The organism is Bacillus sp. MT94 (genome assembly GCF_058792475.1).
In genome coordinates, this window is record NZ_JBXAEZ010000010.1 from 1 (window position 1) to 57671 (window position 57671).

Below are 57671 nucleotides of genomic sequence, written 5' to 3' on the forward strand. Positions count from 1 at the left end.
CATCAGCTGTAAATTTAGCCATAGAAAAACTGCACCCCCAATTGTTAGACTGTGTCTAACAATTGGGGTGCAGTTCATTATCTACCTTTAAAACGCTCTTTTTTATTATTTCCCTTCCGTTACATAAGCCCACTTAAAGCTATATTCTGGACTGATGTTATGTTTCACAATTCCTTTAACATTCGGTTTCATTACATACGCTCTACCTGTTTGATATAAAGGAATTAATCCTGCATCTTCTTCAAGGAACAATTTCTCTGCTTTTCCTAACGTTTCCCAACGCTTCTTCGGATCAGACAATAATTCATTACCTGCTTTCGCTACCATTTCATCATATTTTGGATTCGAATAACTCATTTGGTTATATGGGCTCTTCGATTCAAACATATCAATAAACGTCATTGGATCCGAATAATCTGGGCTCCAACCTGCAAATGAAACTTCATAATCTTGCGCTGACTCTAATTTCAGTTTTTGTTTGAACGGCTGAATTTTCGTGTTAACCGTTACACCTTTTAAGTTTTTCTCAATTTGATCTTTAAAATAGTCAGCAATTTTTTTCGCAGTTCCATCATCATAGCTTAGTAGTTCAATTGTCACTTGATCTTTTCCAAGTTCTTTTTTCGCTGCTTCCCAAGCTGCTGCACCTTTTTTCGGATCATATTTTAGACCATTTTTAAATGTATCTTGGTAATCTTTACCGTCAGGCCCTGTCGCAAGCCCTTTTGGTACTAATTGATCTGTTGCTTTTGAACCGTTATTTAAAATAACGTTCGCTAAACCTTTTTTATCAATTGATAATGCGATTGCTTCACGTAGTTTTTTGCTCTTTAACGGTGTATCTTGTCCGTTACGCTTTTGATTTAAACGTAAGAAGAATGTACTTGCTTCTGAATACTCACCGTACTCCTCTTTGTTCGATTTATATTTATCAACAAATTCTCCTGATAATAGTGTAAAATCAATTGATCCTGTATCATATAAGTTTACTTTCGTCGCAACTTCTTTTACTACACTATAGTTAATTTCTTCTAATTTCACAGTCTTTTTATCCCAATACTGATCATTTTTCTTTAATTGCCATCCTTGTTCATGTTTCCATGACGCCATAACGAACGGTCCGTTATACAACGTTGTATCTGCTTCTAAACCGAACTTATCTCCTTTTTCTTTTACGAACTTTTCATTTAAAGGATAGTACGATGGGAATGCCATTAAATTCAAGAAATACGGTACTGGCTTTTCTAATTCTACTTCTAGTGTATAATCATCTACCGCTTTTGCTCCTAAATCTGTTAGAGGTTTTTCACCTTTATTAATTGCTTCTGCATTTTTAATATAGAAAGCGATAAACGCATATTCTGCAGCTGTATTTTTATCGAGTAAGCGCTGCCATCCGTATACGAAATCTTTCGCTGTTACAGGATCACCGTTTGACCATTTTGCATCTTTACGTAGTTTAAATGTATATTTTTTGCCATCCTCGCTTTTCGTACTAGATTCTGCCACAGCTGGGATTGGCTTATTATCTTTATCTAATCGATATAAACCTTCCATTGTGTTCCCTAAAATTTGAGAACCTAATGTATCAGTAGATTTTGAAACATCCATCGTCGGAATTTCTTGATTTTCTGTACGATTTAATACTTGTTTCGCTGCATATTTAATTTCAGCTTTTTTCTCTTCCCCACCACCACTAGACGTCGTAGTTGATTTCTTCTCCCCACCAGATCCAGAACACGCTGTCAACGCCATACTCATTGCTAAAACTGGCGCTACAACCGCCGTGAACTTTTTCATCTTTTTCTTCATTTTTGTACCCTCCCCAATTATATGTACGAAACCATTTTTGATAGACTTTCTAATAACTAGTTATCAGAAAATTCTTATTAATTAATATTCTACTAATTTTTCCGCTTTTGTAAAGTTATTTTTAAAATATTCTAAAAATTATTTTTTTATTATAGTAAAACGTATTTTTTACAATTGTCATGATACAAATTCTTCCTTACATCTATCGATTTATTTACATGTAATCTCATAATAAAAAGAGCATTCCAAAAGTAAATAATCTACTTTTGGAATGCTCTATCATTTTATCTTTCTATTGTGGCTAACGAGATTCTCACTACAAAATAAGCTAAGAAACTTGTATACATCCACTTAAATATAGCATCACTGTTTAAAAATTATTTTCCATCTTTTTCAGTCATATATGTCCACTTGAAGCTATACTCTGGGCTAATGTTATGGTGAACGATGCCTTTTACATTTGGTTTTTGAACATATGCATCACCACGTTGGTATAAAGGCACAATTGCTACATCTTTCTCAAGAAGTAATTTCTCAGCTTGTCCTAGCTCTTCCCAACGTTTCTTCGCATCGCCCATTAATTCTCCACCAGCTTTTTTAATCATTTCATCATATTTCTGATCAGAGAAGCTCATTTGGTTATGAGAATGTTTAGACTCAAACATATCTAAGAATGTCATTGGATCCGCATAATCTGGATTCCAACCGCCATATGAAATATCATAATCTTGCTCTGTTTCTAATTTTAGTTTTTGCTTGAACGGCTGAAGTTTAATATTAACTGTTACACCTTTTAAATTCTTCTCGATTTGATCTTTTACATATTCCCCAACTTTTTTCGCATTACCAGTATCATAGTTTAATAGCTCAATTGTAACTTGATCTTTTCCAAGTTCTTTTTTCGCTGCTTCCCATGCAGCAGCTGCTTTTTTCGCATCTGGTTTGATACCGTTTTTAAATGTTTCTTGGAAGTCTTTACCGTCTGGTCCAGTTGCTAATCCTTTCGGTACTAAGAAGTCTGCTGGTTTAGATCCATCATTTAAAATAACATTTGCTAAATTTTTCTTATCAATAGAGTAGGCAATTGCTTCACGTAATTTTTGACTCTTTAATGGTGTATCTTGTCCACCACGTTTTTGGTTCATACGAATAAAGTAAGTACTTACTTGTGAATAAGTCCCAAACTCTTCCTTATTATTTCTATACTTATCAACAAACTCTCCCGTTAATAAAGCAACATCAATTTGACCACTATCATATAAATTCACACGTGTTGCTGGTTCTTTTACAACACTATAATTAATCTCATCTAGTTTTACAGTCTTTTTATCCCAATATTGATCATTTTTCTTTAATTTCCAGCCTTGCTCATGCTTCCAATCAGTTAGAACAAACGGTCCATTATATACTGTTGTATCAGACTCTAAACCGTATTTATCCCCTTTTTCTTTTACAAACTTCTCATTTAACGGATAGTACGATGGGAATGCTACTAAGTTTAAGAAGTATGGTACTGCTTGTTCTAATTCAACTTCTAAAGTAGTATCATCTACTGCCTTTACTCCTAGTTCTGTTACAGGTTTTTCACCTTTATTCACCGCTTCTGCATTTTTAATTGGGAATGCGATAAATGCATACTCAGCAGCTGTTTTTGGATCTAATAGGCGTTGCCATGCATATACGAAATCTTTCGCTGTTACAGGATCACCATTTGACCATTTTGCATCTTTACGTAATTTAAATGTATATTTTTTACCATCCTCACTCTTCGTGCTTGATTCTGCAGCAGCTGGGATTGGTTTGTTATCTTTATCTAATCGATATAAACCTTCCATTGTGTTCCCTAAAATTTGAGAACCTAATGTATCTGTATTTTTAGAAGTATCCATTGTTGGAATCTCATTTGTTTCAGTACGATTTAGTACTTGTTTTGCTGCTAATTTTCCTTCTGATTTACTATCTCCACCAGAGCTAGAATTTGTGCTTGTCTTCTTATCTCCACCTGATGTAGAACATGCTGTTAATGCCATACTCATTGCTAAAACTGGTACTACAACCGCTGTTAGTTTTTTCATTTTTTTCTTTTTCACTTTCTGTACCCTCCCTAATTCTTAACGCTCTCACTTAAGAATTTTCTGATAATTCTGTTTCTCTTTATATATTTATCAGAAGATTCTTATTAACTATTATTCTACTAATTTTTTGAGTTTTGTAAAGTGTTATTATTGAAAATTTTTAAAAAATTATTTTTTTACAGTAATATTCATAAAAATTCCTTAACCTTTCGAAACACTATACCTCATGGAATTCTATGTATTGATTTAATAGTCTTTATATCCCTTCACTATAAACAAACTTGTAAATTATTGTTAATAAATAATGTATATCGTAACAAACCTCTTTTCTACAAAAATAAAAAAGCAGACATTTCGTCTGCTTTAATTCTCCTCAATTTGCTTTTCACTTAACCCTAGATGTGTTCTAAGAGTATTACTCAAACTCTGTAGATCTTTTTTATTAGGGTTATAATAATATACACGTTGCCCGTTTGGGCCATTAGGTAAGTATAAATCATCACCAGCTAATTGTATTTTTTCAACTGAACCGTTTAAACCGTATTTATAAAAAGATAAAATATCATCCATTACTAAATTTGTTTTAAAATCACTATCAACCGCCTCAACTATTTTTTCTAGCTTCGTAATCGATCCTACACTTTTTAATTTACTTAAAATCGCTTCAATAACAAGTTGTTGGCGCTGTCCTCTCATTGCATCACTATCAATATGGCGCGTTCTTGCTAGTGCAAGTGCTTCTTCCCCATTTAATTTTTGTAATCCTTTTATCAAATGAATCGCATCAGGTTCATCTTTACTATTTTGCTCCGTAAATTCAACCGGGACATCCACTTCAATACCATCTAACCCATCAACAATTTTAGTAAAGGAACCAAAATTAAATTTCACAAAATAATCAACGGGCACCTGTAACAATTTTTCTACCGCTTCCACACAAGCTTGCGGTCCTCCATCTCTACCATTTTTAACGAAGCCACTTCCATATGCATGGGTTATTTTATCTTTTTTCTTTTCAACTGGAACATATGTATATGTATCACGCGGTATGCTCGTTAATTTCACTGTTTTATCGTCTTTATTAAAAGTCGCTAACAATAATGCATCTGTATGAAATGCACCATTATATTCCTTTTGTCGTTCTTGATTTTCATCAATTCCCATAATTAAAAGTGAAACATGATTTGCAATTGGCTTTACAGATTTCTCACGTAAATTGGATTTTTCACCTCGTGCTAAATTCAAATTAGATTTTTGTACGAGACTAGAAGTTTTCATATATACATAGGCTCCATAGCCAATTCCACCAAATAGTAATACCGCCAGTAGTAAACTTATTATCGTTTTCTTTTTATATTTTTGCTTATTTTTCTCTTCTCTTAAAGATGAATGATTCTCCATTTACTCTCCTCCTGTTTCTATTCATCCAATATGTTTTTCATTCTTTCATATTTAGCGCTATCCTTTTGAAACATACTTTCTTTCAATCCCTTATCTATTTGTATCCATTCAGTCGTAACTGAATATTGAATCAAGCCTTCTTGAAAACTAAGAAATTTCAACATAATCCCTGTATTTTTCTCCACAACCATTTCGAATTTCCCTCTTAAATCTTCAGAGGTGCTAACAGGCATCTCTATGTTGATGACTCCTTCAATTTTGTAACAATCTAATCCAAGATATTTCGTTTCTTTATAATTCCAATCTTTATATCGAATTAACAAATCTGCGAATTCTGATTGAATACTATATTTAGCTAGCCCTATATATTCATCATCATATCGCTTTTTCTCATCTGATTTTCTCACTAACCTTTCCGTAGGATTTAATTTTAATAGTTCATTGTTTCTTTCTTTCGGGTTCCATTTTGTCTCTTTATAGGTATACTTCTCATCATCAAACTCTTTTTTCTTCCCCTCGTTATATATAATTGTTCGTTTTTTGGCTAGTTTATCTTCTTTCGAAGAGATACCTCTTTGTTTCTCCGTATCAATCGCATACTTATATGTTGTAGCAATTCTTGATGAGCTAGAATATTCCTCAAATTGTCCTGAAATATTTTTAAAATAATCAATAGAATCTAGCATTTTTTGATGAATCTTTTCTTTATCTGGATAATGTACATTCGATTTTATTTCTTCTTCATTTTCAAAATCAGAAAACGCTTTTTTCTTTACATATTCAAATACTCCACCATTTTGCGCAAAACTTTGTATAGAAAACTCAGACATAGATACCACTGAAAGTATACAAACCGCTGCACTAATTATCATCATATGAATTTTGTAACTCTTCTTTTTTACCTTAAGATTATGTAGCGTGCCATTAATTTTTTCATTTAACTCTGGAGGTACTATAACATTTTCATCTTTTATTCTCTTTTTTAATTTCTCATCAAATAATTTTTCATTATCCATCCTTTACACCCCCTATTCCATCTTTAATCGTTTTTGTAGTTGTTCCCTCGCGCGTGACAATCTTGATTTCACTGTTCCTTTCGGTATTTCTAACAGCTTTGCTATACTCTCTTGATTCATATCTTCATAATAATAAAGCACCGTAACAGCTCTTAATTCTTCATGTAACGATTGAATCGCATTACACAAATCTATATCTTCATACTGATCACACGCACTCATATTGTAATCATTCTCTTCTGTCACAATTACATTTTTATACGCTCTAATAATATTGTTACACTCATTTATTAGTATTCGAATTAACCAAGTTTGAAAAAATTCTTCTTTTTTTAATTTTTTTATATTTTCATAGGCCTTTAAAATTGTTGTCTGTATCGCATCCTCTATATTTGTCTCATCACGTAACATCGCCTTTGCTATTCGATACATCTTCACTTTTTCTGTATGCATAAGCGCTATAAAGGCTTCATGATTACCTTTTTTCGCCAAAGAAACATCCGTTTCTTCTTTTATAATCATTTTATATAAAGGGATTACTTTCACAATTGCTCCTCCTGTTTCATCCTCACTTTATCACTTCCAATTTAACTTTACATGTATTAGACGTATGAACCTAGAAAAAGGTTCATTTTTTTGAATATTTTCTTAATTAAAAAGATAAATATCCTTTATAAGTGTTATGCGATAAACATACTAGTTTTAATTTACAAATAAAAAAAGCCCACTTTCTAGTGGACTTTCTACTTTATAACGGTAAATCCCTCTTCTTAAACACTACAATTGCTACTATGAAAATACAAAGTGCTCCGGCAGTTAACCCTATACTTACAGGCCATATATTATACGTTCCTTCAGCAATTTCTTTCGGACGAAATAGCGTAAATAATGATATATTTCTCATCCACTCTAACTTATCACTTAACTTCCCTACCATATCCAATACGAAAAATAAGATAGTTAAACTCGCTGAATAACTTAGTGCTTTTCTTTCGTCATTACATATACAAGAAAAGAAAAATGAATACGCACTAACGACTAAAAATATGAGCCCTCCGACTACATTTATCTTCAAAAATAATTCTTTATTTAAGTTATTATCTTGTAAAAACCATTCTGCACCTACTAACCCAGCTACATACGTAACAGATACAATAATCAGAAGTCCCAATATGAGAACAGCAGCTTGTGTAATAGCAATTTGCACTCTAGATACAGGTGTTGCTAGCAAGTATGCCATTGCTCCTTTACCTACATGACGAGCAATTAAATGTGTCGCAACTGTTACGCAAAAAATTGTTAAAATGATAATAAACAATAGACTATAGTATTCGCCCGCTAGAAAATCCATTACGTTTTGAATCGGACTTTCCATACCAACGATTTTTTTCACACTATCAGGCATGGCAGCTATTAATTCATTTAGCCCTTTCGCTGATACCATTGACGGGAATATCCAAATTAATAACCACAAATATAAAGCCGCACCACACGCATAACTCAAAATACTTTTTTGTGTTTCTTTCAAACTAGCTAAAAACAATTGCTTATTCATGCGTTACCCCTTCTTTCTTATCGTAATAATGCATAAATAAATGTTCTAAATCCATCGCTCTCGTTTGAAGTGCCGTTACATTATAGTTTGAAAGTGTTTGTAAAACAGTTTGATAGTTTCCTTGTACAATGATAGATGCCTCTCTACCTTTTACCGCTTCAAATTGCAAATTACACTTTATAAGGGACTCAATCTCTTCTTGTGATGATACTGTTACATCTATCACCTGTCTTCTCATACTTTGTAAATCGTGAATATTTTCAACCGTTACGAGTCGACCATCTTTAATAATAGCTACTCTGTCACAAGTTCTCTCAATTTCAGTAAAAATATGTGATGACATTAGGATTGTTTTTCCTCTTTGCTTTTCCTCTAATATTAAATCTATAAACACTTGTTGCATAAGTGGATCAAGTCCAGATGTTGGTTCATCTAAAATTAACACCTCTGGATCGTGCATAAATGCAGCGACTATCCCTACTTTTTGCTTCATTCCTTTAGACATTTTGCGAATCGGTGTTTTCACATCAAATTGCAGACGCTCTATCAGTTCATCTCGTCTTTTCGTATCCTTTAATCCACGCATTCCCTGCATTAATTTTAAAAACTCTAATCCGTTCATTCCTTCAATAAAAGAAATTTCACCCGGTAGATAACCAACTTCCCTTTGAATTTTCGCTGCTTCATTCCAACAATCTAATCCAAAAATTGTCGCTTTACCAGCTGTCGGTTTTATAAATCCCATTAAATTACGAATCGTCGTTGATTTTCCGGCACCATTCGGTCCTAAATAACCAAATACTTCTCCCTCTTTTACATCAAATGTAATATGAAACAAACCTTTTCCATTCGAAAACTGTTTTGTGACATCTTGAACTGAAATCATAATTCCACCTCATTTTTTTGAAATATTGAATATGTGATATTTCAAAATTATTGTACTCCTCATCTTCCATATTCGCAACAACTTTTTGAAATATTTATTAGTCCATATTTCAAAATTATTGTTTTCCATTATTTTTTCTTGTATATTTTAAGTGAGGTGATTGCATTGAACGGCTTTGAAAGAGTAAAAGAAAAGAAAAAGCGTGCCATTAAAGAAGCAGCATTCGTATTATTTTCAGAACGTGGATTTAATGAAGTGAAAATAGAACATATCGCAAAAGAAGCAAACGTTTCTCAAGTTACAATTTATAATCATTTCGGAAGTAAAGATGCGTTATTTAGGGAGCTTATACAAGAATTTATCATATCTGAATTTCAATATTATAAAGAGCTTGCAGAAGAAAAATTACCTTTTCATGATATGATGCAAAAAATGATTGTAAGAAAAATGAATACTGGCGGGTTATTTCAACCTGATATGTTACTACAAATGATGCAAAGGGACGAAGAACTCCGTAAGTTTATTTATAGTTATCAAAATGAAAAAATCCTGCCCTGGTATTTAGAAATATTAGAACAAGCTCAGCGCAAAAACGAAATTAATCCACACCTTACTAAAGAAATGATGTTACTTTACATTCAAATGTTTACTAAATTAGGTGATGATTTTGGGGCACAACTTCTTGAAGGAGATCGCGAAAAACATATACAAGATATCGTTACGATGTTCTTTTATGGACTCTCCGTCCCAGAAAAATAATTTTTCTAAAGAACAAATAGAATCACCAAAAAGCCCTTTGGATATTTAAATCGCAAGGGCTTTTTCATATCAAAAAATGACTAAAACTAACTTTATCTTAAAAAGGTTAAATGCTGCTTTATAGATAACACCTTATTATAGATTAACTCTTTTAGCATAACAGGCTGAATTGAGATAATCGTTTCACCGAAATTCAGAAAGTAATTTGAAATAAAATCAAATTCTTGCTTGTTAAAATAGCCTGTTATAATGTAATTTTCATTTTCCTTTTGCATCCTCATGGAAGGATAATTCTCTTTATCAAAAATATCCTTTCCTTTTTGATTAACAATTACGCTAAAATCAATTGCATCAGGCTTTCTGTGAAAAGTAGTAAGATAACTTAATAATTCTTCAAGATTTTTTGGATTAATATTGCTCGTTTCCACAATAGAAAGAATTTTATCACATCTAATTATTTGAACATTATTTGTCTCAAAATTAAAAATTTTAGCATACCACTGGCCAAATTTAGATTCTAATCGAATAAATTGGGCAACCAATGCTTGCTCCTCACCTTTTTTTAAATATGTTAAATGATAAACTCGCTCAGCAAAAATTCCCTGTAAAATTTCTTTTAAGAATGGACTAAAATTACTATGATTTGTTACTTCAAAGGAAAGCGTTCGTTCCATGATTGAAATATTTTTACTCACATTATCAGGTAATACATGTTTAAATTTATTTTCAAGTGCAATACTTTCTACATTAAATGGTTTTGTCTTGTATCCATTTAGCGTAAGAATTGAAAAGTATAGCGCATACATTTCATCCACACTAAAATAAATTGGCGATAACACACTATTTTCTATAATTTTATAACTTCCATTTCTACCTAGTTCAGAATATATGGGTACACCTATTTCTTCCAATGATTGAATATCTCGCAACGCGGTACTTTTAGAAATATCATATCTAGCCATTAAATCTTTTAAATTAAAATATCTTTTATTATTTAAGAAAATAAGCATGTCATTTATTCGTTCAGTTTTTTTCATATTTCCCTCCCAAAAAGGTATCATGTATTGAAACCTTTTTAATCTATATTATAATTATCAACTAATAAAGGAGTTATATATTTATGACATTAGAAATAGCTATTTTTCTTTCAATGAATGGGCAAGCAAAGGAGGCGATTAATTTTTATATACGTAATTTAGAAGCCAAAAAGTTAATGATTGTTACGTATGAAGAACTGGCGAAAAGAGATAGTTCTTTTAAAATTACAAGTGAAAATAAAGATCATATTGCTCACTCTGTTTTACAAATTGGGAATACAAAGCTAATGATAGCGGAAGATACAATGAAGCTTAATGAACTTTATAACGTTGGAAATAACATGTCACTTTGCATTCAAAGCGCTAATTTAGAAGAGATACAAACGTTTTATAATAATTTAATTTCCGATGAGCATGTGAAAATAATCTCTCCGCTAGAAAAAAATATATTTAGTGAAGCATATGGTATTATTGAAGATCCTTATGGCATACAAATCCAATTAATGTATGATAAACGACTAAACTAAATAATTAATCATATTCACATATTCCTAATAAAAAAGACACGAATTTCGTGTCTTTTTTATTTTATAGAAATGACTCTACCCTTTTCACTACTTTCAATCGCTAATTGAATCAATTTAATAACATCTAAACCTTCTTTTGCTGTTACAGGTAGTTTCTCACCATTTAATATACTATCTCGTACACCTTTATAATAATTGTCATAACAACCGACTTCTGTTGGAATACGCTCTAGGCTTTCTTCTGTTTCTAACGTAGCAAAATTCTCTTCATCGTCTACCCCATAACCGTTATCGCCTGGCTTCATTCCATTTTTTAATTGCTCTTCCTGCGAATCCATACCGTACTTCACGATAGAACCTTTCTCTCCATGCACTATAAAATGCGGTCCAGCTTTTTTCACATAACTGCTGCTACGTAAAATGACACGTTTAACTCCGTAATGAAGTACTATATGGAAATAATCATCCACCTCTGCACCTGGTCGTTGTTTTATTACATCTGCACTTATCGCATCTGGTTTCCCGAATATTGATAACGCTTGGTCAATTAAATGCGATCCTAAATCGTATAATATACCGGAACCTGGTAGATTTTTTTCTCTCCATCGATCACGTACATGTGGACGGAAACGATCAAAATTTGATTCATATGCGTATACATTCCCTACTCTGTTTTCTCCTAACAATTTCTTAATTGTTAAGAAATCATTATCAAAACGACGATTATGATATACGCTTAACATTACATTATGCTGCTCTGCTAATGAAATAAGCTCTTCCCCCTCTTCAATTGAGACAACAAATGGTTTTTCTACAACAACATGCTTACCGTTTAAAATTGCTTCTTTTACATATGGAAAATGAGTTGTATTAGGTGATGTAATAACAACTAAGTCAACATCAGCTCGCTTCACCAATTCATCAATTGTACTAACAACATTAGCGTTTGGTAATGTTTCTTTTACTACCTCTTCTTTTGAGGATAATACAGCACGAATATCATATTCTTCTATTGTTTGTAATAGTGGGATATGAAATGTCGTACTAGAAAAACCAAATCCTACAATCCCTACACCTATTTTTTTCATGTTGCCCCTCCATTTGTGCCGCTTTAACGAGCAGTAAGATTCCTAACCCAAAATTCAGTGAAAGCTAAGGAATTAGGTGAGGAATCAACTGCTTGTTAAAGCCCGATTAGTTGAACTTTATGAGAACGATTTCATTCAGTTATTATAACAAGATTATTATTATTTACATAATAAATTGCCTAGAAAAAAGCATCTTGCTACTATTCATAGCAAGATGCCCTCTTTATTCTGGTCTTTTCTTCGTCCACGTTTCTACTACTTCACCAGTATCATTTACATCTAGCACTAGGCTACCATTACTATACCGGTCTTTATTTCGATACGCTTTCGGATCAATCTCTTCTACAATGTTTTTCTCTGTCTTCATGTAAACTAATTCATCGTCCCGAACAATTTCAATACCGACAATGCGGTACGGATTACGTTTTAACTCTTTGAAAATAACAAGGCCTCGCTTCGCCCTCGTTGATTTTTCAATTTCTGATGCTTTTAGACGTTTTACAGCACCACGCTGCGTTACGAGAATAAGTTGATCTTTATCACCATTTAACGGTTTACCAGAAGCGACATAGTCATCTTCTTTTAAATTAATTGCTTTCACACCAGCAGCTCTTACACCGACTGGACTTACTTCATCTTCATGGAAAACAAGTGCATATGCACCATGTGTAGCAAGAACGATATCACTCGTTCCATCTGTCGCAAATATATCGACAACTTCATCATCTTTTTTCAAGTTTACAGCAACGAATGCCCTTGAATAACGCTGAACTTTATATTGATTTAATTCTGTTTTCTTTATCATACCATTTCGTGTTACAAATACGATAAATCGTTTTTCTTCCTCAAAGTTCGGTACAACCGTTGCCCAAATGATCGTTTCATCTCGGTCGAGTGAAACGATATTTGCAACGTGCTGACCTAAATCTTTCCAACGAATATCTGGCATTTCGTATACTGGAAGATATATATAGTTCCCTTTACTTGTGAATAAAAGAACTGTTTCAGTCGTATTCGTATCGAATCGTTCAAGTAAGATGTCACCCTCTTTCATACCGAAGTCTTTGCCGTTTGATGCATTATGTGAGCGCCATCCAGTACGTTTCACATATCCTTCTTTCGTTACAGTAACGATGACATCTTCTTGTGGAATCATCACTTCTACGTCTATTTTAATTTCTTCAATTTGTTCTTCAATAATAGCACGGCGATCATCACTATATGTTTTCTTAACTCTCTTCAAATCAGTTTTAATGACTTGAAGTAATCTTTTTTCACTTTGTAAAATTGACTGTAGCTCTAGAATTTTCTTATTAAGCTCATCTGCTTCTTCTTGTAACGCCGTAATGTCTGTATTCGTTAAGCGATATAATTGCAAGGAAACAATTGCTTCCGCCTGTGCTTCTGTAAAGCCAAATTTTGCACTTAAATTATCTTTCGCATTACGTTTATCTTTTGAAGCTCGAATTGTCTCGATTACTTGATCTAAAATCGATAATGCTTTCTTTAAACCTTCTACAATATGTTGACGATTTTCTGCTTTTCTTAATTCATATTGCGAACGTCTCGTAATAACCTCTTTTTGATGTCCAATATAAGCATCCAAAATTTTTGGTAATGTCATAAGTGTTGGACGACGATTATTAATCGCTACCATATTAAAGTTATATGGAATTTGTAAATCTGTATTTTTATATAAATAATTTAAAATACCTTCGGCGTTTGCTTCTTTCTTTAATTCAACAACAATTCGTAAACCAGTACGATCTGTCTCATCACGCACTTCAGCAATACCATCTAACTTTTTATCTAGACGTAATTCATCCATTTTCTTTACAAGGTTTGCCTTATTCACTTCGTAAGGAATTTCAGTGATTACAATTTGTTGTTTCCCACCGCGCACTGTTTCAACTTCTGCTTTTCCACGAATAATAATTTTACCTTTACCTGTTTCATACGCCTTTTTAATACCATCAATCCCTTGAATAATACCGCCTGTTGGGAAATCTGGTCCTTTCATAACTGTTAATAAATCATCAACAGTACTATTTGGCTTATCAATACGCATCATTGTAGCATCAATAACTTCTCCAAGATGATGCGGAGGAATTTCTGTTGCATAACCAGCGGAAATCCCTGTAGATCCGTTCACTAATAAATTCGGGAACGCTGCTGGTAATACAACTGGTTCTTCACTCGTATCATCAAAGTTTGACACGAATTCAACTGTTTCTTTATCAAGATCACGTAATAATTCAGATGCGATTGGTGATAAACGAGCTTCCGTATAACGCATTGCTGCCGCTGGGTCCCCATCAACACTACCGTTATTACCATGCATTTCAACTAAAACATTACGTACTTTCCAAGTTTGGCTTAAGCGTACCATTGCTTCATATACAGAGGAATCTCCATGTGGATGATAATTACCGATAACATTACCTACTGTTTTAGCTGATTTACGAAACGCTTTATCATGTACATTACCTTCTACATACATAGAATATAAAATACGTCTTTGTACTGGCTTTAAGCCATCACGTGCATCTGGAAGTGCACGATCTTGAATAATATATTTACTATAACGTGCAAAGCGATCACCTAACACGTCTTCAAGCGGGAGGTCATGAAACTTCTCTGCTTGCATGTTATTCCACCTCCGTCTCCATAATCATTTCATTTTCTAAAATATTTCCTTCTTCTTGCATACCAAACTGTACATTACGTTCAATCCATTTACGGCGCGGTTCTACTTTATCGCCCATTAATGTTGTAACGCGACGCTCTGCTCTTGCTGCATCATCAATTTTCACGCGAATTAATGTACGCGTTTCAGGATTCATTGTTGTTTCCCATAATTGATCCGCATTCATTTCACCAAGCCCTTTATAACGTTGTAACATATAGCCTTTTCCAACTTTTTTCGTTACACCGTCTAATTCCTCATCTGACCAAGCGTATTCAATTACTTCACTCTTACCTTTTCCTTTACTTACTTTGTATAAAGGAGGGAGTGCGATAAACACTTTACCCGCTTCGATAAGTGGCTTCATATATCTGTAGAAGAACGTTAATAACAATACTTGAATATGAGCTCCATCCGTATCGGCATCGGTCATAATTACAACTTTATCGTAGTTAATATCTTCAACATCAAATTCATTTCCTACACCGCCGCCAATCGCATAAATGATTGTATTAATCTCTTCATTTTTAAAGATATCAGCAAGCTTTGCTTTCTCTGTATTAATTACTTTACCACGTAATGGTAATACGGCCTGGAAACGACGGTCTCGTCCTTGTTTCGCTGAACCACCAGCAGAGTCACCCTCTACTAAATACAATTCGTTTTTCTGAGGATTACGTGATTGTGCAGGTGTTAACTTCCCGCTTAACGTACCTTCTGATTTTTTCTTCTTCTTACCACTACGTGCTTCTTCTCTCGCTTTACGAGCAGCCTCACGTGCTTGCGCTGCTTTAACTGCCTTTCTCACAAGAAGTGTAGCTACATCCGGGTTTTCCTCTAAAAAGTAAGCTAAATGCTCTGATACAATGGCATCAATAGAAGAACGAGCTTCACTTGTACCAAGTTTCCCCTTCGTTTGTCCTTCAAACTGAAGTACTTCTTCTGGTACACGTACAGAAACGATAGCCGCTACACCTTCACGAATATCTGTACCTTCTAAATTTTTATCTTTTTCTTTTAATAATGAAACTTTACGAGCATACTCATTGAACACACGCGTCATTGCTGTTTTAAATCCAGCTTCGTGTGTTCCACCATCTTTTGTACGTACGTTATTTACAAACGAAAGAATATTTTCTGAGTAACCATCATTAAACTGGAATGCTAGTTCTGCTTCAATCCCGTTTTGTTCACCAGTGAAATATACAACCGGGTGAATTGAATCTTTTTCTTCGTTTAAATATGAAACGAAAGCTTCGATTCCTGTTTCATAATGAAATATATCTTCTAAATCATTACGTTCGTCTTTTATCGAGATTTTCATTCCTTTTAATAAGAATGCAGATTCACGTAATCTCTCACATAATGTTTCATAATTGTAATTTGTCGTGCTGAAAATCGTTGTATCTGGTTTGAAGTGCATTGTCGTACCAGACTCTTTTGTTTTCCCGATTTTCTCTAACGTCGTTGCAGGAACGCCACCATTTTCAAAGCGTTGTTCATAAATGTTACCATCACGTTTAATTGTTACTACTAACCATTCTGACAAAGCGTTTACAACTGATGCCCCAACACCGTGTAAACCACCACTCGTTTTATAGCCACCTTGACCAAACTTACCACCTGCATGAAGTACAGTTAAAATAACTTCAGGTGTAGGTTTCCCAAGTTTATGCATTCCCGTAGGCATTCCTCGCCCTTTATCTATAACGCTAATACTATTATCTTTATGTATTACGACTGAAATTTCGTCGCCAAATCCCGCTAACGCTTCGTCAACGGAGTTATCTACTATTTCATATACTAAATGATGCAATCCACGGCTATCCGTACTCCCGATATACATACCCGGGCGTTTTCGAACGGCTTCAAGTCCTTCTAACACTTGAATCGCATCTTCATTATATTGGAACTGATGCTTCGCCAAACTCCTTGCCCCTTTCCTAATCCAAAATCAGAACATATGTTTCTATTATAGAATAACGCCTCGACTATAGTTTTGGCAAGTTATCTTATCTCTTTTATATACCATCTTCAATAGAAAAATCCTTGTTTTCTCACAAGGATTCCTCTAGGCTACTATTTCAGAAAAATAATCGTTTGTCAACGAGAAATGGATATGTATTCCAAGATTACACATTCCAAACCTTTATTATGATCCAAATGATCAAGATCCAAAATGGGATTACAAATAACAATCCCCAAAAACAGCCTTTAAAAAATCTCATGATGAACACCTCGTTCATCGGCCCTACTTATCTATAATGAGAGCTGAATCAATCTTTCTACTTTTAAATCTATACTATTTTGTCATCGCATGTTCTACTTTAATACAACGATCCATTATTACAGTATAGTCTTTTTCTTTTAAAAGTTTATATGTATCTTCATCTTGTACTCCTAATTGTGCCCAAAAAACATCTGCATCAATCTCTACAAATTCTTTTGCAACATCCATTAAAAACTCTGAGCGACGAAATACATTTACTATGTCAACGTGTTCCTTAATATCCTTTAGTGAAGAAACTGCCTTTTCTCCAAGCACCTCATCTACTGTTGGATTAACTGGAATAATACGGTATCCAGCATCTTGCATTGCTTTTGAAACCATATACGATGTACGTTCTGGCTTATCTGATAATCCAACAACCGCAATTGTTTTGCTTCTCTTTAACACTTCACCAATTTCCGTACGAGTTGGGTTTTCAATTGTCATAATTAATCCCTCCTATTCCTTTAGTATAGCCGATAAAGAAAGTCTCTTTCAATATGAAAGAGACTTTCTTTTATTTCGATTATTGATTCTTTGTAGCTGAATTATCTGCTAAAGTAGCCGATTTCGTCATTTTTTGACCGTTACGGTAGAATGTAACTTCTACTTTCTCGCCTACTTTTTTCTTTTCATATAAATATTTACGGAATTGAAGTGAGTTTTCTACTTTTTGATCATCTAATGCTACTACAATATCATATTGCTCTAAACCAGCTTTTTCTGCCGGTGATATTGGGTAAATTTTACCTAATACAACACCGTTTGTTACTTCTTTCGGTACTTTCAATTGATTGACTGCATAAGCTTGCACATCTTCTAACGAAACGACACCTACTCCAAGAGCTGGACGTTTTACTACTCCGTCTTTTTCAAGTGATTCAATAACTGGCTTTGCGATATTAATTGGAATAGCAAATCCAATTCCTTCAACTTCTTGCTGTGCAATTTTACTTGAATTAATCCCAATTATTTCACCATTTTGGTTAAATAATGCACCACCGCTATTACCTGGGTTAATCGCTGCATCTGTTTGAATAACTTGTGCTTGCCAATCTGGTCGTTTATCGCCATCAATATCAACTGGAATTTCACGTTCTTTACTACTAATAATGCCTTCCGTTACACTTCCATCAAATCCTAGTGGGTTACCGATTGCAATTGCTTTTTCACCCGCACGGATTTTACTTGAGTCACCTAAAGTTGCAACTTTATTCACATTAGAGCCGTCAATTTCAACAACAGCTAAATCTAACCAAGGATCTTTCCCTACTAACTTTGCATCTACCTTTTTACCATCACTTAGTTTTACAGCAAGTTTATTTGCACCATCTACTACGTGGTTGTTTGTTACAATATATGCTTTATTTCCTGCTTTTTTATAAATAACACCTGATCCTGAACCAGCTTGTTGTTCTTGACCTGTCGGTTGCATTGCAAATGGATCAACACTTTGCTGCATATTAATAACACCTACAACAACGTCTTTCGCTCCTTCAATCATACCAGGTAAATCAGTTTCATTTTTCGCTTTATTTACAACAGGAACTACAGTACCTTCTACTTTTGAATCCGAACTAAATGATGATACTGGTGCTCCATTATTTTGAGCCCATGGCATATATGGTGCTGCAAAACTAATCGAAACCGCTCCGACTACAGCTCCCACTAAACCTGTGAAGAAATAGCCTTTTTTACTACCTGATTTTCTCACTTCTCTCGTTTCACTATGCTCTTCATTTAAATTTGGTCCGTCGTAATATCCCATGTTTTATTTCCCCTCTCTGGTGAATTCGTATTTTCAGTATAGTCACGTTTTGTGTCCTTCTTGTGAACTCATCGTGAAATCCAATTAAAAAAATACTCCTATCTAACATTGTAGACAAGAAAAGTATTTTTTGTACATTCTACCTTCAAAAGAGAGTATAAAATCGCCATTTTCCTAGGCTAAATTACACAAATCGTTCTAGATTATTCTTCAAATTTATAACCAACTCGAATAACAGTACCGATATGCTTCGCTTTATCTCCTAACTTATTTCGAAGTTTTTTAATATGGGTATCAACCGTTCGGTCATCACCGTAATAGTCATATCCCCATAACTGGTCTAATAAATGTTGACGTGATAACACAATTCCTTTGTTCTCCATTAAATACACAAGAAGTTCAAATTCTTTATGTGTCAATATAATTTCTTCTCCATCTACTAAAACAGTTCTAGATAGACGATTCACTTCTATTCCAGCTAAAGACATAGCATTTTCTTCCGCTACTCCTACCGCACCATCCGCACGTTTCAATAACGTCTTTGCACGAGCTACTAATACTTTCGGGCTAAATGGTTTCGTTACATACTCGTCTGCACCTAATTCGAAACCTAGCAATGTATCATCCTCATCCGAACGCGCTGTCAACATAATAATTGGTACTGCTGATTCTTTTCTAATTCGTCTACAAACAGACCATCCATCTATTTCCGGTAACATAATATCTAACATAATTAAATCAATTTCATGCTCTGCAAATAACTCTAACGCTTTTTTCCCATCTTCTGCTTCGATTACTTCAAAGCCTTCATTACGAAAATAATCACTAACAATTTCACGTAATCTTCTTTCATCTTCAACAAGCAATACTGTTTTATTCATATAATCTATCCCGCCTTTTTACTCTTTCAATCGAATAATACGTTGATTGGAGCTTCCGCGAAATGGAAGTGTTAAATCTTTTTTCTCAATTTCAAACCTTCCATCGACTAAAACATCCCCATAATGTAACAACTCTATCATATCATTATTTTGAGAACTCTGTATCTCTTCTAACGTATAACCTGTATACATCCATAGGTTTTTTTTCAAATCTTTCACGATTTTTGCTACCTTTTTCACTTCAGCAGCTTGAAAAAATGGATCTCCACCTGAAAATGTTACATCAGTTAATGGATTACTTGCAATCTCTTTCACAATTTCTTCTACTGTCATTTCCGTTCCGTTGCAAATATTCCACGATTTCGGATTGTGGCAACCGACACAACGATGCGGACAGCCCGCAAAAAACACGACTGTCCGCAATCCTTCTCCATCTACTACACTATCATGAATAATATTCATCACTTTCATTTATGTTTCACCCGATCTATCTCTTCACTACGTTTCGCACTATTCCACTTCGACATATCTCCTACAAGATAGCCTGTTATGCGGCGAATTCTTTCTATATTAGCCTCATCTTCATTCCCGCAACTTGGACATTCATTTCCAATAACCCCGTGATAACTACAGCACTTACAACGGTCAACAGGATGATTAATTGAACCGTATCCAACGCCATGTTCTGCCATGGCTTGTACAATTTGTTTTAATGCCTTTTTGTTATGCATCGCTGCTCCGTCCAGTTCAATATACGTAATGTGTCCTCCATTACAGAGAGCATGGAACGGGCCTTCTAAACGGATTTTATTTATCGCTTGAATGTTATAATAAACTGGAATATGGAATGAATTCGTATAGTAATTATGGTTCGTTATACCGCTAATTACGCCAAATTCTTCTCTATCTTTTTTCACAAACTTTCCTGATAATCCTTCTGCTGGAGTTGCAATTATCGAGAAATTCAGTTGATGTTCTTCTGTCGCTTTATCCATTCTATCTCTCATAAAGGAAATAATTTCATACCCAAGTTTCCATGATTCTTCATCTTCCCCATGATGCTTTCCTGTTAAAGCTACTAAACATTCCGCAAGACCGATAAAACCAACACTTAACGTCCCTTGTTTTAAAATCGAAGCTACGGAGTCTTCAGGCTGCAATGTTTCTCCACCACGCCATACACCTTGTGAATATAAAAACTGAAAATCTCTTGCTCGCTTCGTACATTGATACGCAAATCTTTCTAATAACTGCTTAATTCCTAAATCTAAATAGTAGTTTAGCGCTTCAAAAAATGCTTCTTTTGAACCACTAATTAACGCTAATTTCACTAAATTGATAGACGTAAATGATAAATTCCCTCTACCAATCGCTGTTTCTTCTCCATGTATATTAGACATAACACGGGTACGACATCCCATGTAACATACTTCACTTTCTGGTCTTCCATCATAATGCACTGCATTAAACGGAGCATCTAAAAATGAAAAGTTAGGGAATAATCGCTCTGCAGTTGTCTCTAATGCTAATTCAAATAAATCGTAATTCGGATCACTTTCTTCAAAATTCACACCTTTTTTCATCTTGAAAATTTGAATCGGAAAAATTGGTGTCTCTCCTTTACCAAGTCCAGCTTGTGTTGCTTTTAATAGTTGTTTAATTAACATTCTTCCTTCTTTTGATGTATCTGTTCCGTAATTAATAGAAATAAACGGGACTTGTCCTCCGCCCCTACTATGCATACTATTCGAATTATGAACGAAAGCCTCACACGCTTGATACGTATCATTTTCCGTTTCTTTCCATGCAAATTCTTCTATTTGTTCTTTCGTAAGCGGATATGATTGTAATCGTTTTTTATGTCTCTCAATTGTTTTTCGTACATAAGGTGCTAAATCAATATCAAAGAGTGCAAACGATTGACCGCCATGCTGCATATTTTGATTCGCTTGAAAAATAATAGACGAAAGAGCCAATGCACTTTTAATGTCTTGTGGTTGTCTCATATGTCCATGTCCAGTATGAAAACCGTTAGCAAGCATTTGCGCTAACGGAATTTGCGAACAAGTCGTCGTTCCTGTCGCATAAAAATCTAAATCATGTGGATATAATATATTTTCATTTATCGCTTTTTTCACTTGATCTGACAATAAATTCTCAACAGCATAATATTTTGCACTCTCAGATGCGAACGTTCCCATTACACCCATTGGAGAGCGGCCGTCTACATTTGCATTTTCTTGCATTAAATCTTGTTCATTGCCGTGGACTATCGTCTCGAACACTTTCATTAATTCTTCTCCACGTGTATTATTTTGTAACATTTATAACCCTCCACCAATATGTTGTTGTCTTTTGATTAAAATGTTACTACATATAGTCTTGCTGTTTCTGTGAGAAATGTAACATTACTGTGAAATTTTTTTCACGAAATAATGAATTTTTCATTTACAAAAAAGAAATGTGCTCTTTACAAATGTATGGTACAATATACGGGAAAAACTCTTTTTACCCTTTATCAACACATTTGAATAAAGGAGACTGAACTTATGGTTACTACATATCTTTTATTTATCGTTGCCTACTTGCTTGGCTCGATTCCATTTGCACTAGTTGTTGGAAAAATTGGCTACGGAATCGATATTCGTGAGCACGGGAGCGGTAATCTAGGCGGAACAAACACATTCCGTACATTAGGGAAAAAAGCAGGTTTTACCGTTACAATTGCTGACATTTTAAAAGGGACATTAGCAACAAGTCTACCAATGATTTTCGGATTAGATATTCACCCACTATGGTTCGGGTTAGCGGCTGTTCTTGGACATGTCTACCCGATCTTCGCGAAATTCCGTGGTGGTAAAGCAGTTGCAACTTCTGCTGGGGTGCTATTATGCTATTCACCAGTTGTTTTTGCAATATTGGCTGTTGTATTTTTCACCCTTTTATTTACAACAAGATACGTATCACTTTCTTCTATGGTAACAGCAGTTGTTGCTGTTATTGCATCCATTGTTAGCGGGGATAAAATCTTCATTATTGCGATGTGTTTATTAGCAGGTATGGTTATTTATAAACACCGTGCAAATATCGGACGAATTATAAATAAAACTGAACCAAAAGCAAACTTTTCAAAAAAGCAAAAATAAGATCGTAACCCACATAACGCAAAAAGAAAACGTGAAGCATATTAATAGCGTCTTTTTGCGTTATTTTTTATACTAAAGAAAAAGCAACATAACTTGGAGGAACTATACATGAATCTTTCCGTAACAAAAGAAGCAGCACAATGGTATAAAACTGAATTAAACTTACAATCAAATGAAACACTACGCTTTTTCGTACAATACGGTGGTTGCAGTACTGTGCAAAAAGGACTTTCTTTAGGTATTCGTAAAGATGATCCTGCACACCCTGCTGTTCAAATTCAAGAAGAAGGTATTAACTTCTTTATTGAAGGCGATGATGAATGGTTCTTCGATGGACATAATTTATCTGTTACACTTAATGAAGGTGAAGACTTCCCACAATTTAATTATGAAAAATAAAAAAGCGCGGCTTCTGCCACGCTTTTTTATTTTTTCTTAATTTCCTCATATTTCGCATACCACTCAGGATATAACTTTTTAAATGATACAGGGCGGAATCCTTCTTTTTTCGCACAAATATTCGTCGTACTTGCAGTAATACAAAGATCACCATCACCATTATATATTTCATATCCATATACAACGCGAAGCGGGCTCACAGTATCTACCCATGTTTTTACGATTGCCTTTTCTCCATAACGCATCGCTTTACGATATGAAATTTGTAAATCTAACACAGGAGAAATAATTCCTTCTTTCTCCATTTCAACATATGAAAAACCTAAATCTTGTATAAGTTTCGTGCGACCTAACTCAAGCCACACTAAGTAGTTTGAATGGTAAACAACACCCATTTGATCTGTTTCCGCATAACGGATTTCAACTTCATGTTCTGCTACAAACATATGTATTCGCCTTCTTTCACTTCTGCTACCTTGCATACATTTAATCATAATACAGTGACATCAAAAATAAAATAAAAACAGTGAATCTTTTACTGAAAGGAGCCAGCATATGATTCAAATTGTAACTGTTCGTAGTGGTGATAGCGTATATAGCTTGGCATCAAAATATGGATCAACACCTGACGAAATAGTAAAAGACAATGGACTAAATCCAGCTGAAACGCTCGTTGTTGGTCAGGCACTTATCGTTAATACGAAAGGAAATAATTATTATGTACAGCCTGGTGACAGCCTATATCGAATTTCTCAAACATATAATGTCCCCCTCGCTAGTTTAGCTAAAGTTAATAATTTATCTTTAAAATCTATTCTCCATGTCGGACAACAATTATATGTACCAAAAGGCACAAAACGAGCTGTAGAATCCATCGCTTATTTACAACCTTCAACTATACCGATTAAAGAGAGTTTAGTTAATGCGACACGCGCCATCAATCCATTTTTAACATACTTAGCCTATTTTAGTTTTGAGGCAAAAAGAGATGGCACATTAAAAGAACCTACTGAAACAGCTAAAATTGCTAATATTGCAACGCAAGGTAAAACAATCCCTATGCTCGTTATTACAAATATTGAAAATGGTAATTTCAGTGCCGATCTAACATCAGTTATTTTACGCGACGCAACGATTCAAAACAAATTCATTACTAACATTTTGCAAACAGCTCAAAAATATGGCATGCGAGACATTCATTTCGATTTCGAGAGTGTAGCACCTGAAGACCGCGAGGCGTATAATCGCTTTTTACGAAATGTAAAAACACGCTTACCTAGCGGGTACACATTGAGCACAACTCTCGTACCGAAAACAAGTTCAAATCAAAAGGGAAAATTTTTCGAAGCTCACGATTATAAAGCGCAAGGGCAAATTGTTGATTTCGTCGTCATTATGACATATGACTGGGGATGGCAAGGCGGTCCACCGATGGCGATTTCTCCTATCGGTCCAGTGAAAGAAGTACTTCAATATGCAAAATCTCAAATGCCTCCACAAAAAATTATGATGGGGCAAAATTTATACGGGTTTGATTGGAAGCTTCCATTTAAACAAGGAAATCCACCCGCAAAAGCAATTAGCTCTGTCGCAGCTGTTGCACTAGCTCGTAAATATAATGTTCCTATTCGTTATGATTTCACAGCCCAAGCTCCTCATTTTAATTACTTTGATGAAAACGGCGTGCAACACGAAGTTTGGTTTGAAGATTCACGGTCTGTTCAAAGTAAATTCAATTTAATGAAAGAACAAGGTATAGGCGGTATTAGTTACTGGAAAATCGGTTTACCATTCCCGCAAAATTGGCGTTTACTCGTTGAAAATTTTACGATTACGAAAAAAGGCTGACAAAAGTCAGCCCTTTTTTTCATATTACTGCTAAAAACTCATCTTTCATTTCCTCACAAAAAAGAAGAATGATAACATTCTCCTTTTTAACCGTTATCAACAATCGGTTGTTTACCTGTTTGATCTTGCATTTGCTTTCCTTTATTTCCACCAGCTTTTTTCGATTGTGTTCCAATATGATTTGGTGCAAAGTCTTTTGAATTTTTTTTCGGATTACCCATTACTATCGCCTCCTTAACACTAGTATCGTACTAGCGTTAAGAATTATTCAGCTTGCTTAAAAAGTTTCATTTCATAACGTTTTTCGATGCGCTCTTCAATGCGATCAATTGCATCACGATCGCTTAATAATTGTTGTTTATTTTCATTTACAAGTTCTTCAAACGATTTACGGCGACTTCTTCTCATGTTGTTCACCCTCTCTCCTTCACTTTCTTATTACATAGTATGAGCAAACGAAAAACTCTTTAATCAGATTTGTAAGAAAATTTTATGTTTTGGTACTCCTAAAAAAACTCCGTGTACAATATATTGCACACGGAGTTTTTCATACCATAATATTTAAATACTCTTTCAACTTTTCATCTGCATTCATTTCATTTTCTTTATAATCATGAAGCGCCTGTAATACAAAATCATACTGCTCTAAAATATAACTTTCTAATTTCATAACATCCTCTAAGCTATTAAGCATAATTCTCGTATTACCAACTTCACTTTTTAACGCCGGTTCACATTTTAAACTTGTACATATTTCTTTCACATCTTCTTCTAATATCTCTGTTAATACATATTTCTTTCGCCCTTTTACCTTTAATCTCATAACTGGATAAAAAGCTTTTATATCTAAATAACTTCCTACGTTCATACAACGTAGCCATTCTACATTACGTTTATTACGTGCAAGCATTTCTTTCACCGCTTCGTATACTACGATTTCATCAAGTGAGACCTTATTTACTTTTCTCTGTCCTTCTTCTTCAATAGCTGCACACTTTTGATAAACAGCAGCACACGTAATGCAATCGTCAAATGCATTATGAGAGCTTAAACGAATTCCAAGCATTCGCTTTAACGTTTCAAGTTTATGATTAGGCGCATGCTTCATGTATTTCTTCGCTAAAAATACAGTATCAATTACTTTATTTTTAGGTTCAGGTAGCCCTAGCATATTTACATTACTTTTCAAAAAGCGCATATCAAAAGAAGCATTATGGGCCACAATAACATTTGTATGTAAAAATGCTAAAAATAAAGGTAATACCTCTTCAATCGTCGGTGCATCTGAAACACGATAATTGGTAATACCGGTTAAACTCGTTATTCGGTCCGGAATTGGTCGCTCTGGATTCACGTATGAAACAAATTGATCTACCAGTTCATGATTACGATATTTCACCGCTGCAACTTGAATAATTTTATCATTATAAGGGTTAAATCCTGTTGTTTCAAAATCAATTACAACATAATCTAACGGTAAGGATACATTCCCCACTCCATACACTCCTTTATCTCTAAACGATTATATTTCTTACATCATATCATGAAGTTATTACTACTTGAAAAAGAAAAGGCAGAAATGGGAACTCTCCACCTCTACCTTTTCACCATTATTTTAATTTAGCAACCCTTTTCTCCATCTCTTTTTGCGTCATCGGCCCAATAAACTTATCTTGAATGACACCTTTTGTATCTATAAAATACGAAGTTGGAATCGTAATTACTTTATACGCTGTTGTCACATCAATGTTCTTGTCCAATAAAATAGGAAAAGTAATTCCTTTTTCTTTAGCAAAATTGCTTACCTTTTCTTCCCCCCCACCTTTTTCTGAAGGCGTATAGTTGATTGCTAAAATTTCTACGTTTTCTTTATGTTCTTTATAGAAAGCCTCCATATCCGGCATTTCTTGTTGGCAAGGTCCACACCACGTTGCCCAAAAGTTTAAAATCACTTTCTTTCCTTTTAAATCTGATAGCTTTACATTCGTTCCATCTAACTTCGTTAATTCGAAGTCTGGCGCACTCTTCCCTATTTCAATACCATTACTTGCAATCATCTCTTTCATAGCAGCTTCACTTTGTTCTTGCTCCCCTTGTACCATCTGCTCTTTTTTACCAAACTGTTCATAAGCTGCATATCCCGCTAAACAAAGTAACACTACAATAATCGTAAGCTTCCGCCACATGTTATATCACCCTAACGTATTTATCTTCTTATAACTTAATTACTCAAATACTATATACCTTATTTTAGCTTATACGGACAAGCTTGGAAATATTCAGAGTCGAAATAATTAGAATATTCTCATTTGAAGTGTAATCTTTTCCTTTTTATCATATAATTAGAAAAACAGATGAAGTGTTGTTTATCTTCTTATGGGCCCATTCACCTTTTTACTTTCGTAGTTATATAAACTTCAACAAAAGGGGGATTTTTTATGAATTCATTCGAAAAAATAACATTATATATTCTTAGTTTTCTTTTATACCCAATCGGTATTATTACATGGATCATTTCACTCTTTAGTAACGATCTTGAAAAAAAGAAAGTAGGGCGTATTTGTCTTTACATTTCTCTAGTCTCATTCGTCCTTTTCTTAATCCTTGGAATTGCAACTTTCCTTATGACTGCTACTTTTAACGTAGATCTAAATCATTCAGAATCTATCCAATATCAAATAAATGATATTGAATAAAGATAAGGGCACTGCTCTTATCTTTATTCACATCTCTTTCAAAATGAATGACTATTTATTAATTTTTCAGGACTTCCACATGCAACAATACTTCCTTCTCTCATTATGACAACATGATCCGCTAGTATCACTTTCTCTACATCATGTGTTGCCACAATTCTCGTTACATCTCTTCCTAGTCCTTCAATCATATTCCAAACAGTTTCTTGATTACTCGGATCTAACCCCGCAGTCGGTTCATCTAAAATAATAAGATTCGGATTTGAACCAATCGCTCGTAATAATGCAAGACGTTTTCTTTCTCCTCCCGAAAGCTCTTCTCCACTTTTATGTAGTACAGTTTGAATCCCCTTAGGTAAATCTCTAATTATCGGCTTCATATTTATAAGGTCAATATTTTTTTCTAATTCGTTTTCTAAATACTCCTCCCGGAAATACATATTCTCTTTTACTGTCGTCCGAAAGAAACGAGGTTCTTGCCACACTGTAGTCATTCGAGCCTTTTGACCATAATAAACAACACTACCGTTAGATGGTTTATACAAACCTGTCATTAATTTTAAAAGTGTTGTTTTTCCTGCACCACTTTCTCCGACAATGATAACGAATTCACCAGGATTAATTTGCAAATCAATATTATTAATTCTACATTTCTCTTCTTCACTCTCCTGAAATGAAACATTTGTTATTATCATCCCCATCGCTCTTTCTACATTACTATCTGCCACTCTTTTATCTAAAAAGGAAAAAACTCTATTTGCCGAAGCGACTGCAACTTGTGTCATCATTAATAAATCGCCCACGTAACGGACTGGGAAAAAGAGCATTTCAATTGTAGCTAACACTGCAACAAGTGAACCAACTTCCATTTCCCCTTTCATTATTTTTTGTGCGCCTACAATGAGAACAACGATATATGCTCCTGTTTCAATCACTGTTCCAACTACTCCAATGCAATGTTGCATCATCGTCTTCTTTACTTCCGATTTATAAGATTGTGCCGTTACTCCTTTAAATAAGCGAATGGCCCATTTTTCTTTTTGTACACTACGTAAATCTTGTATACCCTTTACAAACTGTGACACCATCTCTACAACACTCGATTGATTTTTTTGAGCAATGCTTGCAATATCCCTTACCTTTTCTCCCATCAGTATTGGAACAATTGCACTGAAAAATAAAAACGGAGTTACCCACAATATAAACTGTATATCTATATGTTGTAGTGCTATGAAAGCTCCAATAAATTGGGCAATAGCGTGTATATACTCTATTAATATAGAACCATATAATCTGACCCAGTTCGGAATATCAGATACGACCAAAGTTTCTAACTCCCCTTGCTTAATCTTCTCACTCTCTTCAAACGGTAATGAGAAATAGTGACGCAATAATTCTATACGTTTCGTTTGTAATATACGTTGACTGGCTTTTGAGCTTATATAATCAAATAAAAGATTGTTCGTCCACATTAAAAAGCGAATACCCGCAAACAAAGCTATATATAAATACGCACCTTTTAGCTCCCTTTGAATAAGATTGTCTACAATTAATCCCATGAAAATTGGGCGTGATAAATTTAAAATAGCAGCAATTATCCCACTACATACAGCTGCCATTACTAATATTTTCTCTTTTCGTAACGGCCACAATATTCTTTTATATTCTTTCATGACGTTCCCTCCACTTTTCGTAGTAAAAAGAAAGGGATGAAACCATATGGTTTCATCCCTTTCCATAAAATAAGGAAGCTAACTATTGTTAGCTTCCTTATTTTTCATTTCAATTATTTAATTTGACACTTTTGACTCTTCGATTTTCTCACGAAGAACCATTTGCAGAATACCACCGTGACGGTAGTAGTCAATTTCTACTTCACTATCGAAACGAGCTACTACTTCAAATTGTTTTTCGTTGCCATCTAAATCAGTTGCAACTACTTTTACAAGATCGCGCGGTCTAACTGTTTTGTCAATTTGAATTTCAAATGACTCGTTACCAACAAGACCTAACGTTTCAGCACTTTCGCCATCTTTAAATTGAAGTGGTAATACACCCATTAACACTAAGTTACTGCGGTGAATACGTTCGAAGCTTTCTGCGATTACTGCTTTAATACCTAATAAGTTAGTACCTTTCGCAGCCCAGTCACGAGAACTTCCCATACCGTAATCTTTACCAGCAACAACTAGAAGACCTGTTCCATCTTCTTTATATTTCATAGCAGCATCATAGATTGATGTTACTTCACCAGTTGGCCAATATGTTGTATATCCACCTTCTGTTCCTGGTGCGATTTGGTTTTTAATACGGATGTTTGCAAATGTACCACGCATCATAACTTCATGGTTACCACGACGAGAACCGTAAGAGTTAAAGTCAACTGGTTGTACGCCGTTTTCTAATAAGTAGCGTCCAGCTGGTGTGTGCTTACCAATTGAACCTGCTGGTGAAATGTGGTCTGTCGTTACAGAATCACCAAATTTACCAACTATGCGTAAACCTGATAACGTTTCAACTTCACCTGGCTCTTTAGATAAACCTTCAAAGAATGGTGGGTTTTGAATGTATGTTGAATCATTATCCCAAGTATATAAAGCTTCGTTTGAAGTTTGGATTTCATTCCAACGCTCATTGCTGTTAAATACTTGTGCATATTCTTTCTTGAACAGTTCAGATGTAACAACACTTTGAACTACATCTTCAATTTCTTTAGCTGATGGCCAAATATCGTTGAAGTAAACAGCATTGCCATTTGCATCTTTACCGATTTCATCATTTTTCAGGTCAATATCAACAGTACCTGCAAGTGCATATGCCACAACAAGTGGTGGTGATGCTAAGTAGTTTGCTTTTACAAGAGGATGAATACGACCTTCAAAGTTACGGTTACCAGATAAAACAGATGTTACTAGTAAGTCGTTTGCTGCGATTGCTTCTTCTAATTCTGGCGCTAATGGACCAGAGTTACCGATACAAGTCGTACAGCCGTAACCAACTGTTTGGAAACCTAATTGGTCTAAATATGTTGTTAAACCTGATTTATCTAAGTACTCAGTAACAACTTTAGATCCTGGTGCTAATGATGTTTTTACGTACTCAGGTACTACAAGTCCTTTTTCAATTGCTTTCTTCGCAACTAGACCTGCCCCGATTAATACGTATGGGTTTGATGTATTTGTACAGCTTGTAATTGCAGCGATTGCAATTGCACCTGTTTTCATCGTTACTTCTTTATCTTCTAATGTAACCTTCACTTCTTTATCGAACTCTTGCTCATTAAATCCAAGTCCTTGTGTTCCAACTGGTGCTAAAACAGCTTTGTGGAACGCATCTTTCATATCTGAAAGTGGAATTAAATCTTGTGGGCGTTTCGGTCCAGAAAGGTTAGATTCGATTGTATTTAAATCAATTTCAACAAGATCAGTGTAGATTGGATCTTTACTGTCTGCTGTATAGAATAAACCGTTCGCTTTACAGTATTCTTCAACAATACGAATTTGCTCTTCATCTCTACCTGTTAAACGTAAGTATTCTAATGAAATATCATCGATTGGGAAGAATCCACAAGTTGCGCCGTATTCTGGTGCCATATTTGAAATTGTTGCACGGTCAGCTAAAGGCATGCTCTTTAGTCCATTACCGAAGAACTCAACAAATTTACCAACTACACCTTTTTGACGTAATACTTGTGTTACTTTTAATGCAACGTCTGTTGCTGTAGTACCACTTGGAAGTGTGCCAGTTAATTTCACACCGATTACTTCAGGTACTGGGAAGTATGAAGGCTGTCCAAGCATTCCTGCTTCTGCTTCAATACCACCAACGCCCCATCCAAGAACGCCGATACCGTTAATCATTGTTGTATGCGAGTCTGTTCCAACTAATGAATCTGGGTATGCAACTAAGTCACCTTCAGCATTTTTCACAGCATGAACAACTGGTGCTAAATATTCAAGGTTTACTTGGTGTACAATGCCTGTAGCTGGTGGAACTGCACGGTAGTTATCAAATGATTTTTGTGCCCAGCTTAAAAATTTATAACGTTCTTCATTACGTTTAAACTCTAAGTCCATGTTGAATGCAAGCGCGTCTGCCGTACCCGCTCTATCAACCTGTACAGAGTGGTCAATTACAAGGTCTACAGTAATTTCAGGATTAATTTTGTCAGGATCCCCACCCATGTCTGCCATTGCTTTACGAAGCGAAGCCAAATCAACAACAGCTGGAACACCAGTGAAATCTTGTAAAATTACACGAGATGGTTTAAATGGAACATCGATATCTTGCACATCTTTCGTTCCCCATTTCGCTAAATTTGTAACATGCTCTTCTGTGATTACACGTCCGTCTACTTGACGAAGTACTGATTCAAGTAAAACTTTCACGGAATATGGTAATTGAGATACGTTGCCAACCCCTGCATTTTCAAGCGCTTTCAAATCATAATAATGATACGTTTTTCCATCTACTTCAAAAGTTGCACGTGATTGAAATGGATTATGTTTGACCATTATGTTTCCCCCCTGTTAAACGTGACTAAGTTGTCTGAATATAAAATGTAGACAAACTTTTCAATACCTTACGATAATATCTTATTACAACTTTCTAAATAAGTAAATAATAAGAAACTTATAGATTATCATAAGTTTTCTTTATGTTTCTAAATTTGAATAGCTTTCATGCTCCTTATGAATACTATTATCATAAAGTAAAGTGCTCTATCAGCGGTTTACTTACAGTTCATACATACTATGAACTGCTCATCATTCAACATACAAAAAATGTTATAGGGGTGAAATAAAATGGGTAAAAGAAAAGCAAATCATACTATTTCAGGAATGAATGCTGCATCTGCACAAGGACAAGGAACTGGTTACAATGAAGAATTTGCAAACGAGCCTTTAACTCCAGCAGAGCGACAAAATAATAAGAAACGTAAAAAGAACCAGTAAAGAAAAATCCCAAAAGGTCTATTTTCCTTTTGGGATTTCTTCTAATGTTTATAACGTAGTAATTCCGAAACCGTTACAAATCGATAGCCCTGTTTTTTCAGCTCAGGTAAAATTTTTGCTAGCGCTGCTACCGTTTGACTACGATCATTCCCTCCATCATGTAACAATACAATATCGCCACTTTTAGCATTTTTCACTACATGATTTACAATGGATTCAACCCCTGGATTTGCCCAATCACGCGGGTCTTGATGCCACGACCATAGAACGGTTTGATAGCCAGCCTCTTTCGCTGTTTTAAATACAGCATCGTTAATATATCCGCCAGGAGGACGGAATAGCAAAGGTTCTTTCACCCATTTTTCAAAAAATTTCTTTCCATCTAAAATATCATTTTCTAATTTTTCATCTGACGAATTACTTGCGTACAAATGATTCATCGTATGATTTCCAATTTCATGTCCCTCTTTTAACACTTGCTTCACTAAATATGGATTACGCTGAACTCGAAATCCAATCATAAAAAATGTCGCTTCCGCCTTATATTGACGTAATAAATCTAAAACTTGTGGTGTATACGTTGGATCTGGCCCATCATCAAATGTAATTGCAATAATTTTTTCATTATTAGGTACTTCCCATGTTACATAACCAGTTGGTTCTAACTCTTTTCTGAGCAACATTTTCGCTTCCACTTTTTCCACTTGAAATATATGTACTGCACATAGCAAAGAAAAAACTAATAGAAAAATTTTCTGTTTTAGCATAACGTTCACTAAAGCAGCAAGGTTGTCGAATAAACAACAACCTCATTTACTTTTCTAATTGATCTACATTTCGCATTATATTTTGGAGATTATTTTCATATTGCTCAAGTTGTGGACGTTGTGTTTCTGAAGCTACCTCTAGTGCATTTTGAATTTGTTCATATGCTTCCTGGACCTCTTGGCGTAACTCTTTTAAATCATGACCGTAGTTAGGGTCATTTTTCACAATATTATTAAATGCATTTTCTGCTTGTGTAACTCCTTGCTGTGCCGCTTGAAAGGCTTGTTGCTTATCTTTATGATATGGCATTATATAATCCCCTTTCTATAATTGTTAGTCCCCTTTATCTTTACCTTTTTTTCTAAAAACATTCTCGTATAAAATCGTCAACTTCTCTCATTCTAAAAAGAAAGAGGAGGTGTCATATACAATGGGAAAAAACAATCGTGAAGCGAAAGAAAAAAAAGGACAACCTGAACCATTAAGCGGATCTCATAAAGTAAAAAACCGTAACCATTCACGCCAAAAACATCATGCGCATCATGATATGTAAAACAAAAAGTGCACACTAGCTATCTTTTCCACATACAATGTTTATATTTTTCCATTTATTCTTCACCCCTAATTCATTCATGCATAACATGATATGAATTGATATTTTACGGAGGGTGTCTTACATGGGCAAGAAAAAGAAGAATTGTCTTTTTCATGTTGATGGTTTCGAAGAATGGATGGATCAATTTTGTTCCGATTCTTATAGTAACTTTAGCTTTCCAAATCAAATTCACATCGATCTTTGCGAAACCGAAGAAGAATATATTTTGGAAACAGATGTACAAAATGTCACGGAACAAAATGTACTCATTAAAAAGTTAGAGACAGGCCTAGCTATATGCATACTTCATAAAAACATTTCCTTACAACGAACAATCCCTTTACCTACTACTATCATTTATAAAAAGATGCTAGCCTGCTTAGAAAACGGATTTTTAGCCATTCATATTTCCAAAAATGAAGTTGCTGATAAGCATGAAAAAAAAGTTCTTTTTTCAAATTAAGAGTTAATATAATTCAAACTAAGCCCCAGTTGGTTACTGGGGCTTATGTTATTTCGCATGCATTTCTATATTAGAATTTCTATCATATCTTTTTTTCGATAAACCTTTTGTAACTAAAAGCACAGGAAATGCCACAGTTGAAAATATAGCTAGTGCTGAAAATACCGCAAACCCATTTTGGTACCCGTAGTAATCGAGAAGTACTCCTCCGAACCACGGACCTATTACTGCTCCAATTCCCGAAAAGCCCATCGCACCGAAGTATGTTCCTTTTAGATGCGCAACAGCAATATCATCAATAAATACATCCGTCATCGAAAACATTAAGACTTCTCCAATTGTAAAAATAATTGTACAAATGGCAGCACCTAGCATAGATTCTACTATTCCAAAGCCAAATAATCCCCCGCTCACAAATAAAGTCCCAACCATAATTGATGTTAACGGTGTATACTTTTTGCACATTTGAATAACAGGGTATTGGATCATCACTACAACAATTGCATTTAAAGCGAGCATATATGAGAATAGCTTCACCCCATCCTCAAATATATGTGCATTTGCAAAATATTGAGATACTGTCGTCGTTAAATGTGAAAAACCGCAATTACTCAAAATAATACCGACTAAAGCAACTAAAAATACTATATCTTTTCGCAATATACGTATTGCATTTAGCATTGTAACAGGTTTTTCTTTACTCAATTTCTTTTTTTCCATTGGATACTTCTTAAATTGGAACGCTAATATAGCTGTATATAGAATATATACCCCAGCTGCTACTAAAAAAGGAATTGTTGATTTTGCACTTCCAATCTGTAATCCAACAATTGGTCCAATTGCAACTCCAACATTTATTGCACCGTATCGTAAATTATAGACGAGTAACCGATACTCAGGCTTTGTTAAATCTGATAATAATGCTCTTGATGTTGGCTCAAAAAACGACCTACATAATCCATTTAAAGCGTTTAATAAAAAGAAACTTAAAACATGATCCGCAAGTGAAAAACCTATAAACACAAAAATCCAAACGATCATGGACCAGAGCATAATCGTTTTCCGGCCAAATCGATCTGATAAATTCCCTCCGATAAAACTAGCAAAAACACCAACAAGTGCACTCGTTCCGATAATAGCACCAGTCATTCCAGCTGATACACCTTTAACAGTCGTTAAATAAATCGCTAAAAAAGGGATACTCATTGAAGTTGCAAACCTAGCAAACAATGTCCCTAAAATAATACTCATTCCAAGCGGATGAATATGCTGTAACTTCCCCTTCATCGTTAAACCTACTCTCTCTATTTTCACAAAAAAAAGAAAGCAAAGGATCTGCTTTCTTTTCCTTTTTCTATACTTGAGCTGTTGATACCCGAGTTGTTCTCGTTATGTCCATATCAATTCCATATGTGAACTGTAATTCTTTACACACATCTTTAATTAAGATTGCGACATTATACTTTTCATTAAATTGTAAAACTATGTTTTCTACTTCTTCATATGTATACTTATATTCCCCTGTAATGACACTTTTTAGATCAAAGCATTCGTTAATACAAAGTTGTACAAGTAGCTGGTCATATTTCTCTATTACATCTTCTTTCTTCCAAAGTAACTCTTTTACATATAATCGATCAAACTTCACACTTTCTCGATTACAATCCGTTAAAATCCGGGTCATTTCGTTTAATTCTCGATATAATTCGGAAATATTTCTACTTAAACTAAGCAGTTTATCTACGCCGTTTTCATATAACATATTTATTCCACCCCCGCATTTTCTTTCCCTTATTATAGCAAGAAAATTCTAAAAATAGTTTCTTTCTTCTGAAATATTAGGAAACTAATTTCAATTGCATTACAATGAAACTAGTTAATGCGAGAGGAGAAAGAAAATTGGAGCACAAATTATATTACACTGACGCTTATAAGCAGGACTTTACTACTAAAATTATAAAGCAAGATTATGATAAAGACGGTAACTTATACGTTATTTTGAATGAAACAGCATTTTATCCGACAGGTGGCGGACAACCATATGATACTGGTACATTAAATGATATCAATGTAATCAATGTAGAAGAGATAAACGGAGAAATTCGTCACTACATTGCAGAACAATTACATACAGAAGACGTAGAAGGTAAAATCAATTGGGAGCGCCGTTTTGATCATATGCAACAACATGCAGCTCAGCACATTTTATCTGCTGCTTTTTGGGACCATTTTAACATGCCTACAATTGGATTCCATCTTGGTAAAGAAACAGTAACAATTGATTTAGAAACAGAAAATCTTCATGCAGAAACGGTTGAAAAAGCAATACAAATTGCAAACAAAATTGTTTTTGAAAACCATCCAATCCGCATCCAGTGGATGAACTTAGAAGAAGCGAAAACGTTGCCCCTTCGTAAAGAACCGACTATGACAGAAAATATACGGGTTGTTATTATCGAAAACTTTGACTACAACGGCTGTGGTGGAACGCATCCGAAACGAACTGGTGAAGTTGGTCCTATTCAAGTACTAGGATGGGAGCGCAATAAAGGTGGTATACGCTTAACGTTTATCGCTGGTTGGCGTACACTTAAATTAATGGAACAACAGCAACAAATTATGAAAGATGTTTCTAAACAATTAAACAGTAGCGAAACTGATATTCCAGCAAAAGTGGCGCAACTGCTTACTTCTCAAAAAGAAAACGAAAAAGCAATACAAACAATGAATGAAAAATTATTATTTGCAGAGGCAAATGAACTACTTCTACAGCCTATAAAAATTCATGCTGACATACTTATTTCTAAAGTATTTACAAATCGTTCTATGCAAGAAATCGCAAAGCTTTCCGCTATTATTACAGAACAACAAGAGCATGCAATTACGTATTTCGTCATCGAAAATGATGACAAACTACAATGTATTCTCGCTTGCGGAAAATCAGTATCACTCGATATGAATGCTCTTTTAAAAGACGCTCTTCCTACAATCGAAGGAAAAGGTGGCGGAAATAAGAAGAGTGCTCGCGGTGGCGGGAAAGCAATTATGAGCGGAGATGAATTTTTAAATCAGCTTGTTTCTTCTTTACAGTCGGCGGTGTAAAGCATTTTTAGTAAGGATAGCTAACAGCTATCCTTACTCTATACTTACAAACCAATATTTTGTTTCAATCCTTGGTAACTCCCTGCATTTGAAAAACCTTCACTTATAAGAGTTATAAAAGTTTCCGAAAAACCATAATGACTTAAATCTTTAATCGGCACCATTTGCACATCATGAATTGGATTATGATCAAATTCATTAGAGGGTAACATAATTTCCCCTGTAAGCTTTTCAAGTAGAAATGTAATATGTAATAAAGATGGACTGGCATCCGGTTTATCACAAACATAGAGTAGCTTCTTAATTTTAACTTCTAATCCCGTTTCTTCTCTCATTTCTCTAATCATCGCCTCTTCTAACATTTCACCATTCTCCACTCTTCCTCCAGGTAAAGACCAATTCCTATTAGCAACTTTTTGCTTTACTAGCAATACTTTTTCATCTTCAATTAAAATTCCCGTAACTCGAACTTGCATTACATTTTCCATATGTAATCTCCTCTTCCCATTATATTTACAAATTAACCCTTCCATAAAAAGAACATACGTTTTATAATTGAAGAAAATTATGGAAGAAAGTAGTTGTTACATTCATGCGTCCAACTTTAACAAAGTCTATATCACTTGAAGATTTCCAAAACTATTATTGGTTAAAAGCAGAACTCCAAACATTTTGTCGTGAGAATGGGTTGCCAGCTAGTGGCTCTAAGATCGAAATAACCGAGCGTATCTCACATTATTTAACTACTGGTAAAATATTAAAAAACAGCTCTGTTCAAAAGGTGAGTAAAGCTTCCCTATCCTATAAAGACCTTTCTCTTCAAACGATTATTACTAACAATCACCGCTGTAGCGAAGATGTTCGTGCTTTTTTCAAAGAAAAAATCGGAACAAACTTCCGCTTTACAGTAGCTCTTCAAAAATTTTTCAAAGAGAATGTTGGAAAAACATATGAAGACGCGATAGCTTTTTGGCATGAAGAAAACGAACGAAAAAAAGACCCTACATACAAAACAACTATCGGTACACAATTTGAATACAATCGCTTTACTCGTGACTTTTTCGAAGATCCAAATAATAAAGGGAAAGCAAAAGCTGATGCGATTGCTGCTTGGAACGAAATGAAAGCGAAGCCTGGTAGCAATATTTATGTTCCTCAAAAAGTAGAAAACTAGTTACCTCGCTAGTCTTCTACTTTCTCAAATAATAGCGCAATCCCTATCCCGCCTCCAATTCCTAATGTAGCAATTCCATATTTCATAGACTCTCTTTGTGCCTGATAAAACAAACGTGTTACAAGCATAGCACCAGATGCACCGTACGGATGACCAAGCGCAATTGCTCCACCATTTACATTTACTTTTTCGTACGGAATTTGTAACTCTTTTGCGCAAGCAACAACTTTTGAGGCGAATGCTTCATTTATTTCAAAATAATCGATGTCCTCTACTTTTACATTCATTTCGTTTAATAATTTGTTCACCGCAAATATCGGACCAGTCCCTGGAAGCTTGGGATCCACTCCCACTACAGCACTACGAACGAAACGAAGTACAGGCTTGTATCCTAACTTTCGGGCTTGTCCCTCTTCCATTACAAGAACAGCACATGCCCCATCATTTACACCGCACGAATTACCTGCCGTTACTGTTCCATTTTGTAAAAATGCGGGCTTTGTTCTTTTAATGATTCGTTCATAATTCATTTCTGGCTTTATAGATTCATCTAATAATCCATTAAAAGAAAATATTTCATCATGTATATATCCTTTTTCTAACGCTTGCAGTGTCCGCTTATAACTAAGACAAGCATACTCGTCTTGCATTTCTCTCGTTATATTATAACGCTCCGCAACATATTCAGCCGCTACTCCCATGTCAGGATCACCAATTGTTTCAGGTGAAAATCTTGCTCTTTTTTGAAAAGGTGACGTACTTGTACTCTCTACTCCCCCGGCGATATAACACTTACCTGCCCCGCCTTGAATGAGATGACACGCAGTTCGAATTGCTTCTAAACCAGAACCACATTGCCGATCAATCGTTACACCAGGAATATGATAGCCAAGTCCCACCTCTAAAGCAGATAGTCTCGCAACATTCCCTCCTGGCCCAACAACATTACCTAATATGACATCATCTATTTCCCTCTCAATCCCTTTACTTAAAAACGTAAGAAGCGGCGTTGTTAATTGCTGAACTTCATACTCTTTTAACATCCCATTCTTCTTACCAATAGGTGTTCTTTTCGCCTCTACAATAACTGCTCTATTCATATATTTTCTCCCGGTTTTCAATCATACTTTTTGCTTCCATACGAGCGATTTTCCCACTATTTGTATAAGGTATTCCATCTACAAAATGCCATTCTTTCGGTATTTTAAAAGAGGATAATCTCTGTAAGCAAAAACTCTTTAATTGTTGTTTCGTAGCACTTCCTTTTACGATCGCGACGGGCTTTTCACCCCAGTAACTATCTTTCACACCAATTACAACTATTTCATCAACAGCTGGGTGTTCATGTAATACACTTTCTATTTCTTCTGGATAAATATTGATTCCTCCAAATAAAATCATATTCTTCTCTCTACCAACAATATATATAAAGCCTTCTTCATCTTCATAGCCTACATCTCGCACTGTCATCCAACCTTCTGCATTCAACTCCCGTGTTAAAACCCCATCTATTATGTATCCCATAAAAAACTGATCACTTTTCACATAAACAGTTCCTATTTCACCTTTTTGTACTTCTTCGCCTGCTTCATTACATATTCGAACTTGCACATTATGACAAGGTTTTCCTACTGAATTTGGCCTTCTTTCGCTTTCTGCATCGACTAGTGCTGTTACAAAACTTAACTCTGATGCACCATAAAATTCATATCTTTTCGCATAAGGAAATATATTCTTTATTTTTTCTTTCGCTTCAGCTTCCCATTTCGCTCCTGACGAAATAATTTTCACTTTATTTTCTATTAATCTACTTTCTTTATATAAAGATTCAAGCATTGTCGGAACTGTATACATAACTGATACATTTTCAGTTTCTAACTTATCTAATACTTGATTTGGAAAGAACTTTCTCATAATGTGCACTGTTTGTCCTACATATAATGCACTTATTGCCCCGTATAAGAAAAGAGAATGAACGAGCGTCCCAGCTATTAAAATCGAATCCTCCCTTTTCATATGAAAATCATGTACATTACAATCAAAACTATGAACCCACGATTGTTGTGCACGTAAAAATGCTTTTGCTGTTCCTGTTGATCCTGATGTAAACCCCATATAAAAAGGAGCATGTTGTACACTTTCTACAGTGGAATATGTAGGAAGATATTTCTCTATCATTCTTTTCCACTCATCAATTTCAATTACTCTTCCTTCTTCATCCAATAGATCCTTCACCTTATATCGTTCTGTCACAATCATATCCGGATTACTAATTTCAATTCTTTCTCTGAGCTCATCTTGTTTCCACTTTATATCTAACGGAACACAAACCCACCCGGCCATAGCGGCACCAGAAAATAGTTGTAAAAACTCTATACGATTTTCTAATAGGATTGCTATCGTTTTATTCTTCGATTTTTTTTCATTTAACCAGCTTGCTACTTTACAAACTGATTCAAACCACTCTTTATATGTTAAAACTCTATCATTTTCCTTTATCGCTATTTTATTTGTTTGTAAAGAGGCATGCTTTTTATATTCTTTTGTAATCCCCATATGAGACGTCCTTTCTTTACAATAATAATAAAAAGAAACACGCAATTAACGTGTTTCTTCCCTTTATCATCCCGCATTTGTATATTTTCCATTCTTTAAAGCGGGCGTAATAATATGTTTCAATGAACGATGTAATTTTGTTACGAGAACTGCCGCAATAATTGCTTTTATACAATCCCCTGGTAAAAACACAGCACTCACTTTCATTGTCTCCCATACAGAAACTTCCATTAAGAACGCTTGTACAGTAACACCAAATACATAAACTACGAAAATACCACCAATTATATTAATACATAATACTTTTATAATAGAAACTTCACGTAAACGCTCAATTAAATAACCAATAACAAACGCCCCAATGATGTAACCAAGTAAATATCCTGCACTTGGTCCAACAAATACACCAAGGCCACCGCGTCCACCAGCAAGCAATGGTGCTCCAACTCCTACAATAAGTAAGAAAATAAGCTGACTTAACGCACCTAGACGTGATCCTAACAACCCACCCGCAAGCATAACACCGAGTGATTGCAATGTAATTGGAACTGGTGTAATAGAAAGAGCAATCGGAGGTATTAACCCTAACACTCCCATAATAGAACTAAATAAAGCGACGAAAACTAAGTTTTTTGTATTCATATTTGCTTCTCCTATTTGTAAACTTAAAATTTATCTTAGATAACATATCACAAAAATTATATTATCTTTCCACTCCTCTTTTGTCAACCGTTAATGTATTAGAGTTTACAAACAGAAGTTCACTTATTTCTCTCTATGCAAATGCTCCAGTTCTTTCCGAAGCGCCTGTTTTAAAAACTTCCCAACAGATGTTTTCGGTATTTCTTCCATAAAGACAATATCGTCTGGCAACCACCACTTCGCAAACTGTGGTTTTAAAAACTCATATATTTCTTCTTTTGTAACCGTACTATTTTTCTTTTGAACAACGCAGGCAATTGGTCGCTCTTGCCACTGAGGGTGAGGAACTGCAACGACAGCCGCTTCAAATATAGCATCATGTGCCATTAAAGCATTTTCAAGATCGACCGAAGAAATCCATTCTCCCCCGCTTTTAATAACATCCTTCGTACGGTCAACAATTTTCACGCAACCTTCCTCATCCACTGTGACAACATCACCAGTATATAACCATCCATCGCGAAACCCTTCGACAGTACGATCATCGTTATAATAGCTTTCAGCGATCCAAGGTGCTCGTAAACATAATTCTCCCATCTCAGTACCATCCCACTTCACTTCACCATTTGTACCGACTACTTTCATCTCGACACCAGGTACAAGATATCCTTGTTTGGAGCGAATTTCTAGTTGCTCTTCATACGATAATTCCGTTTCATAACTTTTTAAACGTGCAAGTGTTACGATTGGACTCGTTTCAGTCATACCATATGCATGTATGAACGGAACATTATGTTTCTGTTCAAATGCTTTAATAACACTTTTCGGTGCAGCTGCACCACCGCATAGTATTCTCGTCATACTAGATAAATCGTAACTATTATTTTCTAACTCTTGTAATACACCAAGCCAAATTGTCGGCACACCGGCAGCTAACGTCACTTTTTCAGATTGGATCATTTCTAATAAAATTTTTGGCGTAAACATCGGTCCTGGAAGAACTTGTTTTGATCCAAACCAAGTAGCTGCAAAAGGAAGTCCCCAAGCGTTCACATGAAACATCGGGACGATTGCCATTGCTGCATCACTTTCCGATAAAGCAGCTGTATCAGCTAAACCGAGTGCCATACAGTGTAATACAGTACTACGATGCGTATATACAACACCTTTCGGATTTCCTGTAGTCGCTGACGTATAACACATACCAGCTGGTGTATTTTCATCAATATCTTTTACAAATTGGAAATTGGGATCGCCTTCTTCTAATAGCTTTTCATAATGATATACAGGCTTCAGCGTAGTGTTCGGGAGTTCATCTTTATCAGTCATAATAATGTAAGCTTGTACAGTTGATAATTGTGATTGAATATTTTCAACAAGCGGTACGAGATCTTCATCTATAAGTACAATTCGGTCTTCTGCGTGCTGAATAATGTATGAAATATGTTGAGGAGATAAACGAATATTAATTGTGTGTAAAACGGAAGCAATACCAGGAATAGCAAAATACGCCTCCACATGTCGATGATGATTCCACGCTAACGTTCCTACACGTTCGCCTTCCTTAATCCCAAGCTTTTTTAACGCACTAGAAAGTCTTCTCGTCCTTTCTCCTAGCTGCTTATACGTTAATGTCGTAATGGTATCATGTGTGCGAGAAACAATTTCTTTCTTTGAGAATAACTTTTCTGCTCTTTCCATCATAGAACTAATTGTTAGCGGTACATTCATCATCATATTGGTTATGTCCCCCTTTAAAACGTTTTCATTTTCCGTTTATTATAACAGACTTCTACAAATGATTACGATATTTTTCTGTATTTTCTGAATTATTTCTTTGGAAATAATTCAGAACGATAAAAAACATGTTTTGAATACATTGATTCGAAACATGTTTTTTATTTTTTATAAACTATCTACCATTTTCCTTACTTTCTTTTTCAATTTAAAAATAAAACGATTACTGTATTCCTTATTTTCTACTAAAATCCGATACGTCTCTAACACCCCTAACACACGAACAAAAAGATAAACTCCAATAGCAATAAGTACAACACAATAAGGATAATACTGTACGAGTTCTCCTGAAGTAATTCGTTTTTTCTCAAATAAAAACGGTATCGCTCCTGCTGCAATAAAACAAAATCCAACGATCACTACTGCCGTATACTTCTTCTTAATAGTCGCATATCTTTTGGTCAATTCTTTTAGAAAGTTTTGATCAAATAGTAGTTCTTCCTTTTTCAATACATTGTATCGACTCTCTTCTATCGTTACAGGTGCCATCATTGCTCCGATTCCAAGCACTGCAATGATAATGACAAGAAACGTAGACATTGTTGCATTTTCTTTAAATAATAAGTACGGTATTGTAGATAAAATAAGCAAGCTAAATCCTAATGCAATATATTTAGAAATTTTTTGTCCATACACTACATACCCTTCTGCCATTTCCTTACTTACATAATAACTATTTTCCTTTTCGTTACTTTGCTCAGCAGTTTCTTTTAATAAATAGTCAAGTGATACTTCAAATACATTTCCAATCATTATTAACTTTTCAGTTTCAGGAAAACCTTGACCGTTTTCCCATTTACTAACCGCTTGCCTTGTTGTGTTTAATTTTTCAGCTAATGCTTCTTGAGAAAGGCCCTTTTCTTTTCTTAATTTAAAAAGCTTTTCACCAAATCCCATATGTGTGTCCCCCCTTTGTTTTCTTACCTAAATTGTATGTAAACATTGCCTTTATCTCTATCTTCCCGCGGTTGCACTTTGTCAACTTACGGTTGCGAATGTGTTATATAGTGGTTTTGTATACGATTTAGCTATTATTCTTCTATGATTATGGCGTTAATAAACCACCCTCTCCTAATAAACATTTATAACAATTAAAGGTAATTATTGTTATAAAAAAACAAAAAACTCCTTTATTTATTTAAAGGAGTTTTAAATATGAAATATTCCAAGAGGAGCTGTTTTTTCTTCCTCCTACTGCCTCACAATTTCTTCTATATATTTTTATGTGTCATATAACGAACTATGTACAGTATATGTTTTCATCTCTTTATCTGAGGCATACTCATATATATATATGTAAAATATTACTCTTATTAACTTTTCTAATAAAGTCACTACTCAATAATCATAACGGCTTCTGCTTAAACTTTTCATAATGTCGTACTTTTAATGAAAGGATATTCCCGCAATCTGTACAAATATAAGCATCCACCGGTGAAGATGTGAACATCGTTTCCTTTTTCCGTATTTGTGCATATCCGACAAACTCACCTTCTCCTATGTTTTGAGAACCACAATTAGAGCATGTCTGCACGGTTTTTTGTTTCATGAGAGCACCACCTTTAATCTGTTTCCACTCCCTTCGACAGCTCACTTCCATTTCCCTTCCAAAAAACCTCTTATTCTCTCACATTTCAACAGGAATCTCAAAACAAAAATCGTATATGTACTATAAAATATATTTATTAACGGAGGAATTTTATGACTACTGTTATGACACTCGATATAGCAACAGAAATTGAAAATGCAGAAATTGATATGCTCTCTTCTAGATTAGAGAGACTACAAACAATAAGCGGAAACCCAATGCAAGTGCAAATGAAAAAATTCGGTAGCGCCACTGCCTTTTCATCAAAAATAATTGCTGGTCCTGCTTTTAATACGGTAAAAGGTATTACAAATGCAGATGCGATTGATGCAATCATTTCTTATTATGAATCACTACAAATCCCTTGTCGTTTTGAAATTACCCCAGCACAAGGTACAACTAAATTATTTCAATACTTATCTCAAAAAGGGTTTTATCAATCTAGCTTCCATACTGCTTTGTATAGTATACCGAGAGAGGGTTCATCACTTCTTCCTTCTAATATTACAATACGAAAACTAAAAGAAAATGAGTTTGATATTTTTGCAAACATTTATGTACATGGATTTAATATGCCATCCTTTACAAAAGATAGCGTGCGCCAAAATAATGAAATTCTTTACAATGAACCAGGATGGCATTTTTTCATAGCTGAAGTTCAAAATATCCCTGCTGGTATTGGTGTCCTGTATATAAATAAGGGTGTCGCATCATTAGCTGCTTCTGCTACTTTGCCAGAATTTCAGCGTAAAGGCTGTCATACTGCATTAATTCAAAAACGAATTAAGACAGCTATTGAATCCAATTGTACTTTAATAGTTGGACAAGCAAGGTTCGGTAGCGGCAGTCAAAATAACATGGAACGTGCCCACATGAAAATTGCTTATACAAAATCAATATGGACCGCAAAAGACATATAATTTACTTTATTTCTCCTTCCGTTACATTTTTAAACATTTTATGACAAATCCTTTTCTATCCTATTAATCATTTGAATATTCAAACTAGATTTGTTACGATATTACTAGATACATCATTCAACTTGCAATATGAAAAGAGAATTCTAATCAAACTACAAGGAGGAGAAATGTATGACTAAACATGATCATGGTTTAAAAGAAAAAGTAGAAGGTGCCATTGATAAGGTAAAAGGTGAAGTAAAAGAAGTTGTTGGGAAAGTAACTGACAATAAGAAATTACAAGCTGAAGGAAAATGGGATAAGGTGAAAGGCACTGCTAAAGATACAGTTGGTAATGTAAAAGAAAAAGTACATGAATATAAAGAACACAAGAAAGAAAAATAAAAAAAGAGCCCATCGGCTCTTTTTTTATTTTCCTTCATTCTTCTCTAGCACGTATAAATCTTCTTCCATATTCGTTAATTTCTCACTTACAAGCTTTCTTGCATCTCCAATTGCTTGATTATATGCAAACGGTCCAACTAATTTAATCATTTCTTCTATTAAACGCTCTGCTTGGAAACGTCCAATTTCATCTAAATCTTCTTCCATAAAAAATTGCTGAATTTGTGCTACAAGTTCTTCTTTTTTATCATTTGGTATTTTTATATTCATCATCGTTGTTACTCCTCTATATTTAAGATAGTATCTTCCTTAACTCTACCATAGAAAAACGATTACCAGGACAGCTTTTTTTAACTCCTTCTAACTCTCTATGACCGAGTATATTTTCTTTCTTTATAGCAAATTGCTTCATAAACAGTTTACATAAAGAATATAATGCATTCACTTGTGCAGGAGTTGGATCGTATTTATCGAAATTTCCCGTCATACATATTCCAATTGTATGGCGGTTATGGTCTTTCGCGTGCGCTCCAATATGTAAACCTCGTCCTTCCACTACAGTTCCATCCTTTTCGATAAAATAGTTGTAACCAATTCCGCTCCACCCCCTTACAGTTTGATGAAATTCATGCGTTTTATACACGTCCCATCCATCTTCAGCTGTATGGTGAATAATCAGTTTGTTTACTTTTTCTAAAGGAACTAATTCATCTTGAAATGTTAGATTGACACGTTTAATTTCCATTTGAACTGCCTCCTCTTAAAAATCAATCATAATAATCGTTTTATCATCTGGCCTTATTCTCTTTTCCGCTTCTAGCTCTTCAATAATTGCTATATATTCGTTTATACTATTCTTTCTTATATATGCAACAGTTTGTTCTAATGACCAATCTGGGTGAAATAACCCGTCTGAACAAATAAAAATCCCACTCACTTCATCTGTATGTAATTCACCATGTTGTAAATAATGTATCGCTTCTTTCATTCCATTTGCAACTGAATAACCATTTGGCATATTTGCAAGATAACGATTGTATTTTAACTGTTCTCGAACATCTTGAAAAACATATTCTTCTGGTACAGATAACCCTTTTTTACGATCTTCTTCCCTCTTCTTTTTTGCTCTTTTACTAATTCCTTCAACTGTGTCTTTCGTTAATACTTGCATCGTTCCATTTTGAAAAGTTGCGACAATCATACAGTCCCCAAGCTGCGCATATTCAATTTTCTCACCAACTATTTGGACTGCCGCGATACATGTGCACCACAAATGCTCTTTTTTTCTCGTGTCTACTTCATATTCTAACATTTTGCTTTGCAATGCTTCATTTGCTTTGGCAACTGCAAATTGTAAACTATGATTCTCTCGTAATGCAGTAAAATAACTTGCAAATAAATGCGAAGCGATGTATGCTCCATTATGTCCCTTTTCATCACGAAACGGGACAAGTGGTGTTGCACCGTCACATACACCATAAATCTTTTTTTCTTTATTAAAAAAATAAGAATCCTCACATTCTTGCTTCAACGGGCTTTTCTGTTGATATGTTTTTATCTTCACAACTGTATCCCCTTTCAAATGATAAAATACTCAAATTCTTTTGATTAATCTAATTTACCTAAATAAACTGTTTTTACCCAAAACTTTCAATATCATATATAATCTTGAAATAATATGAATTTTTCAGTGAAGGACGGGAAAGAAATGGTCAGATTCCTTGGTGTTATTATCGGTTCTATTATTATTGCGGTTGCCTTTAATCTTTTCCTTATCCCCCACAAAATTTTAAGTAGTGGAATTGGCGGAATTGCTATTATTTTAGGGATTGTAACCCCTGTAAACACAGGCATTATTAACTTTGTATTAAACTTACCTATCCTTATTTTAGGGTACATAGGTCTTGGAAAAAAAGTAATTTTTAACACAGTTGTCTCTGTAGTTGTATTATCTGTTGCATTATACTACGTTCCAGTAAAAGTCGTAGCAACAGACCCATTGTTATCTTCTATCTTCGGAGGTGTCATCGCCGGAGCTGGTATTGGTCTTGTTTTTAACTGTAATGGATCCACTGGTGGATTTGATATTATCGGTATGCTTTTATCCCGCAAGCGAGACATTAAACTTGGCGGATTCCTTATTATTTTAAATGCAGTCGTTGTAATAATCGCAGGATTCTTCTTCACCTGGGATGTTGCACTTACAAGCTTACTTTCAATTTATGTAACTGGTAAAGTAATTGATGCTGTTCATACAAAACATCGTAAAGTTACACTTATGATTGTAACAAATGAAGCAGAAAAAATGAAAAAACAACTTCTTTCAACTGTTGTACGTGGAATAACGTTACTTGATGGCGAAGGTGCTTATTCAAGCGAGAAAAAGCGTGTACTTATGACCGTCGTTTCTCGTGAAGAATTAGCAAGTATGAAACTAACAATTTCTGAAATCGACCCGAATGCTTTCGTTAATATTACAGAAACTGTAGAAGTGTTAGGACTTTTCAGAAGAAGTTAAAGACTAGGTGGGAATCCACCTAGTCTTTATTTTGCATAAATTCAATTCGGTTTCCAAATGGATCTGACACGTAAAATCGAATTACATCTGGCCGTGCATAATCATCAATCACTTTAACACCTTGCTCTATAAGTGTTTGCTTAAATTCATTAATTTCATTCACATAAAAAGCTGGATGAGCCTTTTTAGCTGGTGTAAAGTTCCGCTCGACACCAATATGGATTTCTTGATTTCCGCATTTAAACCAACATCCACCTCGTTTTTTCAACTCTTCTGGCTTTGGAATTTCTTCCATACCAATCGTATTCCCATAAAAATCACGCGCCTCTTCTTCACACCCTACAGGTGCAGCTACTTGCACGTGATCAATCCCTTGAATATAATTTTTCATTTTCTCTCCCCCTCCTCTACCCTAATGTTATACGGAAAACAGCCGTCTGTAACTTACAAAAGGTTTATAAAACAATATAAGCTCCCCTTATTACCATCCTGCATTCACCTTGCAAAAAATAAAAAAAACAAAATTTATTCTATAACTTCCATTTTTTATAGAAATACACATTACATCTATATTATAGTTATGAATAGACAAATCTTTTTAGATGCTATTTGTACGGAGGAACTATTATGAGTCGTAAAAAATATTCACCAACTCAAAAAAAACGTCATCCGAACATTTCTAGACGTTTGCGAAACCATATACAAGATCGTTCATTAACAGAAATGTACGCATCTCTGTTCGAACACAATCCTGATAGTATTATTTCATTAAATTTAGAAGGAGTTATTCTACATATAAATCCTTCTGCCGAAAGAATATTAGGTTACACTTCTTTAGAATTAGAACAGAAAAATATTACCTCTATTTTAGAAGCCCATATTTCTGAGCAAGTATTACAAAATATAAAGAATACTGAAGCGGATAATCAACAAGAGTATATCTTATCTATTTATCATAAAAATGGATTCTTATTAGATGTTGTGACAAAACTAGTTCCTATTTTTGTTCAAAATCGTCTTACTGGCGTATATGCTATTATGAAGCCACTTGAAAAATCAGAAAGAATTGAGAATATGCTAAAAGAAAGTGAGAAGAGATTACGTACATTAGTAAACTCCATGCCTGCGTTTGTTATATTTAAAGATCATGAAGGGCGCTGGCTTGAGGCAAATGATTACGCACTTTCTTGCTTCAATTTCCATCATGTACCTTACCACGGGAAAAAAGATAGCGAACTCATTCAATATAATGAAGCATACCGAGAAGCTTTTTTACATTGTGAAGAAATCGATGAACTAGCATGGCAACAAAGACAAATTCTTCATGGCGAGGAATTTATTATACATAGAGATGATTTCGATCTAATCTTAAGTATATCAAAAGTTCCGCTTTATCATCCTGATGGTTCTCGCAAAGGTCTTATCGTGATGGGGAGAGATGTTACTGAGCTAAAAGAAACTGAAAAGTTACTACGAAAATCAGAGAAGCTCGCAGTAGTCGGACAACTGACAGCTGGAATTGCCCATGAAATTCGAAATCCACTCACTTCTCTAAAAGGTTTTCTAACGTTGCTCCTCCCTGAAATAAGTGAGGAGCAGAAATGGTATATCGATGTTATGTTAAGTGAGATTTCACAAATGGAATCCATCACGAGTCAATTTATGGCGATGTCTAAGCCACAAGTATTATCTATCCAAACTTGTAACATACAAACTTTAATTGAAGAGGTAGTTACATTTATTTTACCGACTGCAATTATGCATAGCGTTCATATCATCATGGATCATTTTGATTACGTATATGATATTCAATGTGACGGTAACCAATTAAAACAAGTGTTTATAAACATATTAAAAAATGCGATAGAAGCAATGCCAAATGGCGGAAATATTTTCATCCAAACAAAACCATTAGAGGATAATTTCATCTTAATACGAATTATCGATGAAGGTTGCGGCATTCCTGAAGATCGTATCTCCCGTCTAGGCGAACCTTTTTATAGTTTAAAAGAAAAAGGCACAGGACTAGGATTAATGATGTGTTACAAAATAATTGAAGAACATCATGGTAGATTACACATTTCAAGCGAATTAAATAAAGGTACGATTGTTGATATTGAGCTACCACTTTCTTCATCTCATCTCGCAATCCAGTCTTAAATAAAAAAGAAGCATCTACTAATCGTTAGCAGATGCTTCTTTTTTTAAAATGCTTTGTCATACCACTCTTTTGCTTTTTCTACTTCACCCATCGTTAATTGATGCCCTCGATTTTCCCAATGCATTGTTACATTCGCATTTGCATTTTCTAATAGTACCTTCAATTCCTCTGACTCTGCTGATGAACAAATTGGGTCATTTGTCCCAGCAGCAATAAACACAGATTTCCCTGCTAAATTTGCTAATTGCATTCCTCTTCTAGGTACCATTGGGTGATGAAGCACAGCACCTTTTAATGCATTTTCGTAATGGAATAATAAGCTTGCTGCGATATTTGCCCCATTCGAATAACCGATAGCTACAATGTTATTTCTATCGAATTTATATTCTTTAGCCGATTCATCTAAAAATTCATTTAATTCCTTCGTACGGAAAATTAAATCCTCTTCATCAAAAATGCCCTCTGCTAATCGGCGGAAGAAACGCGGCATCCCATTCTCTAACACATTTCCCCTAACGCTTAATACCGACGCTTCCGGATCAATTATTTCTGCAAGTGGTAGTAAATCTAATTCATTACCACCTGTGCCATGAAGTAATAACAACACTGGTTTTGACGTATCTTTTCCTTTTTGAAAAACATGTTTCATCATAATCCTGTTCCCCCTTCAATCACTTTAATCTAAATTTCTCACTTCAAATGGTAAAAGCGTTTGTTCAATCTGTTTTCTATGTTGTTCATATTGTTCCGGTAACTTTAATTCCTCACCCATCGTCTCTAACGATTCATCATGAGCGAAACCAGGAGGATCTGTTGCAATTTCAAATAAGATTTCACCATGTTCTCTAAAATAAATCGCGTTAAAATAATTTCGATCTTGTACAGGAGTTACGTGATATCCAAAACGCGACACATGCTCTTTCCAGTCTAGCTGATCAGCATCGTCAATCGCTCTCCAAGCTATATGATGAACTGTACCAACGCCCATTTGGCCACGACCGATTGTTGATAATTTCAAATCAATAATATTTCCAATATCAGCAGAAGAACGGAATCGAACAAATTCACCCTCTTCTCCAATTTTCTCAAGACCCATAATATGTTCTAACAATTCAGCTGTTTTTTGAGGCTGTGCAGATAAAAGAACAGCACCTCCAAACCCTTTAATTGCTACTTCTGGTGTAACTTCTCCAAAACTCCAATTATTTAATTCGCCTGCTTCTCTTTCAACTAATTCTATATGCAAACCATGCGGATCATCAAATTCTAAATACTCCTCTCCAAAACGAGTCATTTTCGTATACGAAACATCGAATTTTTCTAATCTATTTTCCCAAAACTCCATTGCACCTTTTGGTACAACGTAAGACGTAATTCCTACTTGACCATCCCCAATAATACCTTGACGAGCACCTGCCCATGGGAAAAACGTAATAATTGTTCCAGGTTTTCCTCCTTCATTTCCAAAATAAAGGTGGTACGTACCTGGATCATCAAAATTCACTGTTTGTTTCACTAAACGTAACCCTAATACACCAGCATAAAAGTCTACATTTTCTTGTGGATGCCCTACAATCGCTGTAATGTGATGGATTCCCATTGTTTTCTTTTCCATTTCTTCCACTCCTTTTTTATTTCATTATAAAAATTCTTTTACATTTAAATTCATTATTCATTTTGTCCATGCTACAAAGTAAAATCCGTCATTATAATTTTATCTCGAATTCGAGATATCGATTATAAAAATACACATTAACTTCCAGCTTGTCAATTCATCTCAAATTCGAGATAGTTTTTAAAAAATATTTACTCCATTTAAAATCTTTATTCAAAGTACAAATTAACTTGAACTCAAATTTATTATAAGTTACTTACTTTTAGTTGTCAATAAGTTCCTTATTTTCATTTTAAATAAAAAGAGAGTAAACGCCAGTTTCGTTTACTCTCTTCGCTAATCATTTCGTTTCTTCTTCCAATATTGCTTCCATCTCATTAAATTCACGATGAACTGCCTTAACGGGTTCTTTCGTTAATAAACTTACAACGATAACAGTTAATAAACTACAGAAAAATCCAGGTACCATTTCATACATAATTGCTTTTAAACTTAGAATTTTTACCCATGCTATAACAACTACTGCACCAACAATCATACCTGCAAGAACGCCCCATTTATTCGTTCTTTTCCAATATAAACTTAATAAAATGGCTGGTCCGAACGCTGAACCAAATCCAGCCCAAGCATAACCTACAAGTGTTAAAATTGTATCACTTGGATGATACGCTAAAACAACTGCGATCATAGCTACTACTAATACTGACAATCTACCGATAAATACAAGTTCTTTGTCACTTGCATTACGACGGAAAAATGTTTTATAGAAGTCTTCCGTTACTGCACTTGAAATAACAAGTAATTGTGAGGAAATACTACTCATAATCGAAGCCAAAATAGCTGATAATAAAAATCCTGTAATGTACGGATGGAATAAAATATTGGAGAATGTTACAAAGACCATTTCTGGGTCTTGTAATGTCGCATTATTTTTAGCATAATAAGCGATACCAATTAGACCAGTAAGCATTGCACCTATAATTGAAATCGTCATCCAACCGATACCGATTCTACGAGAAGTCTTTAAATCTTTAATAGAGGTAATTGCCATAAAACGGACAATAATATGCGGTTGACCAAAATACCCAAGTCCCCATGCTAAAAATGAAATAATGCCAAGTATTGTGGTCCCTTTAAACATATCTAAATGCGATGCATCGACTTGTTTAATCGTATTAAATGTTTCTGTTACACCACCGACATCCGTAAAAGCAACAATTGGCACTAGTACAAGCGCAATAAACATAATACAACCTTGTACAAAGTCCGTCCAGCTTACGGCTAGAAAGCCACCGAATAGTGTATACGCAACAACGACACCCACTGTTACAAATAAACCAATTTTATAATCTAGGTTGAAAGAATTTTCAAACAAACGTCCACCTGAAACTAAACCAGCCGACGCATAGAATGTGAAAAATACTAAAATGACGATAGCGGAGACAAAACGAAGTATTTTCGTACGATCTTTAAACCGATTCTCTAAAAAGTCTGGAATCGTAATTGAATCATTTGCCACTTCTGTATACGTTCGTAAACGTGGGGCAATGATTAAATAGTTTGCATAAGCACCTATTAATAAACCTATCGCAATCCATACACTTGATAATCCTGTTGCATACATCGCACCAGGTAATCCCATTAGCATCCAACCACTCATGTCAGAAGCACCAGCTGATAAAGCTGTAACTGCTGGACCGAGTCCCCTTCCACCTAACATATAATCTGATAAATCGGATGTCTTCTTATAAGACCAATATCCGATATACAACATACCTGCCATATAAATAGCAAGCGAAACCATAATTTCAATCTTCACCAAATCTCTCCCTTATTCCATAAGCCATTCAAAATTTCGAAAAACGACTTTTTCTATTTTCTTGTTTTCGCTTATGGTTCCCTACCTTAACAAACATTTTTTGTTCTTTCAAGTGAACGAGCACTTTTCATTACATGTGAAAACCTTTATAAACGCCTTTATCCCAGTGGATTACAATGATTTTTCAAGGGATTAAAGTAATAATATTCAGAAATTAAACAGTGTTTTTTCACACCTTATTTTTATTCGTTTACCCGATAAATTTTAAAAGAAAAAGCCATACAAGTGTATGACTTTTAGCTTATTGACGTCTCAATTTTCGCTTTCTCTACATATACTTTACGAAATTTCATATAGCATCCAATACGCCAAGGTACTATATAACAAACCGCAAGAGTATAGAAAAGAATGCCGATTGACTTTGGATCTAAACCTTGTAAATGTCTTCTAAAATAAGCACGTAAAAGAACGATAACTAAAAATGTAGCAATAAAAGCGATACTTTTTTGCATAAATTTGACCATCTTCTCTGACTTCATACCCACTTAAAATAATAAGTGGAATTGACAATAACAGTCCGATCCCAGCAGCTATACCAATTTGCCAATCAGCAAGTTGCATCGGTGCAGCATATAAAGAAAAACCTGGTAATAAGAAAAATAATGGCAATAGTAGTTGTCTTCCTTTATTATTAATTGGTCGATTCATAGAGCGCATGCGTCTAAATATAACGAGCCCTATGACGAGTAAAAAAATTGTAATACTGTAAGAACCTTGCTGCAAGTGAATCTCTCCCTAAAAATAGTCATTTTTAAAAATACTTCCCTATTATAATCCTAATTTTTCCAAAAATATGATTATTCCTTTAAAACATCTTACATATCAAATATACTTTTAGGTTTGATTTACTATAGGAAACAATTCCGAAAGAGGAACTACTCTCCCCACCTCGTCTTTAAACATAATATGCTCTCTAGTTAAATGGCGCGGGCTCTTCACTCCCGCTGCCGCTGCTAATGAAAATAAACTATATCTCATACTAATAATATAATTCATGACTCGCCACTTCTTCTCATACGGATCTAACGCTTTTTGATAATGCGGATTCGTCGTGGCTACACCAGATGGACATTGGCCAGAATTACATTGAAGGGCCATAATACAGCCGCTTGCCATCATAAATCCGCGGGCTGAACTTACAGCATCCGCTCCAATCGCTAAAGCAATCGCCACTTTATCTGGTGTGATTAATTTACCCGATGCAAATACTTTAAACTTGTTACGGACACCATAATAATTTGCTGTATCGATAAATGTAAGTAATGCTGGAATAAGCGGCAGTCCCATACAATCTGCCATCGATTTATACGTTGCCCCTGATCCGCCTTCTGAACCGTCTATTGTAATAAAATCTGGGTAAATATTTAGTTCTTTCATTGTTTTTATTAAATCTTCCAAAGGCTCCTGCTGACCAATTACAATTTTCATTCCAACTGGTTTACCGCCGCTTTCTTGCAACTGTTGAATAAAACAAAGTGTATCCACTGCATTCTTTAAAAATGAAAATCGATTCGGTGAATTAATCGTCTCTCCCTTTCGGACGTTGCGAACAAAAGCAATTTTCTCATTTACTTTTTGTCCCTCTAGATGACCACCACGTATTTTAGCACCTTGCCCAAATTTCAATTCGAATGCTCTAATATTACTTTCTTTCGCTTTCTCCATGAATTTTCCCATTGAAAAATTACCGTCCTCATCACGGTACCCAAATAACCCTGGACCAATTTGCGCAACGATATTCGCTCCTGTATGTAAATGTTCTGGAATAACGCCACCTTCACCAGTATTAATCCACGATCCGCCTGCCATTTTCGCTCCAAAACCACTCGCTAAAATATAATTTTCTCCAATCGCGCCGTAAGAAGTCGCAGATGCTCCAAACATGCCATGTAGTTTCCACGGATATTTACGGTTTTCACCGACTATAATTGCATCATCTTCTTCGTACAGCCAAAGATTCGTTGTATCCGCTGTCAATTTTTCTCTTCTTGAAAATAACCCTTCTTTATGAATCATGTACTTTTTACCTTCCCGCTCTTGCGAAAGATTCACACTTAATTCCTCAGTTAATATCGGAAATAATGTATTAGCAATATAATAGCCAGAAGCTTCAAAATCTCGTTTTGATCCAAAACCAAGTATTTCAGAGCGATATTTCGCTAAAAACATAACACTTTGAAAATCATAACGTGAGAAAGGCTTTCCATCCGTATCATGATCAAACCAATATTGTCGAAATTCAGGCCCTATCTTTTCCAGTAAGTAGCGCATTCTTCCTAAGTACGGATGTAACTTTAAAATAGAATGATGTGTTCGTTTTTTTATAAAAAATGTAATGATAAAAAAGATGATTAAAAGCAACATTAAAAATAGTAATATACTAATAATAACGAGTAGCGTTTCACTCATCCCGCTTCCCCCTATGAAATCCCATAATAAAAGGAGAACACTCGGTGTGCTCTCCTTTTATCTTTATTCATACTAACGTAGCAAGATGCTCTTTCGCGTCATATTCAACTAAACTTTCAGCATGTTTAATTCGATGAACAAAGTCTGGATTAGCAATTAACGGTCTGCCGAATGCCACTACATCAATTGTTCCTTCTTGCAACGCTTCTTCGGCCTCTTTCGGATTTAAATTACCAACCCCAACAATCGTACCATCCCAATATTTTCTTACTAGTTGATGAAAATTCTTTCCGTCA

58 protein-coding genes and 1 pseudogene (1 of these 59 running past the window's edge) are annotated in these 57671 nt (G+C 34.8%); 15 read left to right on the forward strand and 44 right to left on the reverse strand.

Translation table 11 applies throughout. The annotated features are described in order from the left end of the window. Positions 1-105: 105 nt before the first annotated feature. From AC1Q51_RS25495 to AC1Q51_RS25525, 7 genes are all read right to left on the reverse strand, one after another. Positions 106-1812: a peptide ABC transporter substrate-binding protein gene (locus tag AC1Q51_RS25495; protein WP_000728442.1), complete on the reverse strand. Its 1707-nt coding sequence runs from the start codon at positions 1810-1812 to the stop codon at positions 106-108. A gap of 377 nt (positions 1813-2189) precedes the next feature. After that, on the reverse strand, positions 2190-3902 hold the full coding sequence (locus AC1Q51_RS25500) for a peptide ABC transporter substrate-binding protein (protein ID WP_100910073.1): 1713 nt from the start codon (positions 3900-3902) through the stop codon (positions 2190-2192). A 348-nt stretch (positions 3903-4250) separates the two neighbouring features. After that, positions 4251-5288 (reverse strand): LCP family protein, encoded by a 1038-nt coding sequence (locus AC1Q51_RS25505; RefSeq protein WP_090977400.1) that lies wholly within the window; start codon positions 5286-5288, stop codon positions 4251-4253. Positions 5289-5305: 17 nt separating this feature from the next. Then, a complete protein-coding gene (locus AC1Q51_RS25510) occupies positions 5306-6304 on the reverse strand; it encodes an anti-sigma factor (protein WP_090977398.1) in 999 nt (332 codons plus the stop codon). Between the two features lie 12 nt (positions 6305-6316). Beyond that, positions 6317-6850 carry an RNA polymerase sigma factor gene (locus tag AC1Q51_RS25515; RefSeq protein WP_023522718.1) on the reverse strand — a complete coding sequence of 178 codons (534 nt, stop codon included), beginning with the start codon at positions 6848-6850 and terminating at the stop codon, positions 6317-6319. A gap of 202 nt (positions 6851-7052) precedes the next feature. Next, entirely contained in the window at positions 7053-7859 is an 807-nt protein-coding gene (locus tag AC1Q51_RS25520; RefSeq protein ID WP_492331795.1) for a DUF2705 family protein, read from the reverse strand. After that, positions 7852-8745 (reverse strand): ABC transporter ATP-binding protein, encoded by an 894-nt coding sequence (locus AC1Q51_RS25525; RefSeq protein WP_023522720.1) that lies wholly within the window; start codon positions 8743-8745, stop codon positions 7852-7854. Before AC1Q51_RS25525 ends, AC1Q51_RS25520 begins: the two co-directional genes overlap by 8 nt. Positions 8746-8901: 156 nt before the next feature. Between AC1Q51_RS25525 and AC1Q51_RS25530 the strand changes: the two genes are divergently transcribed. After that, positions 8902-9504 (forward strand): TetR/AcrR family transcriptional regulator, encoded by a 603-nt coding sequence (locus AC1Q51_RS25530; protein ID WP_003291871.1) that lies wholly within the window; start codon positions 8902-8904, stop codon positions 9502-9504. 92 nt (positions 9505-9596) lie between these two features. On the opposite strand, the gene AC1Q51_RS25535 is transcribed toward AC1Q51_RS25530, so the two are convergent. Beyond that, on the reverse strand, positions 9597-10565 hold the full coding sequence (locus tag AC1Q51_RS25535; protein WP_089171584.1) for a helix-turn-helix transcriptional regulator: 969 nt from the start codon (positions 10563-10565) through the stop codon (positions 9597-9599). 59 nt (positions 10566-10624) lie between these two features. On the opposite strand from AC1Q51_RS25535, the gene AC1Q51_RS25540 reads away from it, so the two are divergent. Beyond that, positions 10625-11068 carry a VOC family protein gene (locus AC1Q51_RS25540; protein WP_090977395.1) on the forward strand — a complete coding sequence of 148 codons (444 nt, stop codon included), beginning with the start codon at positions 10625-10627 and terminating at the stop codon, positions 11066-11068. Positions 11069-11124: 56 nt separating this feature from the next. On the opposite strand, the gene AC1Q51_RS25545 is transcribed toward AC1Q51_RS25540, so the two are convergent. The 8 genes from AC1Q51_RS25545 to AC1Q51_RS25580 all read right to left on the reverse strand — a co-directional run bounded on the left by AC1Q51_RS25545 (position 11125) and on the right by AC1Q51_RS25580 (position 22084). Beyond that, positions 11125-12156 carry an oxidoreductase gene (locus tag AC1Q51_RS25545; protein ID WP_090977393.1) on the reverse strand — a complete coding sequence of 344 codons (1032 nt, stop codon included), beginning with the start codon at positions 12154-12156 and terminating at the stop codon, positions 11125-11127. 223 nt (positions 12157-12379) lie between these two features. Further along, positions 12380-14803, reverse strand: a complete 2424-nt coding sequence (gene parC, locus AC1Q51_RS25550) for a DNA topoisomerase IV subunit A (protein WP_492331796.1) — start codon at positions 14801-14803, stop codon at positions 12380-12382. A 1-nt stretch (position 14804) separates the two neighbouring features. Then, positions 14805-16769: a DNA topoisomerase IV subunit B gene (parE, locus tag AC1Q51_RS25555; RefSeq protein ID WP_001062197.1), complete on the reverse strand. Its 1965-nt coding sequence runs from the start codon at positions 16767-16769 to the stop codon at positions 14805-14807. Between the two features lie 375 nt (positions 16770-17144). Continuing rightward, complete coding sequence (locus AC1Q51_RS25560) at positions 17145-17558, reverse strand: CoA-binding protein (protein ID WP_000151397.1); 414 nt, start codon at positions 17556-17558, stop codon at positions 17145-17147. A gap of 79 nt (positions 17559-17637) precedes the next feature. Next, the gene (locus tag AC1Q51_RS25565) at positions 17638-18879 is read right to left on the reverse strand and encodes a S1C family serine protease (protein WP_000542643.1); all 1242 of its coding nucleotides are present in this window, start codon (positions 18877-18879) and stop codon (positions 17638-17640) included. Between the two features lie 203 nt (positions 18880-19082). Continuing rightward, the gene (locus AC1Q51_RS25570; protein ID WP_001044679.1) at positions 19083-19760 is read right to left on the reverse strand and encodes a response regulator transcription factor; all 678 of its coding nucleotides are present in this window, start codon (positions 19758-19760) and stop codon (positions 19083-19085) included. An 18-nt stretch (positions 19761-19778) separates the two neighbouring features. Continuing rightward, on the reverse strand, positions 19779-20231 hold the full coding sequence (gene nrdG, locus AC1Q51_RS25575; RefSeq protein ID WP_000867078.1) for an anaerobic ribonucleoside-triphosphate reductase activating protein: 453 nt from the start codon (positions 20229-20231) through the stop codon (positions 19779-19781). Beyond that, on the reverse strand, positions 20228-22084 hold the full coding sequence (locus tag AC1Q51_RS25580) for an anaerobic ribonucleoside triphosphate reductase (protein WP_090977391.1): 1857 nt from the start codon (positions 22082-22084) through the stop codon (positions 20228-20230). The genes nrdG and AC1Q51_RS25580 overlap by 4 nt, the downstream gene beginning before the upstream one ends. Positions 22085-22309: 225 nt before the next feature. Here AC1Q51_RS25580 and plsY point away from each other — a divergent pair, with 225 nt between their 5' ends. Together plsY and AC1Q51_RS25590 are read left to right on the forward strand one after the other, a co-directional pair. Further along, a complete protein-coding gene (gene plsY, locus AC1Q51_RS25585) occupies positions 22310-22906 on the forward strand; it encodes a glycerol-3-phosphate 1-O-acyltransferase PlsY (protein ID WP_000258974.1) in 597 nt (198 codons plus the stop codon). A gap of 108 nt (positions 22907-23014) precedes the next feature. After that, entirely contained in the window at positions 23015-23305 is a 291-nt protein-coding gene (locus AC1Q51_RS25590; protein ID WP_492331797.1) for a HesB/YadR/YfhF family protein, read from the forward strand. A 26-nt stretch (positions 23306-23331) separates the two neighbouring features. Here the strand turns inward: AC1Q51_RS25590 and AC1Q51_RS25595 are convergent, their stop codons facing one another. Beyond that, complete coding sequence (locus AC1Q51_RS25595) at positions 23332-23751, reverse strand: acyl-CoA thioesterase (protein WP_000495808.1); 420 nt, start codon at positions 23749-23751, stop codon at positions 23332-23334. Between the two features lie 109 nt (positions 23752-23860). On the opposite strand from AC1Q51_RS25595, the gene AC1Q51_RS25600 reads away from it, so the two are divergent. Then, positions 23861-25153, forward strand: coding sequence for a glycoside hydrolase family 18 protein (locus AC1Q51_RS25600; protein ID WP_000614858.1), 1293 nt, complete (start codon positions 23861-23863; stop codon positions 25151-25153). An 86-nt stretch (positions 25154-25239) separates the two neighbouring features. Here the strand turns inward: AC1Q51_RS25600 and sspN are convergent, their stop codons facing one another. The 4 genes from sspN to AC1Q51_RS25620 all read right to left on the reverse strand — a co-directional run bounded on the left by sspN (position 25240) and on the right by AC1Q51_RS25620 (position 27339). Further along, positions 25240-25374 carry an acid-soluble spore protein SspN gene (sspN, locus tag AC1Q51_RS25605; RefSeq protein WP_000527987.1) on the reverse strand — a complete coding sequence of 45 codons (135 nt, stop codon included), beginning with the start codon at positions 25372-25374 and terminating at the stop codon, positions 25240-25242. 43 nt (positions 25375-25417) lie between these two features. Then, positions 25418-25561, reverse strand: a complete 144-nt coding sequence (locus AC1Q51_RS25610) for an FbpB family small basic protein (RefSeq protein ID WP_001254699.1) — start codon at positions 25559-25561, stop codon at positions 25418-25420. Positions 25562-25700: 139 nt separating this feature from the next. Continuing rightward, entirely contained in the window at positions 25701-26648 is a 948-nt protein-coding gene (locus tag AC1Q51_RS25615; protein WP_065229193.1) for a 3'-5' exonuclease, read from the reverse strand. 115 nt (positions 26649-26763) lie between these two features. Beyond that, positions 26764-27339, reverse strand: coding sequence for a TlpA family protein disulfide reductase (locus tag AC1Q51_RS25620; protein ID WP_000269064.1), 576 nt, complete (start codon positions 27337-27339; stop codon positions 26764-26766). Positions 27340-27591: 252 nt separating this feature from the next. On the opposite strand from AC1Q51_RS25620, the gene AC1Q51_RS25625 reads away from it, so the two are divergent. Continuing rightward, positions 27592-27849 carry a hypothetical protein gene (locus AC1Q51_RS25625; RefSeq protein WP_001083875.1) on the forward strand — a complete coding sequence of 86 codons (258 nt, stop codon included), beginning with the start codon at positions 27592-27594 and terminating at the stop codon, positions 27847-27849. Between the two features lie 38 nt (positions 27850-27887). Here AC1Q51_RS25625 and AC1Q51_RS25630 read toward each other — a convergent pair whose 3' ends face one another. Continuing rightward, the gene (locus AC1Q51_RS25630) at positions 27888-29522 is read right to left on the reverse strand and encodes an ABC transporter ATP-binding protein (protein WP_086387325.1); all 1635 of its coding nucleotides are present in this window, start codon (positions 29520-29522) and stop codon (positions 27888-27890) included. Positions 29523-29639: 117 nt separating this feature from the next. Then, on the reverse strand, positions 29640-32363 hold the full coding sequence (acnA, locus tag AC1Q51_RS25635) for an aconitate hydratase AcnA (RefSeq protein WP_023522726.1): 2724 nt from the start codon (positions 32361-32363) through the stop codon (positions 29640-29642). A 291-nt stretch (positions 32364-32654) separates the two neighbouring features. Here acnA and sspO point away from each other — a divergent pair, with 291 nt between their 5' ends. Next, positions 32655-32804 carry a small acid-soluble spore protein SspO gene (gene sspO / locus AC1Q51_RS25640; RefSeq protein ID WP_000518057.1) on the forward strand — a complete coding sequence of 50 codons (150 nt, stop codon included), beginning with the start codon at positions 32655-32657 and terminating at the stop codon, positions 32802-32804. Between the two features lie 41 nt (positions 32805-32845). Here sspO and pdaB read toward each other — a convergent pair whose 3' ends face one another. Both pdaB and AC1Q51_RS25650 read right to left on the reverse strand, forming a co-directional pair. Further along, the gene (gene pdaB / locus AC1Q51_RS25645) at positions 32846-33571 is read right to left on the reverse strand and encodes a polysaccharide deacetylase family sporulation protein PdaB (RefSeq protein ID WP_061665781.1); all 726 of its coding nucleotides are present in this window, start codon (positions 33569-33571) and stop codon (positions 32846-32848) included. A gap of 46 nt (positions 33572-33617) precedes the next feature. Beyond that, complete coding sequence (locus AC1Q51_RS25650; protein ID WP_001146295.1) at positions 33618-33881, reverse strand: hypothetical protein; 264 nt, start codon at positions 33879-33881, stop codon at positions 33618-33620. A gap of 121 nt (positions 33882-34002) precedes the next feature. Here AC1Q51_RS25650 and AC1Q51_RS25655 point away from each other — a divergent pair, with 121 nt between their 5' ends. Continuing rightward, a complete protein-coding gene (locus AC1Q51_RS25655; RefSeq protein WP_000517649.1) occupies positions 34003-34125 on the forward strand; it encodes a small acid-soluble spore protein P in 123 nt (40 codons plus the stop codon). Positions 34126-34249: 124 nt separating this feature from the next. Next, positions 34250-34630 (forward strand): Hsp20/alpha crystallin family protein, encoded by a 381-nt coding sequence (locus AC1Q51_RS25660; protein ID WP_000516758.1) that lies wholly within the window; start codon positions 34250-34252, stop codon positions 34628-34630. A 48-nt stretch (positions 34631-34678) separates the two neighbouring features. On the opposite strand, the gene AC1Q51_RS25665 is transcribed toward AC1Q51_RS25660, so the two are convergent. Continuing rightward, positions 34679-35917 carry an MDR family MFS transporter gene (locus AC1Q51_RS25665; RefSeq protein ID WP_492331803.1) on the reverse strand — a complete coding sequence of 413 codons (1239 nt, stop codon included), beginning with the start codon at positions 35915-35917 and terminating at the stop codon, positions 34679-34681. A 67-nt stretch (positions 35918-35984) separates the two neighbouring features. Then, complete coding sequence (locus tag AC1Q51_RS25670) at positions 35985-36392, reverse strand: hypothetical protein (RefSeq protein ID WP_000965149.1); 408 nt, start codon at positions 36390-36392, stop codon at positions 35985-35987. Between the two features lie 137 nt (positions 36393-36529). On the opposite strand from AC1Q51_RS25670, the gene AC1Q51_RS25675 reads away from it, so the two are divergent. Beyond that, a complete protein-coding gene (locus AC1Q51_RS25675; protein ID WP_151527221.1) occupies positions 36530-37732 on the forward strand; it encodes an alanyl-tRNA editing protein in 1203 nt (400 codons plus the stop codon). Between the two features lie 44 nt (positions 37733-37776). On the opposite strand, the gene AC1Q51_RS25680 is transcribed toward AC1Q51_RS25675, so the two are convergent. After that, the gene (locus AC1Q51_RS25680) at positions 37777-38220 is read right to left on the reverse strand and encodes an NUDIX hydrolase (protein WP_000432571.1); all 444 of its coding nucleotides are present in this window, start codon (positions 38218-38220) and stop codon (positions 37777-37779) included. A gap of 104 nt (positions 38221-38324) precedes the next feature. Here AC1Q51_RS25680 and AC1Q51_RS25685 point away from each other — a divergent pair, with 104 nt between their 5' ends. Next, positions 38325-38906: a DUF6434 domain-containing protein gene (locus AC1Q51_RS25685; protein WP_001247912.1), complete on the forward strand. Its 582-nt coding sequence runs from the start codon at positions 38325-38327 to the stop codon at positions 38904-38906. A gap of 8 nt (positions 38907-38914) precedes the next feature. On the opposite strand, the gene AC1Q51_RS25690 is transcribed toward AC1Q51_RS25685, so the two are convergent. The 6 genes from AC1Q51_RS25690 to AC1Q51_RS25715 all read right to left on the reverse strand — a co-directional run bounded on the left by AC1Q51_RS25690 (position 38915) and on the right by AC1Q51_RS25715 (position 45450). Continuing rightward, complete coding sequence (locus tag AC1Q51_RS25690) at positions 38915-40006, reverse strand: acetyl-CoA C-acyltransferase (RefSeq protein ID WP_001078010.1); 1092 nt, start codon at positions 40004-40006, stop codon at positions 38915-38917. After that, positions 39999-41462 (reverse strand): acyl-CoA synthetase, encoded by a 1464-nt coding sequence (locus AC1Q51_RS25695; protein WP_098835025.1) that lies wholly within the window; start codon positions 41460-41462, stop codon positions 39999-40001. The genes AC1Q51_RS25690 and AC1Q51_RS25695 overlap by 8 nt, the downstream gene beginning before the upstream one ends. Positions 41463-41528: 66 nt before the next feature. Next, a complete protein-coding gene (locus AC1Q51_RS25700) occupies positions 41529-42104 on the reverse strand; it encodes a biotin transporter BioY (protein ID WP_090977379.1) in 576 nt (191 codons plus the stop codon). Positions 42105-42227: 123 nt separating this feature from the next. Beyond that, entirely contained in the window at positions 42228-43841 is a 1614-nt protein-coding gene (locus AC1Q51_RS25705; protein WP_492331798.1) for a long-chain fatty acid--CoA ligase, read from the reverse strand. Positions 43842-44009: 168 nt separating this feature from the next. Then, positions 44010-44798 carry a helix-turn-helix domain-containing protein gene (locus tag AC1Q51_RS25710; RefSeq protein ID WP_090977375.1) on the reverse strand — a complete coding sequence of 263 codons (789 nt, stop codon included), beginning with the start codon at positions 44796-44798 and terminating at the stop codon, positions 44010-44012. Positions 44799-45246: 448 nt separating this feature from the next. Beyond that, complete coding sequence (locus AC1Q51_RS25715; protein WP_033693195.1) at positions 45247-45450, reverse strand: hypothetical protein; 204 nt, start codon at positions 45448-45450, stop codon at positions 45247-45249. A 152-nt stretch (positions 45451-45602) separates the two neighbouring features. Between AC1Q51_RS25715 and AC1Q51_RS25720 the strand changes: the two genes are divergently transcribed. Together AC1Q51_RS25720 and AC1Q51_RS25725 are read left to right on the forward strand one after the other, a co-directional pair. Then, complete coding sequence (locus AC1Q51_RS25720; protein WP_000214344.1) at positions 45603-46409, forward strand: GNAT family N-acetyltransferase; 807 nt, start codon at positions 45603-45605, stop codon at positions 46407-46409. Positions 46410-46580: 171 nt separating this feature from the next. Then, a complete protein-coding gene (locus AC1Q51_RS25725) occupies positions 46581-46793 on the forward strand; it encodes a CsbD family protein (RefSeq protein ID WP_000160410.1) in 213 nt (70 codons plus the stop codon). Positions 46794-46817: 24 nt separating this feature from the next. Here AC1Q51_RS25725 and AC1Q51_RS25730 read toward each other — a convergent pair whose 3' ends face one another. Genes AC1Q51_RS25730 through AC1Q51_RS25740 form a run of 3 tightly spaced genes read right to left on the reverse strand, consistent with a single transcriptional unit; the run spans position 46818 to position 48375 of the window. After that, a complete protein-coding gene (locus AC1Q51_RS25730; RefSeq protein ID WP_000981066.1) occupies positions 46818-47066 on the reverse strand; it encodes a DUF2164 domain-containing protein in 249 nt (82 codons plus the stop codon). 19 nt (positions 47067-47085) lie between these two features. Further along, on the reverse strand, positions 47086-47538 hold the full coding sequence (locus tag AC1Q51_RS25735; protein ID WP_090977373.1) for a peptidoglycan recognition protein family protein: 453 nt from the start codon (positions 47536-47538) through the stop codon (positions 47086-47088). 15 nt (positions 47539-47553) lie between these two features. After that, positions 47554-48375: a protein phosphatase 2C domain-containing protein gene (locus tag AC1Q51_RS25740; protein ID WP_139213271.1), complete on the reverse strand. Its 822-nt coding sequence runs from the start codon at positions 48373-48375 to the stop codon at positions 47554-47556. A gap of 126 nt (positions 48376-48501) precedes the next feature. Between AC1Q51_RS25740 and AC1Q51_RS25745 the strand changes: the two genes are divergently transcribed. Beyond that, entirely contained in the window at positions 48502-49311 is an 810-nt protein-coding gene (locus AC1Q51_RS25745; RefSeq protein ID WP_000251344.1) for a YitT family protein, read from the forward strand. Positions 49312-49330: 19 nt separating this feature from the next. Here the strand turns inward: AC1Q51_RS25745 and AC1Q51_RS25750 are convergent, their stop codons facing one another. Continuing rightward, positions 49331-49702: a VOC family protein gene (locus AC1Q51_RS25750; RefSeq protein WP_000800772.1), complete on the reverse strand. Its 372-nt coding sequence runs from the start codon at positions 49700-49702 to the stop codon at positions 49331-49333. A 236-nt stretch (positions 49703-49938) separates the two neighbouring features. Here AC1Q51_RS25750 and AC1Q51_RS25755 point away from each other — a divergent pair, with 236 nt between their 5' ends. Continuing rightward, a complete protein-coding gene (locus AC1Q51_RS25755) occupies positions 49939-51471 on the forward strand; it encodes a BA3702 family sensor histidine kinase (RefSeq protein WP_000087652.1) in 1533 nt (510 codons plus the stop codon). Positions 51472-51515: 44 nt separating this feature from the next. Here the strand turns inward: AC1Q51_RS25755 and AC1Q51_RS25760 are convergent, their stop codons facing one another. From AC1Q51_RS25760 to AC1Q51_RS25785, 6 genes and pseudogenes are all read right to left on the reverse strand, one after another. After that, on the reverse strand, positions 51516-52124 hold the full coding sequence (locus AC1Q51_RS25760; protein ID WP_098329675.1) for an alpha/beta hydrolase: 609 nt from the start codon (positions 52122-52124) through the stop codon (positions 51516-51518). A 24-nt stretch (positions 52125-52148) separates the two neighbouring features. Then, complete coding sequence (locus tag AC1Q51_RS25765; protein WP_000412726.1) at positions 52149-53087, reverse strand: ring-cleaving dioxygenase; 939 nt, start codon at positions 53085-53087, stop codon at positions 52149-52151. A gap of 340 nt (positions 53088-53427) precedes the next feature. Then, positions 53428-54906, reverse strand: coding sequence for a sodium/proline symporter PutP (putP, locus tag AC1Q51_RS25770; protein ID WP_142317819.1), 1479 nt, complete (start codon positions 54904-54906; stop codon positions 53428-53430). A gap of 392 nt (positions 54907-55298) precedes the next feature. Further along, positions 55299-55623: pseudogene (locus AC1Q51_RS25775) on the reverse strand (CcdC protein domain-containing protein); the annotation flags it as partial. 177 nt (positions 55624-55800) lie between these two features. Next, complete coding sequence (locus AC1Q51_RS25780; RefSeq protein WP_492331799.1) at positions 55801-57375, reverse strand: glutamate synthase-related protein; 1575 nt, start codon at positions 57373-57375, stop codon at positions 55801-55803. 67 nt (positions 57376-57442) lie between these two features. Then, positions 57443-57671, reverse strand: the end of a protein-coding gene (locus tag AC1Q51_RS25785; RefSeq protein ID WP_000204598.1) for an alkene reductase. It continues 899 nt past the right edge of the window; 229 of the gene's 1128 nt are visible here — the last part of the coding sequence; its start codon lies off the right edge, out of view — the gene reads right to left on this strand; its stop codon occupies positions 57443-57445.

Bases quoted from the DNA above. Each gene is read 5' to 3' on its own strand.
- AC1Q51_RS25595 (WP_000495808.1), bottom strand. From the start codon at position 23,751: ATGTTTGTAGCAGAACATGAAGTTGAAATCCGTTATGCGGAAACAGAT.
- AC1Q51_RS25730 (WP_000981066.1), bottom strand. From the start codon at position 47,066: ATGATGAATATAAAAATACCAAATGATAAAAAAGAAGAACTTGTAGCA.
- AC1Q51_RS25750 (WP_000800772.1), bottom strand. From the start codon at position 49,702: ATGAAAAATTATATTCAAGGGATTGATCACGTGCAAGTAGCTGCACCT.
- AC1Q51_RS25660 (WP_000516758.1), top strand. From the start codon at position 34,250: ATGGGCAAGAAAAAGAAGAATTGTCTTTTTCATGTTGATGGTTTCGAA.
- plsY (WP_000258974.1), top strand. From the start codon at position 22,310: ATGGTTACTACATATCTTTTATTTATCGTTGCCTACTTGCTTGGCTCG.
- AC1Q51_RS25665 (WP_492331803.1), bottom strand. From the start codon at position 35,917: ATGAAGGGGAAGTTACAGCATATTCATCCGCTTGGAATGAGTATTATT.
- AC1Q51_RS25725 (WP_000160410.1), top strand. From the start codon at position 46,581: ATGACTAAACATGATCATGGTTTAAAAGAAAAAGTAGAAGGTGCCATT.
- AC1Q51_RS25565 (WP_000542643.1), bottom strand. From the start codon at position 18,879: ATGGGATATTACGACGGACCAAATTTAAATGAAGAGCATAGTGAAACG.
- AC1Q51_RS25710 (WP_090977375.1), bottom strand. From the start codon at position 44,798: ATGGGATTTGGTGAAAAGCTTTTTAAATTAAGAAAAGAAAAGGGCCTT.
- AC1Q51_RS25560 (WP_000151397.1), bottom strand. From the start codon at position 17,558: ATGACAATTGAAAACCCAACTCGTACGGAAATTGGTGAAGTGTTAAAG.
- acnA (WP_023522726.1), bottom strand. From the start codon at position 32,363: ATGGTCAAACATAATCCATTTCAATCACGTGCAACTTTTGAAGTAGAT.
- AC1Q51_RS25765 (WP_000412726.1), bottom strand. From the start codon at position 53,087: ATGGAAAAGAAAACAATGGGAATCCATCACATTACAGCGATTGTAGGG.
- AC1Q51_RS25600 (WP_000614858.1), top strand. From the start codon at position 23,861: ATGATTCAAATTGTAACTGTTCGTAGTGGTGATAGCGTATATAGCTTG.
- AC1Q51_RS25495 (WP_000728442.1), bottom strand. From the start codon at position 1,812: ATGAAGAAAAAGATGAAAAAGTTCACGGCGGTTGTAGCGCCAGTTTTA.
- sspN (WP_000527987.1), bottom strand. From the start codon at position 25,374: ATGGGTAATCCGAAAAAAAATTCAAAAGACTTTGCACCAAATCATATT.
- AC1Q51_RS25510 (WP_090977398.1), bottom strand. From the start codon at position 6,304: ATGGATAATGAAAAATTATTTGATGAGAAATTAAAAAAGAGAATAAAA.
- nrdG (WP_000867078.1), bottom strand. From the start codon at position 20,231: ATGAAAGTGATGAATATTATTCATGATAGTGTAGTAGATGGAGAAGGA.
- AC1Q51_RS25735 (WP_090977373.1), bottom strand. From the start codon at position 47,538: ATGGAAATTAAACGTGTCAATCTAACATTTCAAGATGAATTAGTTCCT.
- AC1Q51_RS25525 (WP_023522720.1), bottom strand. From the start codon at position 8,745: ATGATTTCAGTTCAAGATGTCACAAAACAGTTTTCGAATGGAAAAGGT.
- sspO (WP_000518057.1), top strand. From the start codon at position 32,655: ATGGGTAAAAGAAAAGCAAATCATACTATTTCAGGAATGAATGCTGCA.
- AC1Q51_RS25505 (WP_090977400.1), bottom strand. From the start codon at position 5,288: ATGGAGAATCATTCATCTTTAAGAGAAGAGAAAAATAAGCAAAAATAT.
- AC1Q51_RS25545 (WP_090977393.1), bottom strand. From the start codon at position 12,156: ATGAAAAAAATAGGTGTAGGGATTGTAGGATTTGGTTTTTCTAGTACG.
- AC1Q51_RS25680 (WP_000432571.1), bottom strand. From the start codon at position 38,220: ATGGAAAATGTAATGCAAGTTCGAGTTACGGGAATTTTAATTGAAGAT.
- AC1Q51_RS25610 (WP_001254699.1), bottom strand. From the start codon at position 25,561: ATGAGAAGAAGTCGCCGTAAATCGTTTGAAGAACTTGTAAATGAAAAT.
- AC1Q51_RS25540 (WP_090977395.1), top strand. From the start codon at position 10,625: ATGACATTAGAAATAGCTATTTTTCTTTCAATGAATGGGCAAGCAAAG.
- AC1Q51_RS25705 (WP_492331798.1), bottom strand. From the start codon at position 43,841: ATGATGATGAATGTACCGCTAACAATTAGTTCTATGATGGAAAGAGCA.
- pdaB (WP_061665781.1), bottom strand. From the start codon at position 33,571: ATGCTAAAACAGAAAATTTTTCTATTAGTTTTTTCTTTGCTATGTGCA.
- AC1Q51_RS25520 (WP_492331795.1), bottom strand. From the start codon at position 7,859: ATGAATAAGCAATTGTTTTTAGCTAGTTTGAAAGAAACACAAAAAAGT.
- AC1Q51_RS25690 (WP_001078010.1), bottom strand. From the start codon at position 40,006: ATGAATAGAGCAGTTATTGTAGAGGCGAAAAGAACACCTATTGGTAAG.
- AC1Q51_RS25700 (WP_090977379.1), bottom strand. From the start codon at position 42,104: ATGAATACAAAAAACTTAGTTTTCGTCGCTTTATTTAGTTCTATTATG.
- AC1Q51_RS25695 (WP_098835025.1), bottom strand. From the start codon at position 41,462: ATGGGGATTACAAAAGAATATAAAAAGCATGCCTCTTTACAAACAAAT.
- AC1Q51_RS25755 (WP_000087652.1), top strand. From the start codon at position 49,939: ATGAGTCGTAAAAAATATTCACCAACTCAAAAAAAACGTCATCCGAAC.
- AC1Q51_RS25715 (WP_033693195.1), bottom strand. From the start codon at position 45,450: ATGAAACAAAAAACCGTGCAGACATGCTCTAATTGTGGTTCTCAAAAC.
- AC1Q51_RS25655 (WP_000517649.1), top strand. From the start codon at position 34,003: ATGGGAAAAAACAATCGTGAAGCGAAAGAAAAAAAAGGACAACCTGAA.
- AC1Q51_RS25535 (WP_089171584.1), bottom strand. From the start codon at position 10,565: ATGATACCTTTTTGGGAGGGAAATATGAAAAAAACTGAACGAATAAAT.
- AC1Q51_RS25745 (WP_000251344.1), top strand. From the start codon at position 48,502: ATGGTCAGATTCCTTGGTGTTATTATCGGTTCTATTATTATTGCGGTT.
- AC1Q51_RS25780 (WP_492331799.1), bottom strand. From the start codon at position 57,375: ATGAGTGAAACGCTACTCGTTATTATTAGTATATTACTATTTTTAATG.
- parC (WP_492331796.1), bottom strand. From the start codon at position 14,803: ATGCAAGCAGAGAAGTTTCATGACCTCCCGCTTGAAGACGTGTTAGGT.
- AC1Q51_RS25650 (WP_001146295.1), bottom strand. From the start codon at position 33,881: ATGCCATATCATAAAGATAAGCAACAAGCCTTTCAAGCGGCACAGCAA.
- AC1Q51_RS25720 (WP_000214344.1), top strand. From the start codon at position 45,603: ATGACTACTGTTATGACACTCGATATAGCAACAGAAATTGAAAATGCA.
- AC1Q51_RS25570 (WP_001044679.1), bottom strand. From the start codon at position 19,760: ATGAATAAAACAGTATTGCTTGTTGAAGATGAAAGAAGATTACGTGAA.
- AC1Q51_RS25580 (WP_090977391.1), bottom strand. From the start codon at position 22,084: ATGTTACAAAATAATACACGTGGAGAAGAATTAATGAAAGTGTTCGAG.
- AC1Q51_RS25630 (WP_086387325.1), bottom strand. From the start codon at position 29,522: ATGAAAGAATATAAAAGAATATTGTGGCCGTTACGAAAAGAGAAAATA.
- AC1Q51_RS25760 (WP_098329675.1), bottom strand. From the start codon at position 52,124: ATGATGAAACATGTTTTTCAAAAAGGAAAAGATACGTCAAAACCAGTG.
- AC1Q51_RS25590 (WP_492331797.1), top strand. From the start codon at position 23,015: ATGAATCTTTCCGTAACAAAAGAAGCAGCACAATGGTATAAAACTGAA.
- AC1Q51_RS25620 (WP_000269064.1), bottom strand. From the start codon at position 27,339: ATGTGGCGGAAGCTTACGATTATTGTAGTGTTACTTTGTTTAGCGGGA.
- AC1Q51_RS25670 (WP_000965149.1), bottom strand. From the start codon at position 36,392: ATGTTATATGAAAACGGCGTAGATAAACTGCTTAGTTTAAGTAGAAAT.
- AC1Q51_RS25625 (WP_001083875.1), top strand. From the start codon at position 27,592: ATGAATTCATTCGAAAAAATAACATTATATATTCTTAGTTTTCTTTTA.
- AC1Q51_RS25685 (WP_001247912.1), top strand. From the start codon at position 38,325: ATGCGTCCAACTTTAACAAAGTCTATATCACTTGAAGATTTCCAAAAC.